We start from the raw sequence: 54,908 nt of genomic DNA on the forward strand, positions 1-54,908 counted from the left end.
GCCGTCATCGCCGCCGAGAACAGCTCGTTCCGTGACGACGCCGGCATCTCGTTCTCCGGCATGATGCGCTCGCTCTGGAGCACCGCCTCCGGCCAGCAGGTGCAGGGCGCCTCGACCATCACCCAGCAGATGGCCCGCAACTACTACGACGGCCTCTCCCAGGAGCGGTCCGTGCAGCGAAAGCTCAAGGAGATCTTCGTCGCGGTCAAGCTGAACAAGCAGCTCAGCAAGGAGAAGATCCTCGAGCAGTACCTCAACACGATCTACTTCGGCCGGGGCGCCTACGGCATCGGCGCGGCGGCCGACGCCTTCTTCGGCAAGAAGGTCGAGAAGCTGACGCCCGAGCAGGGCGCCTACCTGGCCGGCCGCATCCAGAACCCCGACGCCTTCGACCGCGCCGAGCTGGCCGGCAAGATGGGCGACACCGAGTTCCGCTACAACTACGTGATCAAGCAGATGGCCCTGCTCGACCCCACCGCCTACGGCGCGCTGCCGGCCAAGTCGCCGAAGTCGCCCAAGCGGATCACGTACAAGACGAAGGACTACTTCAAGGGCCTGGCCGGCTACGAGGTCGAGGCGGTGCTCAACGAGCTGAAGGCCCGCGGGATCAGCAGGGAGGACGTCGAGAAGGGTGGATACAAGATCTACTCGACGTTCAACAAGGAGCTCATGCAGGCCGCCAAGAACGCGGTGAACAAGCACACCGCGGGTCTGCCCGGCGAGATCAACGCGACGCTCGCGGCCGTCGACCCGACCAACGGCCGGGTCCGCGCCTTCTACGGCGGCGACGACTACGAGAAGGACCAGTGGAACGACGCCTTCCTCTCGCAGAAGCAGGCGGCCTCCGCGTTCAAGCCGTACGTGCTCGCCGCCTGGCTCGACGCCGGCTACAGCCTGAACAGCTACGTGCCGACCAAGGGCCCGGTCAAGCTGCCCGGCACCACCGACATCAACAACGACCACGCGATGAAGGCGTCGGCCGTCGACGTCGTCTCCGCCACGGCCCAGTCGGTCAACACCGCCTACGCGAAGATGGGGGAGAAGGTCGGGCTGGACAAGGTCATCGACATCGCCTCCAAGGCCGGGCTCAACGAGGGCCGGCTGAAGGACGCCGAGTCCCGTCACCACTACCTGATCACCATCGGCAGTAGCCAGGTGACGGCCGTCGAGCAGGCGGGCGGCTACTCGATCTTCGCCAACGGCGGCAAGCACTACCCCAGTCACGTCGTCATCCAGGTGCGCGACAAGAAGAACCAGGTCGTGTTCAACGAGAAGAAGACGCCGGTCAGGGTCATCTCGGAGGACGCCGCGGCCGACGCCGTCACCGCGCTGGAGGCCGTGGTCAAGCAGGGCACCGGCCGTAACGCCGCGCTGTACGACCGTCCGGTGGCCGGCAAGACCGGGACGAACAACGAGAACAAGGAAGCCTGGTTCGTCGGCTTCACCCCGCAGCTGTCGACCGCCGTCGGCATGTTCCGCCAGGAGTGCCGGACCAAGGCCGGCCGGGTCGTCCAGCCGGTCCACGACAACTGCCCGGTGACGAGGGGCAAGAGCAAGAAGTACAACGCCCAGAACCCGTACAGCAAGCCGTACGAGGTGCCGCTGGGCAGCGGTTTCCAGGGTGCCACCTACCCGGCGGCGATCTGGAAGTCCTTCATGACCGAGGCCATGAAGGGGCAGAAGGTCGAGCAGTTCCCGCCGCGGGCCGACACCGGCATCGCCGAGAACCTCGCGCCCAAGCCCGTCCCCACGCCCACGGCCACCAAGGACCCGTTCCCCGAACAGGATCCCGACGAGGTCTGCGGCGAGATAGGTCTCTGCGACGACGACCAGATCGTCTCGATCGACCCCAACCAGAACGACGGCGTGCCGCAGGACGAGCCCACCATCATCGGGCAGGGGCAGGGCTCGATGCCCGCGCGGCCGGGACCGATGCCCGTCAGACGCGAGAACCAGTGAAGACGGAGGAGCGTCCGCCGCTGAGCGAGCGGCTCGCCTCGCGCCTGCCTCCAGGGCTGACCACCGCCCTGGAGCGGGCGCGCCCCCTCGTCACGCGCGCCCTTGATCGGGTGCGCGCCTTCGTCACGCCGGCACTCCCGTACCTCCCCCTGGCGCTGTTCGGGATCCTGGGGGCGACGCTCGCCTACATCGTCCGGCTACCGTGCCGGACCGGCGGCTGGAACGACCAGGTCTCGACCTACACGAACTTCTGCTACACCGACATCTATCCGCTCTACTTCGACCGGCAGCTGGCGACGGAGAACCCTTACTTCGCCGACGTGCCGTTCGACAAGCACGTCGAGTATCCGGTGGTGCTCGGCGAGGTCATGCAGGCGTTCAGCTGGCTGGTACGCCGGCTGGAGCCCGACCATGTCGCCCAGGCGGTCCGGTTCTACGACATCACCGTCATCTTCCTCGGGATCTCCCTGGTGGCCGGCGTCGTGCTGATGGCCGTGGTGGCCGGACGCGCCCGGCGCTGGGACGCCCTGTGGTACGCGCTCGCGCCCTCGGTGATCCTGGCCGCCTACATCAACTGGGACCTGGTCGCGGGCGCGCTGTCGATGGGCATGCTGCTGGCCTGGGCGCGCAAGCGGCAGGTGCTGGCCGGCGTGCTGCTCGGCCTGGCGATCGCGACGAAGTTCTACCCGCTGATGTTCGTCGGGGCGCTCTTCCTGCTGACGCTGCGGACCGCGCGCTGGCGACCGTTCCTCGTCACGATGGCCGCGACCGTGGGCACCTGGCTCGTGGTCAACGTGCCGTTCATGGTGCTGGCCTGGGACGGCTGGCGCAGGTTCTACGTGTTCTCGCAGGAGCGCGGCGTCGACTGGGGCTCGCCCTGGCTGTACTTCCAGCACAAGGGCTGGCCCGTTCTCGGCGAGGCCGACGTCAGCGTGCTGGGCACGGTCTCGCTGGCCATTCTCTGCCTGGGCATCGCGATCCTCACGCTGGCCGCGCCGCGCAGGCCCCGGCTGGCGCAGATCTGCTTCCTGGCGCTGGCCGCGTTCATGATGACGAACAAGGTCTGGTCGCCGCAGTTCGTGCTCTGGCTGGTGCCGTTCGCGGTGCTCGCCCGGCCCAACTGGAAACCGATCGCGCTCTGGCAGCTCGCCGAGGTGTGGTACTTCTTCGCGATCTGGCTCTACCTGCTCTCCCAGCCGCCGGTCAGCCGCGACGACCTGGGCATCGGCGACGACACCTACTTCACTGCCGTCTGGGGGCGCGTCATCACGATCGCGATCATGATGGCGTTCGTCGTGCGTGACATCCTCCGTCCGGACAGGGACGTGGTACGGCAGGCCGACGTGGACGACCAGGTGGGTGGCGTGTTCGACGATGCCCCCGACCGGTTCACGCTGGCCGCCTCGCCTCGATGATCACGCGTTCCGCCGATCGCGACGCGCTGCTGCTCTGGCTGAGCTCGCGGGCCGGGCTGCTCACGGCGACGCTGCTCGGCGTCACGTTCGCCGATTACCTGGGCAAGTGGCGGCAGTGGGACGCCGGGCTCTTCATCACGATCGCCCAGCACGGCTACGACGGCGACCCCGACCGGCCGCCCGACCCGGGACTGCCCGCGTTCTTCCCCGGGTTACCCATGGTGCTGCGCCTGGTCCACCTCGTCGTGCCCGACTGGACGGCCGCCGGCATGATCGTCTCGCTGGTGGCCGGAGCGGTGGCCGTGATGGCGCTGGCCCGGCTGGCCGAGCACGAGGGCGCCTCGGGCTGGATCGCGGTGCTGGCGCTGCTGGTGTTCCCGACCGCGGTGTTCCTGGCCGTGGGCTACAGCGAGTCGCTGTTCCTGGCGTTCGCGATCCCCGCCTGGCTGGCCGCTCGCCAGGGCCGCTGGCCGCTCGCCGCCGCCCTCGCCGCGGGCGCCTCCTGCGTCCGCATCACCGGCCTGTTCCTGGCGGTCGCCCTGGTCGTGGAGTTCGTCACCGGCAAGGGCGGCGTGCGCCGGGCGCCCTGGCTGCTGGTGCCGTTCCTGCCGCTGGTGGCCTACTCCGCCTTCCACTACTCCCGTTCGGGAGACTGGCTGGCCTGGAAGCACGCCCAGGAGGACGGCTGGGGCCGGCAGATGGTCTGGCCGTGGGAGTCGTGGACCACCACCTGGAACGCGGCCATGGGCACGGACGACTTCGCGGTGGCCTTCCGGATGGAGATCGCCGGGGCCGTGCTGTCCGTCGCGGTGCTCGTCTGGCTGGCGGTCGCGCGCCGGTGGAGCGAACTGGTCTACACCGGGCTCCAGGCGGGCGCGCTGATGACCTCGGCGTTCTACCTGTCGATCCCGCGCTCGCTGTTGCTGTGGTTTCCGCTCTGGCTGGCGATGGCGCGGCTGGCCGCCAGGAGGCCGTGGGTGATCGTGGTGTACGCCATGGTGTCGGGACCGCTCATGGTGCTGAACACGGTCCGGTTCATGACCGGCGCCTGGGCAGGATGATCTTCGTACCCACTTTGTGGGCACGGTAATCCAGGGAAGTTATCCACAGGCTGTGTGTATTCCCTGGAGAATCTTTCCTAGAGGTTCTTCCGCAGGAAGGCGATGTCCTCGGCCTGGCCCTCGGCCGGCGTCTCGACGACGATCGGCGCTCCGGCCGCCCGGCACACCGCGAGGATCAGCTCCGGGTCGATGGAGCCGGCGCCCAGGTTGGCGTGACGGTCGGCGCCCGAGTCGAAGGCGTCGCGCGAGTCGTTGCAGTGCACCAGATCGATCCGCCCGGTGATGGCCTTGACCCGGTCGACCAGGCCGACCAGCTCCTCGCCGCCCGCGTGGGCGTGGCAGGTGTCGAGGCAGAAGCCCACGTCGAACCCGTCGAGCGCGTCCCAGAGCCGGGCGATGCGCTCCAGCTTGCGGGCCATCGCGTTGCCGCCGCCCGCGGTGTTCTCGATCAGCACGGGGATCGGGCACTCCAGCCGCTCGAACACCTTGCGCCAGTTGTCGAAGCCGACCTGCGGGTCGTCGCTCTTGTTGACGTGGCCCCCGTGCACGATCAGGCCCTTGGCGCCGAGGCCGGCGGCCGCCTCCAGGTGCTGGGCGAGCAGCTTGCGGCTGGGAATGCGGATCCGGTTGTTGGTCGTGGCCACGTTGATCAGATAGGGGGCGTGGATGTAGACGTCGACGCCCTCCACCGGCTTGGCCGGGAGCACGGGCTTGTCGTAGCCCTGCGGGTCGCCGAGGAAGAACTGCACCACCTCCGCCCCTACTTCGGCGGCGTGGGCCGCGGGATCGTCCTGAGAGACGTGAGCTCCGATGCGCACCATGCCACCGAGCCTATCCGGAACGGCTCTCCCGTTTGATCGACCTGCGGCGGGGCAGTTGCGGTGCACCCCCTACGCGAGGAGAACGATATGGCCCGCTGGCGCTGGCGTTCGTTAATCATCTTGATCTGGGTCGTGATCGGCATCTACGTGGCCTGGGTGTACGACTACATCACGCCCGGCATCCTCAGGGACGTCGCGGAGGCTCTGCTGGCGATCTTCCTCTGGTTCCTGGTCCTGCTCGGCGTGGACCTGCACATCGGCGGATGACCCAGATATGCGGATGACCTATATATAAGGACAGTTCGTCATGGACGCCGTACGACGACGGCCCCGGAAAGCCGGGGCCGTCTCCTCATGGCAGATAACCGCCGCGGGCGATGCCGAGCGCGAGGCCGACGAACGACGCGACCAGGCCGATGATGTTGAGGGACCGCTGCGCCGTGGTCGCCGAGACGTACTGCGAGTAGAAGCCCGTCCCGAACCCGAACGTGCCGACCCACGAAGCGATCACGTGGCTGGACATGACCAGCGCCGCGACCAAGGCCACGACCCCGCACACGAGCGTGGTCACCGCGAGAGTGTTCTCGACCGGATGGGCCCGGCCGTCGCTGTTGAGTGTGAGCTTGAACCGGTCGCTCTCCGATGATGGTTGCAGGATGTGCGGCACGGCTATCACCCCCCATGGGTTTGCCCTATGCCTTCCCACCCAGGAGTGGCTGGTAACCTGGGCAGGCTGCGTTGTGATGGGTGACCCGTCACGGCCGGGCGTCGAAAGGGGCGCCCGGGTCAACACGTCAGCGTCCTCCTGTCACGGCAGAGTGTCGTGACCGCAAGAGTCCAGAGGAGGTTGGAGTCCCGCATGCGTCGTTACGAAGTAATGGTCATCCTGGACCCTTCGCTCGATGAGCGCACTGTCGCGCCGTCCCTCGACCAGTTCCTCACCGTGGTCCGCAACGACGGTGGCACTGTGGAGAAGGTCGACGTCTGGGGCCGTCGGCGTCTCGCCTACGACATTGACAAGAAGTCTGAGGGCATCTACGCCGTCATCGACATGTCCGCGGAGCCCGCGACGGTCAAGGAGCTCGACCGCCAGATGAACCTCAACGAGGGCATTCTGCGCACCAAGGTGCTCCGCCCCGACGTGCACTAAGCAGCTCGTTGCCCGGCTTTTTGTCGGGCGGCAGCCGTACTCTGAGCCGTAACCCGAAAGCGAAGGCGTGCAGGAAGGCGAGCGCTAGCCATGGCAGCAGGCGACACCGTAATCACTATCGTCGGCAACCTTGTCGACGACCCGGAGCTGCGCTTCACCCCGACGGGTCAAGCGGTGGCTCGATTCCGCATCGCGTCCACTCCGCGGTTCATGGATCGCCAGACCAACGAGTGGAAGGACGGCGAGAGCCTCTTCCTGACCTGCAACGTGTGGCGGCAGGCGGCCGAGAACGCCGCCGAGAGCCTCCAGCGTGGCATGAGGGTCATCGTGCAGGGGCGGCTCAAGCAGAGGTCTTACGAGACCAAGGAAGGCGAGAAGCGCACGGTCTACGAGGTCGAGGTCGACGAGGTCGGCCCGTCCCTGCGCAACGCGACCGCCAAGGTCAACCGCACCACCCGTCAGGGGGGCGGCGGTGGCGGCTTCGGCGGCGGCCCCGCCGACGACCCGTGGGCCTCCGCCAGTCCCGCTCCGCCGCAGGGTGGCGGCGGTTTCGGTGGCGGTGGCGGCGGCGGCTACCAGGGCGGTGGCCAGGGTGGCGGCCAGCAGTCGGGCGGCTTCGGCGGCGGCAACGACTTCAGCGACGAACCGCCTTTCTAGATCCATTCACCAGTCCGAGACCATTCCCGCCCTGACGGCGGGGCTCTGAAAGGAGCACCACGATGGCCAAGCCGGCACTGCGCAAGCCCAAGAAGAAGGTTTGCCTGTTCTGCCACGACAAGATCTCCTACGTCGACTACAAGGACACGGCGCTGCTGCGGAAGTTCATCTCCGACCGCGGCAAGATCCGTGCGCGCCGGGTGACGGGCAACTGCACCCAGCACCAGCGCGACGTGGCGACCGCGATCAAGAACGCCCGTGAGGTGGCTCTGCTGCCCTACACGAGCACCGCGCGCTAAGGAGGCCTGTCGATATGAAGCTCATCCTCACCAACGAGGTCTCCGGCCTCGGCACCCCTGGTGACGTCGTCGAGGTCAAGGACGGCTACGGCCGCAACTACCTCATCCCGCGGGGCTACGCCATGCGCTGGACCCGTGGCGCGGAGAAGCAGATCGAGTCCATCAAGAAGGCTCGTGACGCTCGCGAGATCCGTGACCTCGGCACCGCCAAGGAGGTCGCGGGCCAGCTCGGCGCCCTGCGCGTCCGGCTGACGACCCGCGCGGGCGACTCCGGCCGCCTGTTCGGCTCGATCACCACGGGCGACATCGCCGACGCCGTCAAGGCCGCCGGTGGCCCGATCCTCGACCGCCGTCGCATCGAGATCGTCAACCCGATCAAGAGCGTCGGCTCCCACAAGGTCAGCGTCAAGCTGCACCCCGAGGTCTCGGCGTCCGTCGACGTCGAGGTCGTCGCCGGCTGACACTCCGGCGCCAGCCCGGTCCTCTCCCTCATCTCAGGGAGGGGGCCGTTGCTTTTGTGGGGGCTTGGGGTGACATGGGTGCGGTGTCCGGCATGACCGCAGGTAGGGCGGTATGTCGATATCGCCGCAGCGTACAATCATCCTCGTTCTCCCCGCGTTCTTCCCCTGGAGGCCAGCCATGGTCCGTCCCTCGATGCTGCTCGCGATCGGCGCGCTGGCGGCAGCGGTCGTCGCGTGCGCGCCCGCCGACGAGCCGGCGAGCACGGCGAGCACGGCCGCTCCGGCCGACTCCACCGGCGCCGCCACCGCCTGCACCAAGGACCAGCTCAAGCTCGTCAACGCGGGCAAGCTCACCATCGCCACCGACAAGCCCGCCTACGAGCCGTGGTTCAAGGACGACGACCCGAGCAACGGCCAGGGCTTCGAGAGCGCGGTGGCGTTCGCCCTGGCGGGAGAGCTCGGCTTCGACCGCGACGAGGTGCAGTGGAGCACGGTCAAGTTCGACTCGGCCTTCGCTCCGGGCGCCAAGCAGTTCGACTTCGACATCAACCAGGTCTCGATCACCCCTGACCGCGCCAAGGTGGTCGACTTCAGCAACGGCTACTACACGGTCAAGCAGGCGATCGTGGCGATCGACGGCAGCAAGTTCGCCGGCGCGAAGAGCCTGGCCGAGCTCAAGGACGCCAAGATCGGGGTCCAGGTCGGCACCACCTCGCTCGACGCCGTCCGCAACGTGATCAAGCCCGCTGACGACCCCAACGTCTACAACGATCAGATCGACGCCATCACCGCGCTCAAGAACGACCAGGTCGAGGCGCTGGTCGTCGACCTGCCGACCGCGTTCTACGTCACGGCCGCCCAGGTGGAGAAGTCCAAGATCGTGGGCCAGTTCAGCTCCACGGGCGACGCTCCCGAGGAGTTCGGCGTGGTCATGGAGAAGGGCAGCCCGCTCAAGTCCTGCGTGGACAAGGCGGTCGACGCCCTCAAGTCCAAGGGCGAGCTGGCCAAGATCGAGCAGGAGTGGCTCGGCTCGGCGGCGGGCGCGCCGGAGCTGACGTGACCCGTCCCTCCGCCGCCTGGTGAGTGACATGACCACCGACCCGGTCTGGGTCAAAAGCGAACGCCAGCAGGAGCGCGAGCGGGTCCGCAGGTCGCGGGCCCGCCGCTCGGCGTCCATCGCCACGGCCTCCACGATCGTGTTCCTCGCGCTGGTCGTGTGGATCGTCACCAACTCACCCGGCTGGCCCCGCGTTCAGGCGTCGTTCTTCAGCGCCGACGCGTTCGTCGAGGCACTGCCCGACGTGCTCGACGGCTTCCTGCTGAACATCAAGATCTTCCTGATCGCCGAGCCGCTCATCCTCGTCGTCGGCCTGCTCGTGGCGCTGGCCAGAGGGATCAGGACTCCGGCGTTCTTCCCGATCCGGGCACTGGCGACGCTCTACACCGACGTCTTCCGCGGGGTGCCGACGCTGCTGGTGATCTTTCTCGTCGGGTTCGGGCTGCCCGCCCTGAAGCTACAGGGCATCCCGAACGACCTGGTCACGCTCGGCGTCATCGCGCTGACGCTCTCCTACGGCGCGTACGTGGCCGAGGTCCTCCGGGCGGGCATCGACTCCGTCCATCCCAGCCAGCTCGCGGCGGCCCGCTCCCTCGGGCTGAGCCACGGCAAGGCCATGCGGTTCGTGGTGCTGCCCCAGGCCGTCCGCCGGGTCGGGCCACCCCTGCTCAACGACTTCGTCTCGCTGCAGAAGGACACCGCGCTCGTCGCCACCCTCGGGCTGCCGGAGGCGCTGCGGCAGGCGCAGATCTACGCCTCCGGCAAGTTCAACTACACCTCCTACCTGGTGGCGGCGCTGCTGTTCGTGCTGCTGACGATCCCCATGGCCAGGTTCACCGACCACCTCGCCGAGCGCACCCGAAGGAGGCGCGGCGCATGAGTCTGCTGACCGTCGAGGGCGTGTGGAAGAGCTTCCACGGCCGCCCCGTGCTGCGCGGCGTCGACCTGGAGGTGAGTCCGCACGAGGTGGTCAGCCTGATCGGCTCCTCCGGCTCGGGCAAGTCCACGCTGCTGCGTTGTGTCAACCTGCTGGAGACCGTAGACGACGGCGCCATCCTGCTCGACGGCGACGAGATCACCGACCCACGGGCCGACGTCGACGACGTGCGCAAGCGGATCGGCATCGTGTTCCAGGCGTTCAACCTCTTCCCGCACATGACCGTGCTCGACAACGTCACGCTGGCCCCCCGCCAGGTGCACCGGGTCGCCAGGGACCGGGCCGAGGAGGAGGCACATGACCTGCTGGCCAAGTTCGGGCTGGCCGAGAAGGCTCGCGCCTACCCCGACCAGCTCTCCGGCGGCCAGCAGCAGCGGGTGGCCATCATCCGGGCACTGGCCACCCGGCCCAGGTTGATGCTGCTCGACGAGGTCACCTCCGCGCTCGACCCCGAGCTCGTCGTCGAGGTGCTGGGCGTCATCAGGGAGCTCAAGCAGTCGGGCATGACGATGATCCTGACGACCCATGAGATGGGCCTGTGCCGCGACGTCTCCGACACCGTGTGCTTCCTCGACGGCGGCGTCCTGCTGGAGAAGGGGCCCCCGGAGAAGATCTTCGGCGATCCCGACCATGCCCGCACCAGAAAGTTCCTGCGCAGCGTGCTCGAAGCCGGCCGGTCCTAACGCCGGTGCCGGCCCCGCCCCGAGGCCACCGGCTCGCGCTGCGGTGCCAGCAGGCTGTGCGTACGCCCGTACACGAGGTAGGCGATCAGGCCGAAGGCCATCCACAGGCCGAACCACAGCCAGGTGAGCACCTCCAGGTTGACCATCAGCCAGAGGGTCGCGAACAGCGACAGAGCGGGCAGCAGCGGTGACAGCGGCACCCGGAAGCCGCGCTCCAGATGCGGCATCCGGCGCCGCATCACGATCACGCCCGCCGCCACGAACAGGAACGCGAACAGCGTCCCCATGACCACGAGCTGCTGCAGCGTGAACACGGGCACGAACTCTGCCAGCAGGATCGCCACCAGCCCGATCAGCAGGGTCACCCGCGAGGGCGTGTGGTACTTGCGGCTGATCGTGGCCAGCCCACGCGGGATCAGGCCGTCGCGGGCCATCGAGAACAGCACCCGGGTCTGCCCCACGATCATGACCAGGATCACCGTGGTCAGGCCCAGCACCGCGCCGATGTCGATGATGTGCACCATCCAGTCGACCCCGGCCACCCGGAACGCCCCCGACAGCGGCGCGTCCAGCGAGATGCTCGTGTACGGCACCATGCCCACCATGACCACGGCCACGGCGATGTAGATGATCGTGGCGATGACCAGGCTGCGGATCATGCCCTTCGGCACCGCCTGCGGCGCGTTGACGGTCTCCTCGGCGGCGGTGGCGACGATGTCGAAGCCCACGTACGCGAACGCGATGGCGGGGGCGGCCGCGAAGATGCCGAACCAGCCGAACGCCTGGCCCTGGCCCACGAACAGGCTGAGCACGGTCGTGGACGGCGTCGTCAGCGGCTGGGGATCGACGTACAGGTCACCGAAGTTGGCCGCCTCGACGTGTAACGCGCCCACGACGATGACGGCGCCGATGGCGAGCAGCTTGGCCGTCACCATCACCCACAGCGCTCGCAGCCCGATCCGCGCGCTCAGCGCCACGACGGCGGTGAGCAGCCCCAGGATCAGCAGCACCAGCAGGCTGGCCACCAGATCGTGCTGGGGCAGGCGGATGCCGAAGTTGGTGATGGCGCCGATCGCGAGCTCGGCCCAGGCCTTGGCCACCACGGCCGCGGCCAGCTGCAGCTCCAGGATCAGCGCGCAGCCGATGACCCACGCCCACACCTCGCCGAAGATGACGTAGGTGAACGTGTAGGCGCTGCCGGACGTCGGCATCGTGGACGACAGCTCGGCGTAGCACAGGCAGGCGAGCAGGCACGCGATGCCCGCGATCATGAAGGACAGGACCACTCCGGGGCCGGCGGTGGTCGCGGCCTGCCGGCCCGCGATGCTGAAGATGCCGGCGCCGATCATCACGCCGAGCCCGAGCACGACGAGGTCGGCCGGGCGGTAAAGTTCGGCCAGGCTGTGGCGGGCGCCGGTGCGCAGCCCGGTCGCCTCGCTGGGCGGAAGACGTCGGAAGATAGTGGACAAAAGCACACCCCGCTCGTGTAGCTCGCCCACAGTGCCTCACCCCATGTGCAACAGCAAGCACAGGACGGTTACGCCCCGGTTACCAGCCAGGCAGTGCCCGTGGCCCGGCGGCCCAGCGTGATCAGACGTGCGATCATCCACACCCCGAGCGCGCACCAAAGAGCAACGATGCCGAAATCCGCCGCGAAGAGGGCGGCCGGCAGATACGCCGCCGTCGTCCACACGCCGGCCCACGCGAGGTAGCGCTGGTCTCCGGCGCCGATCAGCACCCCGTCGAGCACGAACACCACGCCGCAGATCGGCTGGAACAGTGCCACCGGCCAGAGGACGGCCAGCAACTGCTCGGCGACCTGCGGGTCGGCGTCGAACAGGCCGGGCAGCACCGGCCTGGCCACCAGGACCAGCACGCCGAGCACCACTCCCGACCAGACGCCCCACCACACCATGCGCCGGGTCGCCTCCCGGGTCGCCGCCGGGTCGCCCGCTCCGAGCGTGCGGCCGGTGATGGCCTGGCCGGCGATGGCGATCGCGTCCAGTGCGAAGGCGAGCAGGGTCCACACCTGGGTGGCGATGGCGTACGCGGCCAGCTCGGCCTGGCCCATCCTGGTGGCCAGCACGGTCGCCACGACCAGCACGACGCGCAGGCACACGGTGCGGATGAGCAGGGCGAACCCGGCCGTGCCCGCCTGCCTGACGCCGATCAGGCTGGGCCGGAGCGAGGTGCCCAGCCTTCGGGCGCCCCTGACCACCACGACCAGGTAGACGGCCGCTCCCAGTGTCTGGGCGAGCACGGTCCCCCAGGCCGACCCGGCGATGCCCCAGTGCAGCCCGAGCACGAACCACGCGTTCAGCGCCGCGTTGAGCGCGAACGACCCCCCCGCGACGGCCAGTGGCGTCACCGTGTCCTGCAGTCCGCGCAGCACGCCGGTGCCCGCCAGCACGACCAGCAGGGACGGCGCGCCGATCAGGCTGATGCGCAGGTACGTCACGGCCTGCTCGGCCTGTTCGGCGCCGGCCCCGAACAGGTCGACGATGGCCGGGGCGAGCGGCCAGCCGACGGCGACGAGCGCGACGCCGATGGCCAGCGCCAGCCAGATGCCGTCCAGGCCGCTGCGCATGGCCCGCTCGTGGTTGCCCGCCCCGGTCTGCCGCGCCACGGACGCCGTCGTACCGTAGGCGAGGAAGACGCAGAGGTTGACCATCGTCGCCAGGATCGTGCCGGCCACGCCCAGCGCCCCCACCGCCGAGGTGCCGAGGCCGTGGCCCACGATGGCGTAGTCGGCGAGCAGGAACAACGGCTCGGCGACCAGCGCGCCGAAGGCGGGCACGGCCAGTCGCAGGATCTCCCGATCCCGGCGTGTAATGGGCATTTCGCTATTATGCCCATTACCGGACATGACGGGCCAACTTTCTTTCCTCCACAGCCGGTGGATAACGTTTCCGCAGGTCAAAGATGGTCTAGTGGATAAGCTTCAGAGTTATCCCCAGGTTCATCCACAGTGCTTTCACAAGCTAGGCGCAGTAGTGCACAGCTTGACCACAGGGTTGTCCACAGGCTGCGTTGCCCTCGGCCCCCGAACCGGCGAAACTGTCACCCCGGTCGACTACAAGTGGGGGTGGTGCGACCGCCGCACGGTGTTGAGGGGGCGCGGTGAGCATTGACGAAGAAGTGGGCGCAGGCCCTGGTTTCGAGCGCACACCGCCCAGCAACATCGAGGCGGAGCAGTCGGTCCTCGGCGGCATGCTGCTGTCCAAGGACGCGATCGCCGACGTCGTCGAGATCGTGCGGGCCGACGACTTCTACCGCCCCGCCCACCAGATGGTCTACGACGTCATCACCGACCTCTACGGCAGGGGCGAGCCGGCCGACGCGGTCACCGTCTTCGACGAGCTGCAGAAACGCGGCGAGATGGCCAGGGTCGGCGGCGCCGCCTACCTGCACACCCTGACGGCGGTCGTCCCCACCGCCGCCAACGCCGGCTACTACGCCAAGATCGTCCGTGAGCAGGCCATCCTCCGCCGTCTCATCGAGGCCGGCACCCGCATCGTCTCCTTCGGCTACGGCGGCCAGAACGAAGAGGTCGACGACCTCGTCGACCGGGCCCAGGCCGAGATCTACAAGGTCACCGAGCGCCGCACCTCCGAGGACTACGCCCCGCTGGCCGACATCATGCCGGGCGCCCTCGACGAGCTCGAGGCCATCGGCAGCCGCGGCGGCCAGATGGTCGGCGTCCCCACCGGCTTCCAGGACCTCGACCAGCTCACCAACGGCCTCCACCCGGGCCAGATGATCGTCGTCGCCGCCCGCCCCGCCATCGGGAAGGCTCTCGCCCTCGACACCCCCCTGCCCACGCCGACGGGCTGGACCACCATGGGCGAGGTGCAGCCGGGCCACTACCTGATCGGCGCCGACGGCAAGCCCACCCGCGTCGTCGCGGCCACCGACGTCATGCACGGCCGGCCCTGCTATGAGGTGGAGTTCAGCGACGGCACGGTGATCGTCGCTGATGCTCAGCATCAGTGGCTCACCGACACGCGCGCGTCCCGCAAGTCGGCTCAGTCGGCGGCGACCGGCTACAACCGGCACAAGAATCAGCGGACGTTCGCGCAGGTGCGCACGACGGAAGAGATCGCCGCCACGCTGCGGTGCGACACCGCCGAAAAGCGGCTCAATCACACGGTCGTCAACGCCCGGCCGCTGCAACTACCCGACCAGGACCTGCTGATCCCGCCGTACGCGCTGGGCATCTGGCTGGGTGACGGCAACTCCGCCAGTGGGCGGTTCACCACCGCAGATCCGGAGATCGCCGATCATGTGGCCGCCGAAGGGCTCCGAGTGGAGCACCGTGGCGGACTGCTATACGCGATGCTGCTGCCCGAGCCCGAGCCGATCGCGGAGCGACAGTGCATCGTGTGCGACAAGCCGTTCATGCCCCAAACCTCGCAGGTGCGCACCTGCGGCAGGGTGTGCGGCTGCAAGTCGAGAGGGTCCGTCCACGGGCCGTCTCAGCCGCCCCGGTGTCCTGACTGCGGCGGCCCGTCCAGCGGGACGCGTCTTTGCCAGGGCTGCCACAACGACCACGGCACCATGGGGGCGCGGCTCAGGAAGCTGGGCGTGCTGAACAACAAGCACATCCCGGGCGAGTACCTGCGCGCGTCCGAAGAACAGCGCAGGGCGCTCCTGGCCGGTCTCCTGGACACCGACGGCCACGTCAACACCTCCGGGACGGTGCAGTTCGCCGTCACCAACCGGCGCCTGGCAGAGGACGCCTGGGAGCTGATCCTGAGCCTCGGCTACAAAGCGAACCGCACGTCCAAGCGGGTGGCGGGGCGCAGCGAGGCCAGCTCGACCAGCTATACGATCACGTTCACCCCGTCCGACAAGGTCTTCCGGCTGGAGCGGAAGAACGCCCGCGTCAAGACCAACGCCCACCCGAAGGCGACCTACCGGAACATCGTGGACGTCCGGCCGGCGCCTTCAGTGCCGGTGCGGTGCGTCGAGGTGGACAACGCCGATCATATGTACCTGGCGGGCCGGACGTGGATCCCCACCCACAACTCCACCCTTGGTCTGGATTTCGCCCGGTCTGCGGCCATCAAGCATGGGATGACCACCGTCATCTTCTCGCTGGAAATGTCACGCAACGAGATCACCATGCGTCTGCTGTCGGCCGAGGCGCGGGTCGCGCTGCACGCCATGCGCTCCGGGATGATGGGCGACGACGACTGGACGAGGCTGGCGCGCCGGATGAGCGAGGTCGCCGAGGCGCCGCTGTTCATCGACGACTCGCCCAACATGTCGATGATGGAGATCCGGGCCAAGTGCCGGCGCCTCAAGCAGCGCAACGACCTGCGGTTCGTGATCATCGACTACCTCCAGCTGATGAGCTCGCCGAAGAAGACCGAGAGCCGCCAGAACGAAGTGTCCGAGATCTCCCGAGCCATCAAGCTGCTGGCCAAGGAGCTCGAGGTGCCGGTCATCGCGATCTCCCAGCTCAACCGAGGCCCCGAACAACGCACCGATAAACGCCCACAGGTGTCCGACCTGAGGGAGTCGGGCTGTTTGACTGCAGACACTCGGGTTCTTCGGGCCGACACCGGCGCGGAGGTGTCGCTGGGTGACCTGCTGGAGTCCGGGGCGCGTGACGTTCCGGTGTGGTCGCTCGACGACGGGCTCCGGCTGGTCCAGCGGACCATGACACACGTCTTCCCCAGCGGGGTGAAGGAAGTTTTCCGGCTCAAGCTCAAGTCCGGCAGGGAGATCAAAGCGACCGCGAATCACCCCTTCCTGACCTACGAAGGCTGGCTCCCGCTGGGGAAGCTTTCCCCCGGCGAGCGCTTGGCCGTCCCCCGGCGCATACCCGCTCCGCAAAACACGAAGGCGTGGCCCGACAAAGAGATCATTCTCCTCGGGCACATGATCGGAGATGGCTCATTCGTCAAGAGGCAGCCGATCCGCTACGCGAGCAAGGACGAGGCGTGCCTGAAGACGGTGGCCGAAGCGGCACAGCACTTCGGCATCACCGCGATCCGGGATGACTACTCCGCCGCTCGCGTCACTACTCTGCGACTGCCCGCTCCCTATCGGCTCACCCATGGCAAGCGGAACCCGATCGCCGCATGGCTCGACGGGCTCGGGCTGTTCGGGCTTCGCAGCCACGAGAAGTTCCTTCCCGGCGGCTTGTTCTCCCTGCCCGAAGACCAGACCGCGCTGTTCCTGCGGCATCTGTGGGCAACTGATGGATGCGTCTGGTGGGACGAGAAGGTCGGCCAGGCTCGTATCTACTACGCCTCGACAAGCCGCCGCCTCGTGGACGATGTTTCGCAACTTCTCCTGCGGCACGGCATCGCCACACGGGTGAAGGAGACCCGCAAGGGCGACCACAGCCCCTGCTTCCAACTGCACATCTACGGCGCGGAAAACCAGCTCCGTTTCCTGTGGGATGTCGGGGTCCACGGAGGGCGATCCAAGCAGGCCGAGCGGTGCGCCGCCGAACTGGAACACCGCGTGATCAACACCAACAATGACACCATTCCCCTAGAGGTATGGGGTCGTGTTCGAGACCTCCTGACAGAACAGCGCATGACTCACCGGCAGTTCGCCGCAGAGCTGGATACCCAGTTCTGCGGCAGCACCCTGTGGAAGCACGCGCCGAGCCGGGAACGGCTGGCCAGGGTGGCCGCGATTCTCAACGATTCCGGCCTGGAGATGTTGGCGGTGAACGACGTGTTCTGGGACGAGATCGCCTCCATCGAAAGCCTGGGCGAGGAGCCGGTCTACGACGCCACCGTCCTCGGCACCCACAACTTCGTGGCGAACGGGATCTCGGTCCACAACAGCATCGAGCAGGATGCCGACATGGTCATCCTGCTGCACCGCGAAGACGCCTACGAGCGAGAGTCGCCCAGGGCCGGTGAGGCCGACCTGATCGTGGCCAAGCACCGCAACGGCCCCACGGCGACCGTCACGGTGGCTTTCCAAGGCCACTACAGCCGCTTCGTGGACATGGCCCAGCACTGACCTCGCCCGGCTTCCGCGACTCCGCGAGTTGCGCAGCTCAGGTTGGCGGATTTCACGCCGTCGGTGCCGTGGCGGGGCTCTGCGGGAGGTCGACGGTAATGTCGAGGCCGCCGCCGGTGCGGGCGGCGATCGCGATCCGTCCCCGGTGGGCGAGGGTGACCGCGCGCACGATCGACAGTCCCAGCCCGAGTCCGTCGGTACGGACGCGGGTGCCCTGCCCGTGCACGAACGGTTCCAGCAGCGTCTGCGCCTCGTCAGGAGGGATCTGTCGGCCGGTGTTGGAGATCCGCAGGACGGCGCGTCCGTCCGTCGTACCCGTCTCGACGACCAGCCGCCCGCCCGCCTGGTTGTAGCGGAGCGCGTTGTCGACCAGGTTGCCGATCATCCGTTCCAGCAGGACCGGTTCGCCGTTGACCGGTGCCGGCCGGAGCTCGGATCGCACGGCGATGTCGGTGGCCGCCGCCCGCGCTCCGGCGGCGTCGAGGGCGGCGATCGCGATGGCGGCCAGGTCGACCGGCTCCCGCGCTCCGAACCCGGCCTGGCTGCGCGCCAACAGCAGCAGCCCGTCCAGGACGCGCTGCAGGTGCTCGACGGCGCCGCGTACGTCACCGGCCATCGCGAGCAGCTCGGCACGGCTGGGGTCTCCGTCCAGGGTGACGTCGATCGCCGTACGCGCGGTGGTCAGCGGCGTACGCAGCTCGTGGGCGGCGTTGGCGGTGAACAGCCGCTGACCGTCCAGGACCCGGTCCCGCTCGGCGACGCCGCGCTGGATGCGGTCCAGCATGTCGTTGACCGTGCCCGCCAGTGCCGACAGCTCGTCGGCGGGGGTGGTGACCGGGACCCGGTCGGTGAGGTTCTCGGCCGACAGCCGCCGGGCGGTGGAGGAGATCACCCGGATCGGCCGCAGCACCCGACCTGCCACCAGCCAGCTCAGTACGGCGGCCAGCCCGGTCACCACGATGAGCGCCAGACCGGCCTGGGGCAGCAGCGCGGACAGGGTGTCGGCCTCCACCCGTTCGGCGAGAGCGCGCAGTTCCTCGGTCCCCAGTGGCATCGGCTGGGGCGTGCCCGGCGGGTCGGAGCCGATCGAGTCCAGGTGGGTGAAGAGCGCGGGGCGGCGCCGCGTCAGCAGGTAGGTCAACCCGGTCAGCGCGGCGCCGGTGGCCAGCACCAGGGCGGTCTGTAGCGATGCGAGCCGGGCCCGGGCGGTCAGCCGGATCATCCTCAGCCGCCGATCCGGTAGCCGGCGCCGGTGACGGTCTCGATCAGCGGTGGATCGCCGAGCTTACGGCGCAGCGTGCCGACGGTGATCCGGATCGCGTTGGTGAACGGGTCCGCGTGCTCGTCCCACACCTTGTCCAGCAGGGTCTCCGCGCTGACCACGTCACCGCCGGCGGCCATCAGCTGTTCGAGCACGCCGAACTCCTTGGGCGTCAGGCGCAGCAGCCGCCCGTCCCGCTCGGCGCTGCGCCGGGCCGGATCCAGGGCTACGGCGCCGACGCGCAGCACCGGCGGGCGGGCCGGTGCGCTGCGCCGTACCAGGGTGTGGACCCGCGCGACCAGCTCGGAGAACGCGAACGGCTTGCCCAGGTAGTCGTCCGCGCCCAGCATCAGCCCGCCGACCCGGTCCTCGACGGCGTCGGACGCGGTCAGCATCAGCACCCGTGACCTCCCCCGCTGGGCGAGCCTGCGGCACACCTCGTCGCCGTGCACGACCGGCAGGTCCCGGTCCAGGACCACCACGTCGTACGGCGTGAGCTCGCACTTGTCGAGAGCGGTCCGCCCGTCGAGGGCGACGTCGACGGTGAAGCCGTGTTTGCGCAGCCCGGCCTCGATGTATCCGGCGAGGGGCTGCTCGTCTTCGACCAAGAGCACGCGCATCCCGGCAGTATCGCAACTCCCGCATATGGCACGGATATGGGTCGCCGATCGGCCACCGATCGGTGCCGGCCGGTAGATGTGGTCACCCTCGAAGTCCCGTCAGGAAAGGTGATCGACAATGACGAGTACGCACCAGAAGGTCTCAGCGATGAGGCGTGGGAGGACCGTTGGCACGGCCGTCGGGGTGGCATGCGCGGTGCTGGCGTTGAGCGTCCCCGGACCCGCGACCGCCGCCGCCGCCGACGAGGTCGAGCTGGGAGACGTCCAGCAGGCCATTACGGACCTGGCGAAGACCGACGGGGTGGTGGGCGCCATCGCGGAGGCGTACGTCGACGGCAGGCGGGTGGGCCAGGGCACGGCGGGTTCCCGCCTGCTCAACGGCAAGGGCGGCCGCATCCCTACGGGCTCCCGCTACCGCGTCGGGTCCCAGACCAAGCTGATGACGGCCACCGTGCTGCTGCAACTGGTCAAGGAGGGCAAGCTCGGTCTGGACGACAAGCTGGCCGACGTTCTGCCAGAGGTGGCGCAGCAGGATCTGGTGGATCGGGCCGATGAGATCACCGTGCGGCAGCTGATCCGGCACACCTCCGGCATCCCCGACTTCTTCGCCTCCGGGCAGTTCGACGACCCCTTCGATTTCACGACCTACTACCCTCCGGTCGATCTGGTGAGGGCGTCACGCAAGCTGCCCCCCACGGGGGAGCCGGGCGAGAGGTTCTCCTACTCCAATACCAACTACTTCCTCCTCGGCATGATCATCGAGAAGGTGACCGGCCATAGCCTGTCCGCCGAGCTGACCCGGCGCCTTTTCCTGCCTCTCGGGATGAGCCGCACCTATCTGCCCACCAGGCCTCCTCAGGGCATCAAGGGCCCGCACGGGCACGGCTACCGCCCTGACGCCACGGGCAAGCTTCGCGACGTGGACCGGCAGAACGCGAGCTTTGGTGGCGCGGCCGGAGGGGTCATCTCCACCGCGCACGACGTCAGCGCCTTCTACCGTGCGTTGAACCTGGGCCGGCTGCTGCCGCCGGACCTGCGACGAGAGATGGGACAGCCGCTGCCCCGTCTGTGCGGCGGAACGGTCGCGCCGGTCGCCGGCAATGCCCCCGGCTTTCTGGCCGTGACCTTCACCTCCGCCGACGGCCGCCGTCAGTTCGCCGTGTCCACCACCCTGAAGATCAGGAACGAGCAGGCCATGGCCGTCGGTGAGGTCATCAACAAGGCCGCCGAAGCCGTGCTCTGCCCCGAAGGGTGATCGACCATGACGAGCACGCACCAAGGAGAGAAGGTCTCAGCGATGAGGCGTGGGAGGAGCGTTGGCATGACCGTCGGGGTGGCCTGCGCGGTGCTGGCGTTGAGCGTCGCCGGGCCCGCAACCGCCGCTGGCGACGAGGTCAGGCTGGGAGACGTCCAGCAGACCATGGCGAACCTGGCGAAGATCGACGGGGTGGTGGGGGCCATCGGAGAGGCGTACGTCGATGGCAAGCGGGTGGGTAAGGGGACGGCGGGTTCGCGCCTGCTCGGCGGCAAGGGCGGGCGCATCCCCGCGAATTCCCGTTACCGCATCGCATCGCAGACCAAGCTCATGGAGGCCGCGGTCGTCCTGCAACTGGTCAAGGAAGGCAAACTCGGCCTGGATGACAAGCTCAGCAACCTCCTGCCCGAGGTGGCCAAGCAGGACTGGGTGGATCGGGCCGACGAAATCACCGTGCGGCAGCTGATCCGCCACACCTCAGGCATCCCTGACTTCATCGCCAGCGAGAAGTTCGACGTCTTCGACTTCACCACCGCCTACCGCCCGATCGACCTGGTGAAGGCCGCGCGTACCGTGCCTCGCCAGGGAGCACCGGGACAGTACGTGTACTCCACCACCAACTACGTTCTCCTTGGCATGATCATCGAGAAGGTGACCGGCCACGATCGGGCCACCGAGTTCGCGCAGCGCCTGTTCGCGCCGCTCGGCATGAACCACACCTATCTGGCCACCAAGGTCTCCGACCGGATCAAGGGGCCGCACGGACACGGCTACTACCCCGACGCCAAGGGCAGGCCACGGGACGTCGACCGACTTAACGCCACCAGTTGGGGTGCCGAAGGAGCGATCTCCACCGCGCACGACGTCAGCGCCTTCTACCGCGCGTTGAACGAGGGCCGGCTGCTGCCGTCAGAGCTGCGCCGAGAGCTGCCACGGCCGTTCCCCGTTCTGTGCGGCGGAACGGTCGCGTCGGCTACGGGCGGCGCGCCCGGGATCACCACCGTCACCTTCACTTCGGCCGACGGCCGGCTGCAGTTCGCGGTCGCCATCACGCTGAAGATCCCGAACGAGCGGACCATGGCCGTCGGTGCGGCCATGGACAAGGCCGCAGAAGCCGTGCTCTGCCCCAGCCGGTAACCAGAGCCATCCGCCGCCCGCGGCATCCGCCCACATGAGTGAAGGAGACCCATCAGCGTGAAGCGTTCCCTCCTGACCGCGCTGGCCTGCACCGGCATCCTGACGCTAGCGACGTCCTGTACCGAGGCGACCGTGCGGACCGAGGCGACCGCGCGGGCCGAGGCGACCGCGCGGGCCGAGGCGGACGTGTGCGGCTCCAAGCCGCCCCAGCCCGGCGCCACCGGCCTCAGCACCATCAAGCAGGCGGCCACCGGCCTGAGCACCATCAGGCAGGCATACGACTGCATCTTCACCGGCTTCTATGGTCGCGAGCGACTCGACCATCGGGCGGTGCTCGCGGCCGGTTTCGCCGGGCTCACCGAGGAACTGAACCGCCGCGGCGCCGACCGGCCCGACGCCGCCATGCCGCCGCTGACCGGGAACAGCGCGGCCGACCTGGACGCGTTCGCGGCCGTGTACGAGCGGGTGGTGGCCGAGCTGCCGGACGACGCCGCGCTGCGGCAAGCCGTGGCCGGAGCGACGATCAAGGGCATGGTGGGCAGCCTGCACGACAACCACTCGCAGTGGCGCCGCCAAGGGCAACCGCCCGGTAAGCCGGGCGACGTCTACGGCCTCGGCTTCACCACCTCACCCGGCTATTCGATCACGTACCGGGCTCCACAGAAGGCGGTGGCTCCGTTGTTCGTCAACGCCATGCAGGGCGGCCCGGCCGCCGCCGCTCGGATACGTCCAGGCGAGATCGTGCAGTCCGTCAACGACGCGCCCGTCTTCGTGGACGGTGTCCTGTCCAGCGGCGCCATGAACCTGCTCAACCCCGAATACGCCGGTGGCCGGCCGGATCCGGTGCGACTGGCGCTGCTCGACCCCTCCACCGGCCGCGTCAGGAAGACGACGCTGCGGCCGGAGGCGTTCACGCCCACGACGCGGCCCGTGACGGCCCGCGTCGTCGACGGTGACGTGGCCGCGATCAAGCTCGCCAACTTCCAGCCCGGGACCGCGGACCAGGTCCTGGCCGCCATCGCCGGACTGCGTGAGGACAAGAAACTGCGTGGCCTCGTCCTCGACCTGCGCGGCACCAACGGCGGTTCTCCCGGCGAGGTCGTCAAGCTGCTCAGCAGCTTCGTCCACGGCAAGGTGTACAGCTATGACTGCGCCCCGGACAACACGTGCACGCCCAATCGCACCGACGACGCGGTCCCGCTGCTCGACCTGCCCCTGGCCGTGCTCACCGACGGCATCTGCGCCTCGGCCTGCGATGCGTTCTCCAGCGCGGTCAAGGACCTCAAGGTCGGGCCGTTGATCGGATCTCGCACGTCGGGCATGGTGTCGGGACCCGCCCATATGTCCATCCTGGACGACGGAAGCATCCTGTCACTGCCCGCCGCCTACCAGGTGGGGGCCGACCACCAACTGATCAACGGCATCGGTGTGCCGCCCGACCACTACCTGCCGCTGACCGCCAAGGACCTGCGCGAGGGCCGCGACCCGGCGATGGCCAAGGCCCTGTCCCTGCTTCCCGCCGCCCGCTAGGAGCACGCCCGGCCGCGCGGGCCGGAGCCGTTCTGCGAGGTCGAGCCAGGCGCGACCTCGCGCGGGATGTGACCCACGAGACACTCAGGCGGGGAATCACGGATGATCAATCGAACGCTCTAGAGAGGAGAAGACCGAAGGGAACTGACACTTCATGACCATCCTCATCGCCTACGACGGCTCGGCGAACTCACGCACCGCGATCGAGGTCGCGGCCAAGCACCTGACGCCCCAGCCGGTGGTCGTACTGACCGTGTGGGAGCCACTACTGGTGCAGCTCAGGAAATATCCGATCGCGGCCCCGGCATTGGTGACCGACGACTCCGGCGAATGGGGAGCGCTGGCCGAGCAGCAGGCCAAGGAGGGGGCCGAACTGGCCGTCGCCGCGGGGTTCACCGCGGTCTCCCACCGGGCCGTGGCCGACGACGAGTCGATCTGGAAGACGATCGTGGAGGTCGCCGACGAGCTCGACGCCTCGGTGATCGTCTTCGGTTCCCGTGGTCTTTCGACGGTCCGGTCCGTCCTGCTGGGCAGCGTCTCCAACCACGTGCTGCACCACACGCGCCGCCCGACGCTCGTGGTGCCGCCCCCCGCGTCCTAGCCGCAGCAGGCGTTGGCGGGGGTGAGCCGGGTGTCGATGCGCCGGGCACCCGGCCCCTCCTCGCCGAGCCGGTCGTGCGGGTTGGCCAGCGCGCACCGGTCGAGTGACAGGCAGCCGCAGCCGATGCAGTCGGTCAGGTCGTCGCGCAGCCGCTGGAGCTGCTCGATGCGGTCGTCGAGGTCGGAGCGCCAGGCGGCCGACAGCTGCGCCCAGTCGTCGCGCGTGGGGGTGCGGTTCTCGGGCAGCGTGGCCAGCGCCTCTTTGATCGTCTTCAGGGGGATGCCGAGGCGCTGGGCGAGCCGTACGAACGCGACTCTGCGAAGGGTGTCACGGGTGTAGCGGCGCTGGTTGCCCGCGGTGCGGCGGCTGCTGATGAGGCCCTTGGCCTCGTAGAAGTGCAGTGCAGACACGGCCACGCCGCTGCGCTCGGCGAGCTGCCCGACCGTGAGCTCACGGGTGTTCCACACGACCTTGGTCATGACCTGAAGCTTACTTGAGGAAGCTACTCCCACTTGAACAGGCGTACGGCCAGGCCGCCGAATAGCGCCAGCCCGACGAGCATCACGGCCAGGTGCGGAAGCTGCGGCCAGTCGCCCGCCCAGGTGTCGCGCATGGCGTTGATGAACGGCCCCACCACCGAGTAGTCACTGACCATGCGCAGCGCGTCCGGCATGATCTCGCGCGGGATCCACATGCCGGCGACGAACATCAGCGGGAACATCACGACCGACCCGATGCCGGGCGCGGACTTGGCGTTGGGCGCGACCGAGGCGATCACCAGCCCGATGGCCAGCATCGCGGCGGTGCCGAGCAGGCACACCAGAGCGAACCCGAAGATCTGCTCGGGCGGCGTCGAGCCGTGCACCAGCCATCCCGCCAGGATCACGAGCACGACGGCCACCACCGCGACGCCGAGATTGATCAGCAGGTGCGCGCCCAGCAGCCGGGAGGGGTGCACGGGCGTTGTGGACATCCTTCTGAGCACGCCCTGCTCCCGGTAGGCGGCCAGCACGCCGGGGAGCACGGTGAAGGAGGTCGTGAGCAACGCCAGCAGGATCATCTGGGCCGGAAGCTGGCTGTCCACGAACCGCTGCCCGCCGAACTCGGGATCAGGCTTCGACAGATCGGGGATCTGCCCCAGGACCACCAGCAGGCCGACGGGCAGGGCGAGGCTGAACACGACGGCGGGCCAGTCGCGCAGGAGCAACTTGGTCTCGACGGCCAGGATCTTCTTCATGCGAGCTTCCTTCCGGTGAGCGCGAGGAACGCGTCGTCCAGCGTGGCCTGCTCGATGCGCAGGTCGCCGGGGATGATCTGCTGCTGGGCCAGGGCCAGCGTGACGGCGGGGGCCAGGTTTCCGGTGCCGGTCACCACGACCTGCTCGCCGCTGCGGCTGACGCTCGTCACCTCGGGCAACGCCGTCAGGAGGGAGTCCTCGACGGGGGCGGAGGGCCGGAACCGTACCCGCTGCTCGTTGCCCACCCGGGCGATCAGCCCGGCCGGCGAGTCGGTGGCGACGACCCGGCCGGAGTCGATGAGCGCGATGCGGTCGCAGAGCCGGTCGGCCTCCTCCATGAAGTGGGTGACGAGCACGATCGTCACGCCGGAGTCGCGCACCTGCTCGACCAGTTCCCAGGTGTCCCTGCGGGCCTGCGGGTCGAGCCCGGTGGTGAGCTCGTCGAGTACGGCGACGCGCGGCTTGCCGACGAGGGCGAGCGCGACCGACAGCCGCTGGCGCTGGCCGCCGGAGAGCTTGCCGAACAGGGCGTCCCGCTTGTCGGCCAGCCCGACCTGCTCCAGCAGTGCCTGCCAGTCGGCGGGGTCGGGGTAGAAGGAGGCGTACAGGTCCAGCGCCTCCCACACCTTGATCTTCTCGGGCAGCGCGGAACTCTGCAGTTGGACACCCAGCACCCGGCGCAGCGCGTCGCGCTCCGCGACCGGGTCGATGCCGGCGACCCGGACGGTGCCACCGTCGGGGGTGCGCAGGCCGGAGACGCACTCCACGGTGGTGGTCTTGCCGGCGCCGTTCGGACCGAGGATGCCGAAGATCTCACCTTCGGCCACCTCGAACGACACGTCGTGCACCGCCACGTGGTTGGGGTAGCGCTTGTGGAGGTTTCTGACCTCGATGACCTTCATGGTGACGACGGTAGGGAGCGCGGTAAGCGCGGGGAATCGGGCTGGATGCCAGGTAAGGGTGTACCTAGGTGCATCGACGGCGCCTGTCCGGTTCGAGCACACTAGAGGCATGCTCAGAAGGTTCGGTCAGGCGACGGCGCTGCTCGCGTTGATCCTCGTGCAAGTGCCGGTGATCGTGATCTCCTTCCTCGCTCTCCTCGGCACGTTCGCGCTCGGCATGGTCTTTCTCTATCCGCCGCACGTCCGGCTGGTGCGTCGGCTGGCGGAGGACACCCGGTGCCGGGTGCGCGCGTGGACGGACATCGAGATCGCCTCGCCGTACCTGCCCAAGCCGCCGCCCCCGGAGCAGCAGGCCGACGGGATGTACCGCCACGACCGGACGCTCTACAGGACGCCACGGATACCCGCCTGGAACGACCGGTGGAAATGGATGCTGTCCGATCCGGCGACCTGGCGCGACGGGCTCTGGCTGCTGCTCGACCCCCTGATCAAGGTGCTGTTGCTGCCGGTGTTCTTCACGATGCCGGAGCGCGGTCTGCGGTTGTACGGGCTCTGGTGCGAGTTACTGCTGTCCGCGACCCGCGCCAGCAGGCTGGCCGGGCAGGTCTCCCACCTCAACCGGGTACGCAACCTGGCCGCCGACTCCCAGGCGGCCGAGATGCGCAGGATCGAGCGCGACCTGCACGACGGCACGCAGGCCAGGCTCGTCGCCATCGGCATGACGCTCGGTGCCGTCGAGGAGCTCGTCGAGAAGGATCCCGCGGCGGCCAGAGCACTGCTGACCAAGGCCAGGGAGGCGTCCGCCGACACCCTGACGGAGCTGCGCAGGGTCATCCGGGGCATCCACCCTCCGGTGCTGGCCGAGCGCGGGCTCGCCGACGCCGTGCGAGCCCTCGCGCTGGACAGCGCGTTGCGGGTGACCGTGGAGGTCGACCTGCCGCACCGGCCGGAGCCGCCGGTGGAGGCGGCGATCTACTTCGCGGTCAGCGAGCTGCTCTCCAACGCCGCCAGGCATGGCGACGCCCGCTCGGCCACGGTCGACATCAGAGGTGACGGGCCGTACCTGCGGGTCACCGTGACCGACGACGGCATGGGCGGTGCCGAGCCCGGCAAGGGCAGCGGCCTGCTCGGCATCGAGCGGCGGCTGGCCGCCTTCGACGGCGTGCTCGCCGTCAACAGCCCGCCGGGCGGCCCGACGACCGTGCACATGGAGTTGCCCCACGCGCTGCCCGAGCACTGGGCGGGCAGCCTGCCCAAGATGCCGCGCTGGAAGGCCGCCACGGTGGCGGTGTGCTGGGGCCTGGCCTGGTGTCCGTTGTTCCCGCAGGGCCTCGTGGCCGGCGTCTTCAAAATCGTCGGAGCCGAGGAGAAGAGCTGGTTTCTGGCGCTGTACCTGCCCGGCCCCTGGCAGTGGCCCTTCATCGTGGGCATGATCACGCTCGGTATCGCCATGTACGTGCTGGCCTCCCTCATCCCCACCCAGTACGCCCGGCAGAACCGGCCGGCCTGGGCCACCCCGCTGTCCACGGGATGCGACCGGTGAAGCGCGTACTCATCGCCGAGGATCTCTATCTGCTCAGAGACGGCCTGGTCCACCTTCTGCAGGCCCATGGCTTCACCGTCGTGGCCGCCGTGGAGAGCGGGCCCGAGCTGCTCAAGGGCCTGATCGAGCTCCGCCCCGACGTCTCGATCGTGGACGTACGCCTGCCGCCCACATTCACCGACGAGGGCCTGCAGGCAGCGCTGGCGGCCCGCGCGCAACTGCCGGGGTTGCCGATCCTGGTGCTGTCCCAGCACGTCGAGCAGCTCTACGCCCGCGAGTTGCTGGCCGACGGCTCGGGCGCGATCGGCTACCTGCTGAAGGACAGGGTGTTCAACGCGGAGCAGTTCATCGACGCCGTCCACCGAGTGGCCGAGGGCGGGACCGCGATGGACCCCGAGGTCATCGCCAAGCTGCTGGCCAGCAATGCCCGGCACGAGCCCCTGGCCGCGCTCACCCCACGCGAGCGGGAGGTGCTGGAGGCGATGGCCGAGGGGCGTTCCAACGCGGCGATCTCCCAGCGGCTCTATCTCAGCGAGAGCGCGGTGGCCAAGCACACCGCCGGGATCTTCGCCAAGCTCGGTCTCGCGCCCTCCGACGACGACAACCGGCGCGTGCTGGCCGTCCTCGCCTATCTGAACAGCCGTTAGGGCGGCTTTGTCGGTCGGACCCGCTACCTTCGTAGGAGTCAGGCGCGACGAAAGGGGCGATCAGGTGAAGATCCGGGTTAACCGTGATGTCCTGGCGGATGCGGTGGCGTGGGCCGCCAGGGTTCTGCCCAGCCGCCCTGTGATGCCGGTGCTGTCCGGGCTGCTGTTGGAGGCCGGCGAGGAGCTGAGCCTGTCCGCGTTCGACTACGACGTCTCGGCACAGGCCCGGATCGAGGCCGAGGTGTCCGAGCCCGGCAGCGTGCTGATCCCCGGCCGGCTGCTGGCCGAGATCAGCCGCAGCCTTCCCGGCGACGATGTCGAGATCTTCACCGAAGGCGCCGAGGCGGTGCTGACCTGCGGCAGTGCCGAGTTCGGGCTGGTGACGATGCCGGTCGAGGACTTCCCGACCATGCCCACGATGCCGCCGAGCATCGGGGCCATCGGTGGCGGGGTGTTCGCCTCGGCTGTGGGCCAGGTCGCGCCCGCGTCCAGCCGCGACGACACGCTGCCCATGCTCACCGGCATCAGGGTCGACATCGACGGCGAGACGGTGACGATGGCCGCCACCGACCGCTACCGCATCGCGGCCCGCGAGTTCGCCTGGCGCCCGGCCAGGCCCGATCTCGCTGTCTCCGCCATGGTGCCCGCCCGCGTGCTGGTCGAGGTGGCCAAGTCACTGCGCGGTGGCGAGGTGGAGATCGCGATGGGCGACGGGGTGGCCGGGTTCGAGAGCGTCGGGCGCAGCACCACCGTCCGCCTGCTCGACGAGCAGTTCATCGACTACCGCACCCGGCTGACCTCCGACTGGTCGATCAGGGCCGACGTGCGCGTGGGGCCGTTCGTCGAGGCCATCAAGCGGGTCGCGCTGGTGGCCGAGCGCAACACCGCGATCCGGCTCTCGTTCACCCAGGGGCAGGTGACGATCCAGGCCGGTGGCGGCGACATCGGCCGCGGCACCGAGGTGCTCGACTGCGAGCTGCGCGGCGACGACATCCAGATCGCCTTCCAGTCGCAGTTCCTGATCGACGGCCTCACCGGCATTGAGAGTGAGCTGGCCCGCATCAACATGGAGTCGCCGTCCAGGCCCGCCCTCATCCAGGACGTGCCGGGCGACGGTGAGCCCGCCTTCCGCTATCTTGTGATGTCACTGCGGCTCGGTGGCTGACCCGCGCCGGGCGACCAGCGTGGCTGACTGGCGTTCGGCGACCAGCCGGAAGACCCGCTTGAACTCCGCGTAGGCGCTCGCGCCCACGGCCTCGGCGTGCCGGGCCTCGATGGCGGCCATGGCGGCGTCCGACACGGCCATCTCGTCCAGCCCCTTCGCGGTGGGCACGATCAGCTTGGCCCGCCGGTCGGCGGGGTCGGGCCGGCGCTCCACGTATCCCAGCTCGACCAGCTCGTCGACGAGGGTGCCGATGACCTGCTTGTGCTGCCCTGACCGCGCGGCCAGGTCGGTGGCCCGGCTGCCCTCCTCGTCGAGGTAGGCCAGCACCGCCCCGTGGCGCGGTCTGAGCTCCGGATGTCCCTGCTCGGCGATGGCGGCGAAGAGCTCGCGCTGCAGGCTGAACAGCGTGCGGCTGGTCAGGACGCCCAGATCGGGATCGTCCTGTTGCTGCCGGCTCCTGCGCACCGTCGCCCCCGATCAGTCACTGGAACGTACGTCAGCGTCGCGGTCACTCGGTGAGGGCGATGAGAATGTGCTCCATGCAGGCGTGACCGGCGCGTTCGGCGGCACTGGCGTCACCCGCCGCGATGGCACGGGCGATGGCGTCGTGCGGGATGTAGGTCTTGTTCAGCGACGTGCCCGCGGCCGTGATGCTGGCCCGCAGCGCGGCCGAGAAGTCCTCGTAGAGGTCGATGAGCACCAGGTTGTGCGTGGCATGCGCGACGGACATGTGGAAGGCCAGGTCGGCCTCCACGAAGTAGTCGGCGTCGTCGAGCTCCCAGGCCCGGTCGCGCTCGGCCAGGGCCGCCTCGATGCGCAGGATGTCCTCGTCGGTGCGCCGGGTGGCGGCGAGCCGCGCCGACTCGATCTCGAGCGCGCGCCGCACCTCCAGGATCTCCAACTGCTCGGCCTGCCGCAGCCGCCGGAGCATGGCGCCGGAAAGCTCGCTGGTCGCACGGACGTAGGTGCCGTCGCCTTGGCGGCATTCGAGCAGCCCGGCATGGGTGAGCGCGCGCACGGCCTCGCGAACGGTGTTGCGTCCCACTCCTAGCTGCTCGGCGAGCACGGTCTCGGTTGGGATCTTGCCGTTCATCTGCCATGACCCTGAGACGATCTGCTCCTTGAGCTGATCGATCACCTGGTCGACGAGCGAAGCCCGCTGCGCCGTACGCAGACTCACAGTCCGCCTCCTCCGGGGGAAAACCAATCATCCGATGAGTCAATGACTGGTAAGCCCCAGTGTATTCCAGACTGGGGCACCACAAATCTGGAGCCCCCGGAGGACTGCGCGGTCAGCGAGATACAGAGGCGTCGACCGTAAGGCCTGCCAGTGCGGAACGCACTCCGGCGGCTTCGAGGGCTTTACGATACGCGCCGGTCTGCTGTGCCGGGTCACCGACCCTGCCATACAGGTCGCCCAGCTCGCGCCAGCAGCGAGCGACCTGCCGGTCGGAGCCGAACACCGGCCGGTTGAGCCCGTCGAGCAGCACGCGAGCGCTGCTCAGGTGCTTGGTGGCCTCACTGTCGAGATCGAGGGCGACGGTGGCGAGCACCAGGTGCGCCTCGGCCGGAGCCGTCCCGCGAGCGTCACCGAGCAGATCGAGCGCCGCCGTCGCGACCTCGCCGGCCCGACCGGCGTCACCGGCCCGCAACCTGACCCTGGCGTGCGCGATGAGGGTCTCACCGTGCTCGTGCGCGGTGGCCGGGATGGACGCGAAGGCACGGGCCGCCGCGCCGACCAGGCGCTCGGCCTCCTCGACGGGCGTCGTGGCCAGCCTGGCCCAGTGCATGGCGATCCTGGCCAGCTGGAGCGCCAGCCGGTCCTGGCGGCCTGCGGTGATGGCGTCGTCGGCCAGGCGTACGGCCAGCGCGGAGTCGTCACCCGCGGCCGCGGCGGCACTCGCCTGCCACAGCGCCTGGATCTCTCCGGAACGGTCCACAACGTCAGGCACGCCGGCGATGTCGAGCACGCGCTTGACGAAGGTGAGCTCGGGGGAGGCGGTGTCGAGCTCGCCTCGCGCCTCGACGATCGTGGCGGCCAGGTCGACGGCGAGCTCGCCCTGCGCGATCTCAAGGCGCATGGCCTGCTCAAGCGCGTGGGCCGCGAGGTCGCGGGCGCGTAGCCGGTCGCCGGCCCGCTGGTAGCAGCGGCTCAGCGCTACGGCGAGTGGCAGGTCGGCGAGCCGCTCGGGGTGGGCCGCCGCCTCTCGGCGCAGTCGCTCGAAGGCCTCCACCGCCTGGCCGAGCCGGCCCTGTGCCTCCAGCGCCCGCGCCCTGCCGAAGCGGGCGTGCGCGGTCAGCATCGCGTTTTCCTCGTCGGCGACCTTCACGATCTCGGTGAAGCGTTCGGCGGCCACGGCCGGATCGCCATGCTGGAGCTCCAGCTCGGCGTGGCGAAGGCCGAGCTCGGTGTCGATGCGCTGCCGAGGCTCGATCCCGTGCAGGAGGAACTCGGTGGTGCACCCCAGGCGCTCGGCCAGGAGTCGGGCTACAACCGGAGTCGGAGTGCGCTTACCCGACTCGATGAGCGAGACATAACTGTCAGACAGGTCGGGTCCGGCCAACTGGGCTTGGGACATCCGCCTGTTCAGCCGCAGTCCGCGGACGCGGTCACCGATGGTTCCCTGACTCGGCATCTCATCTCTCAAGGCGGGGAAGGGTCAACACTCCGCAATGATTGCATGAAGTGGCCGAATCGGGTATCCCCAGGTGAAGAATTCCCCAGCTAAGGGTTAATCGTCACCACTGTCCTTGCTGGGGAAGAGCATCTGACAGACCTCAAGGTAAAGCGTCTCAGGATACGGGATGTACTCGACGTTGGACAGGGCCTGATCCTGACCGGCGGATTCGAGGATGAACTCGCCGTAGCCGAGCATGCGCCCCATCAAGGAGCGCTTGAAGCTCATGTCGGTGACCTTCTGCAGGGGCATCATCGCGACCTTGCGCGTGATCAGGCCCGTCGTCAGCAGCATGCGCTTGGAGGTCACTACGAAGTAGTCGACCGACCACTCCGCGACCTTCCACACGAAGCGGATCAGCAGGAGCAGCCAGAGCCACCAGACGACGACGAGGGCCGTGCCGCCCCCCGAGTCGCCGAAGACCTTGCTGAGGAGGCCGGCGATGATCAGGCCGCCGAAGACCTCGGCGACCGGACGGAGTAGCACGGCCGGGTGGCGCCGCACCATGATGACCTGTTGTTCGTCGGGGAGTAGGTAGCGGTTGACCGATGACGGGGCGGAGTCCCCGTGGGTCACAAGTCTCATGCGAGATTGTTCACAAATTGGGCCAGCGAGTCGGCCGCGTTGACCACGGTGTCGAACGCCCCCCGAACCGCGTCAGCGGCGTCGTTGGGGCGTGCGAAGAGGTAGTACGCCAGAAACCCGACACCACCGTATGTCAGGACCTTTTTGACCTGCACTGTCGCCTCCGTACCACTTACCCACTACACCCGCTCTATACATTACCCACCGAGGTGCCGGGGTAAAGGTAACTTTGCGGGTTAGTTGTGATCTTGCTAGCCGCGCTCGCTAGCGACGAGCGCGAGGACATGAAGGTGCTTGCGCGCGATCCGCTCGACCAGGCTGGGATGGGCATAGCCCGTCACTTCCAGCGCGCCGTAGTGCGCCGCCTCGACGCAACGCGTTACGGTGGTCGCGGAGTGGACGCCGGCGAACTCACCACGAAGAGCCGTCTCGACGTCCGTATACGGTGTCGGGTCCGGATGGGTGTGATCGCTCACGACGACACCCTCGCAACCGGAAAATCACTCATTGCGCCCCCTCGCGCCCCGTGCGGAAGCTGCCTTCCTGGCTCTTCGTACCCCCGCAACAGCATTATGTAACGAAGCGACCACTGCGCGTGACCAAAGGGAGTGCTTTCTCAGACGACGCCGTAGAGCCGGTCGCCGGCGTCGCCGAGGCCCGGCACGATGTAGCCGCTGTCGTTCAGCTGATCGTCGACCGCCGCGGTGACCAGGCGGATCGGCCGTCCGGAGTTGGCGAAGACCTTGTCCATGTAGGCGAGCCCCTCAGGGGCGGCGAGCAGGCAGATGGCGGTGACGTCGACGGCGCCCCGGTCGAAGAGGAACTGCACGGCCGCCGCCAGGGTGCCGCCCGTGGCCAGCATCGGGTCGAGCACGTAGCACTGCCGCCCCGACAGGTCGTCGGGCAGCCGGGTCGCGTACGTCTCGGCCAGCAGCGTCTCCTCGTCGCGGATCATGCCGAGGAAGCCCACCTCCGCGGTGGGCAGCAGCCGGGTCATGCCGTCGAGCATGCCGAGCCCGGCGCGCAGGATGGGCACCACCAGGGGGTACGGCTTGGCCATCCGCACACCGTGAGCGGGGGCGACCGGCGTCTGGACCGTGACATCCGCCACCCGGACATCACGGGTGGCTTCGTACGCCAGCAGCGTCACCAGCTCGTCGGCGAGCCGGCGGAATGTCGGCGAGTCGGTGCGGACATCACGCAGCGTGGTGAGCTTGTGGGCCACGAGCGGATGGTCGACGACGAGGGTTTCCATATCGGGCAACGCTATCTTGTGTGGAACGAACCGGCACGTCGCGTCTTCGGATTTGATCACAATTTGGTCGGAGAGGCACACGGCGGCTGTTCGGGTCTGGAACGATTGGAGGCCGTAGAGGCCACGTCGGGTGGGGTGGACGATGACAGAAGAAGATGCGCTCGACTTCGCCATCGTGGTCTATCGCGAAGACGAGCGATGGGAAGCCGAGCTGCTGCCCATCGCGCTCACGTCCGACCTCAGAGGGCTGATCAAGGCCCTGCGCCAGCAGCCGAGTGAGAGTGGCACGATTGGCCTGGTCGCGGTGGGGGATGAGTTCTTCGTGGCGCTGCGTGTTCTGCCCGATCGCGTCGATGTCTTCCTGTCGGACATCTCCGCGTCCTGGGACTATCCGCTGGCCGAACAGGTCCTCGAATACCTCGACATCCCCATCCCGGACGAGGACGAGCTCGACGAGATCCTGCAGGACGAGGAGACGGCTCTGCCCGCGGGCGACCTGTCCATCTTCGCCGACCTCGGGCTCGACGAGATGGAGCTGGGCATCCTGTCCGGGGACATCGACCTGCTCCCCGAGGACATGTTGTCCAGCATCGCCGCGCGGCTCGGCTTCTCCGAGCCTTTCGAACGTGCGATCGAATCGGTCTTCGGCTGACCCTCTGGAGCTTGGACAATGGCGGCGAACACCTTCTCTGCGGCTTTCGTCAGGACCTCGGACGGCTGGAGCGGGGCCGAGATCGATCTGAGCGAGTCCGAGATCGTCGACGACTTCGGCGACGCCGTGACCGAGGCGCTGGGCCTGGCCGGTGACGAGCTGGCGCTGCTCTGCGTCGAGGTCGAGGACGAGTGGTTCGCCATCGTCCGCTACCTCGGTGAGGAGGAGCCGCGGGTGTTCCTCTCCGACGTGCACGCGATCCAGCCCGAGAGCCTGGGCGAGCTGTTCGCCGAGTTCGCCGGCGTCGTGCCCGACAAGGAGGGCAACGGGCTCGGCGTACGACCGGCGGGCGACTTCGAGCTGCTCAGCGACCTCGGCGTGAGCTCCGAGGAGCTGCTGGAGCTGAGCATGGAGGAAGGCGTGCTCCCGGCCGACATCCTCTCGGTGATCGCCGAGCGGCTGTCGTTCGCCGACGAGCTCGACCGGCTGCGGTGACCCACGCCGAGGCGATGCGCCTGGCCCTGGCCGAGGCCGTCGCCGCCGGCGCTCGTGGCGAGGTGCCCGTCGGGGCCGTGGTGCTCGGCCCGCTCGGCGAGGTGCTGGCGGCCGCGGGCAACGACCGCGAGTCCGCCGCCGATCCCACCGCGCACGCCGAGATGCTCGCGCTCAGGCAGGCCGCCCGGCTGCGCGGGCAGTGGCGTCTCGACGGCTGCACGCTCGTGGTGACGCTGGAGCCCTGCACGATGTGCGCCGGCGCCGCCGTACTGGCCAGGATCGATCGGATCGTCTACGGAGCGATCGACGAGAAGGGCGGCGCCGTGGGCTCGCTCTGGGACGTCGTCCGCGACCGCCGGCTCAACCATCGGCCCGAGGTCGTGATGGGCGTTCTGGGCGAGGAGTGCTCCGCAGTGCTTAAGGAGTTCTTCGGCACTCGGCGGATCCGGTAAGCTCGTCGGCGGTGGTGTCGCCTAGTGGCCGAGGGCGCACGCCTCGAAAGCGTGTGATGGGGCAACTCATCCGTGGGTTCAAATCCCACCACCACCGCCACCGAAAAGGAGCCGCGCTCGCGGCTCCTTTTCTCGTTCGGCGGCTGCTAGGCGGGCAGCTCCAGCACCCTGGCGTGCAGGATCGATCGTTGGTGCAGAGCGGCCCGCAGTGCCCGGTGCAGACCGTCCTCGAGATAGAGCTCGCCCCGCCACTGCACCACGTGCGGGAAGAGATCGCCGTAGAACGTGGAGTCGGCGGCGAGCAGCGAGTGCAGGTCCAGCATCGCCTTCGTGGTGATCAGGGAGTCGAGCCGGACCTGCCGCGGTGGTATCTGAGCCCACTCGCGGTGGGTCAGACCATGTTCGGGATAAGGGCGTCCGTCGCCGACCAGCTTGAAGATCACCCATTGATTTTAGGAGAGTTTCCACATCCGCGTGTTGCCCTGTGCCGTCATCGCAGGTCAGCGGTGCCGCATCGGGCTGGCTGGCCCGTCTTGTAGCCCTGCTGGAACGCCTTCACGCGCTGTTCCGAAGAGCCGTGGGTGAACGAGTCGGGATCGACCCGGCCCTGGGTCCGCTGCTGGATGCGGTCGTCGCCGACCGCCGCCGCCGCGTCCAGCGCCTCCGCGATCTCCGCCTCGGTGAACGGCTTGTCGTAGAAGCCCGTGTCGATGGCCTTGTTCGCCCACACGCCCGCGTAACAGTCGGCCTGCAGCTCCGTGGCCACCGAGCCGCCGCCTTCGAGCGCGCCGAGCAGGTTCTGGACGTGATGGCCGTACTCGTGCGCGATCACGTACGCCTGCGCGAACGGGCCGCCCTTGGCGCCGAAGCGGCTCTGGAGATCGTCGAAGAAGCTCAGGTCGAGGTAGACGCGCTGGTCACCGGGGCAGTAGAACGGCCCGACCGAGGAGTCGGCCGCGCCGCAGGCGGTGCGCACCCCGCCGGAATAGAGGATCGTCTTGGCCGCGCGATAGCCGGAGACCTCGGTCTTCCAGTAGTCCTGGATGCTGTTGACCACGCCCACGACCCGGCACTTCTCCGACTGGTCGGCGTCCTTGCCCGTCTTGCACTCCTGGGAGAGGTTGGAGGAGGGCTGCTGCTGCGCCGGTTGGCTTTCGCCGCCACCGCCGAGGCTGTTGATGACGAACACCGCGACCATCACGATCAGGGTGAGGACGCCACCGCCGCCGACCACCATCCCGCCCGGGAAGCCGCCCCCACCACCACCCCCGCGTCCACCGACGTCCTCCACCTGTGAGGAGTCGAGGTCGACGTCGTCTCTGAAGTCCATGACCAACGTCCCTTCTCGGGTCTGCCCGGGGGACAGCTTCCCGAAAGGGACCCATAGATTCCATCCCCTGTTCCAGATCATTCACCACGTGTCAGTTGATGTGGCGAAATGATGGAAAGTCTGATCGGCATCGCACCGGAACGGCGAGAAGGGGCGCACCGGCCGGTGCGCCCCTTCCTGGCAGAGCTCCTGAAGGCTCGCCCCCTATCCGCCTCCCAGCCGCGAGGGCGTTGGGGGCTGCGCGGGTGTCATCCCGTGCTGGTGGTGTCCGGGCAGGGGGGTGTGCTGAACGTCACGCCGTCCAGGAAGTTGCCGGCCGTCGGGCTGCCGCCCGCGGCCGACACCGATTCGAAGGCGAATCGGGTGGTGGTCTGTCCCGGAGGCACGACGTACACGCCGGTGTAGTAGCCCCAGGCGGTGTTGTCGTCGGAGAGGTCCGGCGAGGACGCCCCGGTGGGTACCTGCGCCACGGTCGAGCCCGGCGCCCCGATGAGCACCCGCATCACGTCGGTGCCCAGGCGGCCCCGGTGATACAGCGACCAGGTCATCGGGGTTCCGGGAACGGTGGGCACGTCCTGGTAGAGCGTGGAGACCTCGTTGGCGTTGAGCTCGGCGTACTGCTGGCCGTCGGCCGCCGGTGCCCCGCTGCGCCAGATCTCCAGCTTGTTGTCGGTGGCGGTGGTGTGCCAGCCGACGCTCGGGTCGGTGGAGGCGTCGGGGATGTTCCAGTCGACCGTGGCCACGGGCGGCGTCTCGAAGCTGCCGTTGATCAGATTGACCGGTTTCCAGGGGCAGATGACGGTGACGGTGACCGTGGCGGTGCTGGCGCCGCAGGCGGTAGTGATGGTGTAGGCGAAGGTGTCGGTGCCGGCGAAGCCCGGAGCGGGCGTGTAGGTCACGTTGCCGCCGGAGAGCGTCGCGGTGCCGTTGCCGGGCTTGGTGACGTTGCTGATCGTCGGCGAGCTCGCGGTGTCGTTGCCCAGGACGGGCACGTTGACGGCCGCGCCCATGGGGGTGGTGGCGGTGTCGGCGACGGCGACGGTGGGCGAGATGGACTGTCCGTTGACGATCTGGATCGGCGGGGCGGGTGTGTTGTTGCCGAGCTGGCCGGGAGCCGCGATGACGCTGCTGATCCCGGTCGGCCGGATGGTCATGCCGTTGCCGATGGTGCCCTGTCTGACCTGGAAGGTGATGACCTTGGAGGATGGGTCGGTCTTGGTGCCCGAGGAGGTGATCGACAGGGTGTTGCCGCTGATGGTACCGGTCCCCGACTCGCTGATGACAGTGGCGTTGGCCAGCAGTGACGACAGATCCCACGTGGTGGTGTAGCGGGTGACCAGCAACGGCCACTGGGTCGTCCGGTGCGTCAGGGTGAGGGTGAAGACGGTGCCAGGTGCGATCTGTCCGCCCCACAGGGAGGGGGAGGTGTCGACCGAGACCGACCCGCTGCCCAGCCGTGCGCCGATGACGTTCTTCCAGTAGTAGCTGACGGGGTAGGTCGCCTGCCCCTGCCGGACACAGGGCGGGGCGGCGGCTCGCGCGACGGCCCGCCGCGCGCCGTCGTGCGCACCGCCTTCGGCGGCGGCCACCGGTGTCCCGGGCACGGCCAGCAGCGTCAACAGCGCACCGGCCAGGGCGGTGAGCGCGGATCGGGATCGTTGTGACATCAACACTGAACTCCCACTGTCGTGAGGGATGTCGTCGTAGATCGACTTCACGACGGACGTTACTCTAGGTAGTCGCTCAAGTGCGTTCAGGCGCGTACGCGATCTCCGTGTCGTGGCGCGGCCGAGCGCGGGAGCCGGGAAGGCAGGCCAGAAAGAGGGGCGTCGGCACAGAGAACCGGCTCCGAGGCCCTCGGCGGGGGCCGCCGGGACCTGTGGCTCATTAGTGATCAAAAATCAGAAGCCAGGCGCCACATTCTGGCACCATGGTGCAGAAGGAGCCTCAGAGGCAGTCTGGTCAAAGAGAGCTTCGGGTTCACGGAAGTGATTTGGTCGCAGCCGGCCAAGGCTTGCGGGAAAGCGGCCGACCTGTTGAGACATCACACTGACACCCTGATCGTCTCTTTCGCCCCGGGCGGGCGGTCGCCTTGGGGGCTGGGTGTGATCGGCCTGGCCATGGACCAGGTCAACGAGATGCTCGGTCAGGCGTGCCGCCGCATGCACACGAACATCGACCGGGCGGGTGTCGGCCTCCAGGAGATGGCCGAGATTCACGGCGTCGTGGACCACACGCTTGCGCACGCTTTCCGCGCCAATGCCATCCCCTCCCGCCACGGCGGGCCGTCGGCGACGTGAGTGGACCTTCTGCCCCATGATGCTGCCACCTGAGCTGGAGACGGCGTTCCTGCTGCTGGGCGTGCCCTGGCCCACCGAGGACGAAGACGGGCTCCGCGACTGCGCCGCCGCTTACCGCACGTGCGCTTGCCATCTGCGCGGAGAGGTCAGCTCGGTCGCGCACAGTGCCGTCCGGTACGCCATGACCCGCAACGACGGCCTCGACATGGACGCCGCCATCGTCTTCCTGGCCGACTATCTGGACGACGACGACGGCGACGAAAGTCATCTGCCGAGCCTGGTCACCGTGCTGAACGCACTCGCCGACGCGCACGATGTCATCGCCGACCTCGTCGCCGCGCTCAAGGCCCTGCTCGCAGTGCTGGCCGCGTACGTGCTGGCCGTTCTGGGCCTGGGCGGTCGCCGCCTCCGTGGTCACGGGCGGCGCGTCGATGATCCAGGCCCGCCTCACCCTCGCCGGTCTGCGCGTCAGCGCCGGACGCGCCGTGTTCGTCTTCCGTCACGAGCTCCAACGTCTCTTCGGCAAGGGCCTGGTCAACGCCGTCGAGAAGCGGCTGCGCAACATCATCAGCGCTGCCGCCCCCTTGACGCATCGGGCCAGGCGGCCCGCCATCGCCGATCCCCTGGGCTATCGGAGCACCGCGCGAGAGCGCGCATTCGCCGAGGCGACCCGGAGGCAGTTACGGGACCTGCGCAGACACCGCACGCCCTTGGGCATGGGGCCCAAGTCGTGGCGAACCGCCGTGGCCGAACTACGTGAGGCGCTCGCGGCGGAGAAGATCTTCGACGGTGATGTGCGGTTGAAGGGCACGTCGGCCCGCTTCTTCTCGGGCGACCCCGCCAAGACCTTCCCGCAGAGCGAAAACGAGCTACGCGCGATGGTCGCCCGGGCCAACGCCGACCTGCCACAGGCCCAGCTCGCGCAGCGCGTCGAGGACACTGTCGCGGCCTACCGCCGGGCCGGATACGCCGCGGACGGTCCCAAGCCCGCCGTGGCGTTCTTCGACAGCAACTACAAACTCGGCCTGTCGTCGTGGCCCAGCGACTACGACTTCCAGCTTGCCAGCGACATCCTGGCCGAACGCTTCAGGCGTTTCGCCGAGGCGAATCCGGGCGTCAGTGTGTACACGAAGGGCGACTGGTTCAACCCCTACCTGCTCGACCGAGTGGCCCCCGAGCTGGACAACTGGGTGAAGCGCTGGGAGAGGGAGGCGGGGCGGTGGGTCAGCATCGCCACGTACGACCTCGCGTACCTGGAGCGCACCGCACGCCCCGACGACTGGGTCGTGCTGCGGCGACAGCGCTGACGGAAGACCGGAACGTCAGAAGGGGTGTGCCATTGAATCGGCACACCCCTTCTGAACTGGCGGAGGATAGGAGATTTGAACTCCTGAAGGGTTGCCCCTTACACGCTTTCCAAGCGTGCGCCCTCGGCCACTAGGCGAATCCTCCGTCGACGAGTTTACCGGAATCCTCAGGTTGTGGTGACCACGATTTCACTGGAGCGAGCACTGCGACATCCCGCTAGACTGTCCACGGACCCCTCGCGCGGCGTCATCCTGTGAACCTCCCCAGGGCCGGAAGGCAGCAAGGATAAGCGGGCTCTGGCGGGTGTGCGAGGGGTTCTCTTCGTTAGAAGCCCCCTCGCAGGCGGGATGGTCGCATGAGTCTTGCGCTTTACCGCAAGTACCGACCCGGGACGTTCGCCGAGGTCAAGGGTCAGGAGCACGTCACAGATCCGCTGCGGCAGGCATTGCGGACCGGCCGGGTCAACCACGCCTACCTGTTCAGCGGCCCGCGCGGCTGCGGCAAGACGTCCAGCGCCCGCATCCTGGCTCGCTCGCTCAACTGCGAGAAGGGCCCCACTCCCGACCCCTGCGGCGTCTGTGAGTCGTGCGTCGCGCTCGCCCCCACGGGGCCCGGCCACCTCGACGTCATCGAGATCGACGCGGCATCCCACGGCGGTGTCGACGACGCGCGTGACCTGCGCGAGCGGGCCTTCTTCGCGCCCGTCTCCGCGCGCTACAAGATCTACATCATCGACGAGGCGCACATGGTGACCCGAGAGGGTTTCAACGCGCTGCTCAAGCTCGTCGAGGAGCCTCCGCCCCACCTGAAGTTCATCTTCGCGACGACCGAGCCCGAAAAGGTCATCGGCACCATCAAGTCGCGCACCCACCACTACCCGTTCCGGCTGATGCCGCCCGCGACGCTCCGGGCGCTGCTGGAGGAGATCCTCTCCTCAGAGAGCGTCCCCTACGAGCCCACGGCCCTGCCTCTGGTCGTCCGCGCGGGCGCCGGGTCCGCGCGTGACTCGCTGTCCATCCTCGACCAGTTGCTGGCCGGCGCCGACGAGGCCGGCATCACCTACGCCAAGGCCGTCTCGCTGCTCGGCTACACCGACGGCGACCTGCTCGACGAGGTCGTCGACGCGTTCGCCGCGCATGACGGCGCGCGGGTCTTCCACACCGTCAACCGGGTGATCGAGGGGGGCCACGATCCCCGCCGGTTCGCCTCCGACCTGCTCGAACGGTTCCGCGATCTGGTCATCCTGGCCAACGTTCCCGAGGCGGCCTCCAGCGGGCTGCTCGACCGGCCCGCCGACGAGCTGGAGCGTCTCGTGGCGCAGGCCGCCTCGATGGGGCCGGCCGAGCTGACCCGGGCCGCCGAGATCTTCAACACGGGTCTCACGGAGATGCGTGGCGCCACCTCGCCCCGGCTGCTGCTTGAGCTCATGTGCGCGCGCGTCCTGCTTCCGGCCGCCGCGCAGGGCGAGGCGGCGCTGCTCGCCCGGCTCGAACGTCTCGAACGCGGCGGCGCCGTCGCCGCCATGGCCGCCCGCACCGGCCCCGCCACGGCCGTCGTCCCCCAGCCGGGAGTCGCCGGCGCCCAGATGGCCGAGCTCCGGCAGGCGGCCGCCACAGCCGGGTCGGTGGTGTCGGGCGGGCCAGGCCACGGCCCCGCGGCCGCTTCCGCGAGTGGTCACGCGGGGAGTGGCCAGGCCGCGGGTGGTCAGGAGGTCGGCGGTCAGCCGGGTGACGTCTCGGTCGATCAGGCCCGCGACGTTGCGGGCGGCGCGCCGACTTCGCCAGGTGATCAGGCCACCGACGACGGCTGGCCGGAGCCGGCTCGCCCAGGAGCCCCGGCCGGCGCCGCGAACACCTCGGGATCCGCTACGAGGCCCGCCACACAGGCCGGCGGTCCCAGGCCGGCTGAGGCTGCGGCGCCCGCCGCCACGCAGGGCGGCACCGGAGCCGGGGCGCTCCAGCAGCAGTGGCCGGCGGTGCTGGCCGCGCTCAAGCAGCGCAGCATCGTGGTCTGGGCCAACGTGAGCACCAACGCCCAGGTGGTCGGCGTCGAGGGCAACCTGGTCACGCTCGGTTTCTCCCAGGTCGGCGCGATGAAGAACTTCACCGGTGGCGGCAAGGACGCCGTGGTGGCCGCCGCGCTCGGCGACGTGCTGGGCGGCACCTGGCGGGTCGAGGCGGTCGTGGGCGGTTCGCCCGCGCCTCAGGCCAACCGAGGGCCGCAGTCGGGTCCGCCCTCCGGCCCGACACGTCAGCAGGCCGCGCCGCAGCCGCAGCCGCAGCCGCACACTCCTCCGGCCGCGCAGCACCAGTCCGGTGCCCGTACGAGCTCGCATGGGTCGTCATCCGGGCAGTCCGGCGCCCAGGAGGCGAGCCAGCCGCCTGGCCCGGCGGGGCACGCCGCGCCGGCAGGCGGCGGACCAGCGGCCGGCACGGCCGTCATCTCCGCGTCCCCGGGCCGGCAGACGGACGAGTCCTGGCCGGACGCCCCGGACGAGCCCGGGCCCGGCTCGCCGCCTGGGCCCGACCCCACGCACGCGAGCGTGGTCGCGACCGGTGCGGGCCTGGCCGCGGCCAGGTCGGCGGCCAAGGCAGCCGCTCAGGCGGGGCCCCGCGCCCCTCGGCAGACGGGCACGACGGCGTGGCCGGACGCCATCCCCAACCGCGTCAAGGGGCCAGAGTCGGACGACGTCGACCCGCTCAACGACGCCGACGCCGACGTGGACGAGCTCTCGGGCATGGCGCTCCTGCAACGCGAGCTGGGCGCCCAGCTGATCGGCGAAATCGACCACACCTGACCGGTAAGGCGCCCCTGTGCGCGTGCCGGGTCAGTCGGCGGTGAGGCGGGCGTGGGCGGCGGCGGCGCGGTGGTCGGTGGAGGGTAAGGAGTCGGCGAGGCGTTCGAGGATCTCGATGTCCTCGCGCCCGTGGGCCGTCTGGGCGTAGGCCCACAGGTCGCCCGGCGAGCCGCTGAGCAGCAGGCGGCTGCGCACCTGTACTTCGAGCTCGTCGCGTTCGCGGCGGATCTCGGGCGACTCCGAGCGGGGCAGCAGGGGGCCGGTGTAGGTGCGGGCCAGGGCGGTCGGGGCGTCGGCCGCGAGGAGCTGCCTGACCTGCAGGAAGTCGGCCTCGACCGGCGACGTGAGCTGGTAGGGCTTGGCGGTGACGCGGCCACGCAACTGGCCGCGGAGCCGGTGGATCTCGGCCCTGATGGTGACCGGGTTGCCCTCGTCGCCGTACAGGTGGAAGGAGAGCTGCTCGGCGGTGAGGCCGCAGGGGTGGAGAGCCAGGAGGGCGAGGATCTCGGCGTGCCGGAGGGAGAGCGGCAGGCGGCGCTCGCCGATGGCGGCGGTCGGCTGGCCGTCGCCGAGGAAGCTCAGGGTGAGCGTGGGGGCGCCCGGCGGCGCGCCCTGGACGAGGTAGCCGTCGGCGAACGGCTCCAGCGTGGCCACGCGGCCGTCACGGAGCAGGAGGCGCTCGCCGGAGGCGGGGAGCTGGACGCGTTCGCCGAGGACGCCGGCCGGGTCGCCGGCGATGACGCGGCCGGTGGCCGACAGCAGGATGCCGGGACGCCCGCGCAGGGCGTCGAAGCGGTGGCGCAGGCGGGCGTCGCGTTCGTGCATGCGCAGGGCGAGCTGGGACTCGGCGAGCTTGGCCGCGGCGCCGACCAGGGCCACGGTGGCGGGGTGCAGGCTGGGCGCGGTGCCGCTCACGTCGACGCAGCCGAGCAGCGCGCCCGTGTCGGGGTCGACGATCGGGGCGGCGCCGCACGACCAGACGTGCAGTATGCGCAGGAGGTGTTCCTCGGAGTAGACGTGCACCGACCGGCGGGTGGCCAGGGCGGTGCCGATGCCGTTGGTGCCCATGCGGCCCTCGGCCCACTGGTGGCCGTCGGCCAGCCCCACCCGGTCGGCGAGGCGCATGGCGTCGCGGTCGCCGTCGCGCCACAGGACCCGGCCCTCGCTGTCGGTGACCACCACGACGTGCTCGGACACCTCGGCCGTGACGGTGAGCGTCTGGGCGAGCAGCGGGAGCAGGGGACGCAGTGGGTGGGCGGCGCGTACGTCGGCGAGGTCGGCGGAGTCGTAGACGAGGGGAGCCGGGCCGCCGTCGGGGTCGATCCCCGCGTCGATGGAGCGTCGCCAGGACGCGCTGATCAACTGGCGGAGGCCGGCCGGTGGGAGCCGGCCCGACACCGCCCTTTCGTACGCATGGCGCAGGCGGTCGGAATACGCGTCGAGATCGGCGTAACTCATCGGCCACTCCAAGTAGTCAACCCCCCGCATGGCGAGCATCGACGCTGGAGGTGTGTCGGCGCAACCGTTTCGAGGGATCGCGAAGGGTGATCAGGTCATCGCAACGTGTGTGCAACGTCACGGTGGCTAAGGTCTTCGCTCAAGCGTCGGCATGAGCGCGGCCGCTCCGGTCGGCGTGATGGCCGGGTCCTGGACACTGGAGGGGGGCCGGGACCCGGCCGAACAATGATCAGAGGTCGAAACACCTGCATGCCGCCAGTACATGACGACGCCCAAACACCGTAGGCTCGTGACAGTCAAGAACGCGGAGCCACGAGGAGCGCACGACGGTGAACCCAGGGGATGTCAACCTGCAGCAGCTGCTGGAGCAGGCCCAGCTCATGCAGCAGCAGCTTGTGAGCGCCCAGCAGGAGCTCAACGACGCGCAGATCGAGGGCTCGGCCGGCGGCGGCCTGGTCACGGCCGTCGTCAACGGTTCGGGCGAGCTGCTCGAGCTCAAGATCGACCCGAGTGTGGTCGACGCCGCCGACCCGCAGGACACGGCCGACACGATCGCCGACCTGGTGATCGCGGCCGTGCGCGACGCGGTGCGTGCGGCGGCCGATCTGCAGCAGGAGAAGCTCGGTCCGCTGGCCCAAGGGCTGGGCGGCGGCGGTCTCGGTCAGTTGCCAGGGTTCTAGGCATGTACGAGGGCGTCGTCCAGAACCTGATCGACGAGCTGGGGCTGCTACCCGGCGTCGGTCCCAAAAGCGCGCAGCGGATCGCGTTCCATCTGCTGGCGGCCGATCCGGTCGACGTCAAGCGGCTGGCGCACGCTCTGCTGGAGGTCAAGGAGAAGGTCCGGTTCTGCCGGGTGTGCGGCAACGTGGCCTCCGAGGAGGAGTGCCGCATCTGCCGAGATCAGCGCCGCGACACGCATGTGATCTGCGTGGTGGAGGAGCCGAAGGACGTCGTCGCGATCGAGAAGACGCGCGAGTTCCGCGGCACCTACCACGTGCTCGGCGGCGCGATCAGCCCCATCGACGGCATCGGGCCCGACGACCTGCGCGTCCGTGAGCTCATGACGCGGCTGGCCGACGGCCGCATCACCGAGCTCATCCTCGCCACCGATCCCAATCTGGAGGGCGAGGCGACGGCGACCTACCTTGCCCGTCTGGTCAAGCCGATGGGTGTGAAAGTGACACGACTGGCCAGCGGTCTGCCTGTGGGCGGTGACCTCGAGTACGCCGACGAGGTGACCTTGGGCCGCGCGTTCGAAGGACGGAGGCTGCTGGATGTCTGACCAGTGGAGTGCGCTAGCCGAAGAGATCGCCGGGCACGCGCAGAATTACGTGGACGGCCTGACCAGGGTCGCCGGCGGTGAGGGCGGCGACGCCATCTGGTCGTTGCTGCTGGTCGAGGTGGCTCAGGTGAGCCTCGCGGGCGCCAAGCTCGGCGCCAACGAGGACGTCATCCTCTCCGGCAACTACGAGCCGCCGCTGAGCGAGGACCCTGACATCGACGGCGTCCGCACGGCGCTGGCCGAGTTGCTGGAGGCGGTCGACGACTACGCCGAGGTGTTCGACCCGTACAAGGACACGGGCGTCACCCCCTACCGGCTGTCCGATGACCTGACCGCGGTCGCGGCCGACCTCATCCACGGCCTGCGCCACTACCAGGCCGGCCGGCCGCACGAGGCGCTGTGGTGGTGGCAATACTCCTACTTCAACACCTGGGGCAACCACGCGGGCGCGGCCATGCGCGCGCTGCAGGCTCTCGCCGCGCACTCGCGCCTCGACGTGGCGGAGGAGACCACCTCGGTTTGATCATCCACATAGTGATATAGCCCAGCGGCGCCATGAAACGCCCCCGGTAGACTGGCACCTCACAGTCCTAACCGGGAGACTCTCGTGGCGCTCGTTGTGCAAAAGTACGGTGGTTCGTCCGTCGCCGACGCGTCCTGCATCAAGCGGGTCGCGCAGCGGATCGTCGCGACGAAAAAAGCCGGCAACGATGTCACGGTGATCGTGTCGGCCATGGGCGACACCACCGACGAGCTGCTCGACCTGGCCGAGCAGGTGTCGCCGCTGCCTCCGGGCCGCGAGCTCGACATGCTGCTCACCTCCGGCGAGCGGATCTCGATGGCCCTGCTGGCCATGGCGATCGCCAACCTGGGCTACGAGGCGCGGTCGTTCACCGGCTCGCAGGCCGGCGTGATCACCAATTCCACGCACGGCAAGGCGCGCATCATCGACGTGACGCCGAGCCGCATCCGTGAGGCGCTCGACCGTGGTCACATCGCGATCGTGGCCGGGTTCCAGGGCGTCTCGCAGGACACCAAGGACATAACGACGCTCGGCCGGGGCGGCTCCGACACCACGGCGGTGGCGTTGGCGGCGGCCCTCGACGCCGACGTCTGCGAGATCTACACCGACGTCGACGGCATCTTCACCGCGGATCCCCGCATCGTGCCCACAGCCCGCAAGATCCCCAAGGTCTCCTACGACGAGATGATGGAGATGGCGGCCTGCGGGGCGAAGATCCTGCACCTGCGGTGCGTCGAGTACGCTCGCCGGTTCGCCCTGCCGATCCACGTACGCAGTTCGTTCAGCACCAGGGAAGGCACCTGGGTCGTCTCCGACCCTTACACCGAAGGAACCGAGATGGAGCAGCCGATCATCTCCGGCGTCGCGCACGACCGGAGCGAGGCCAAGATCACCGTGGTCGGGGTCCCCGACAAGGTCGGAGAGGCTGCCGCGATCTTCAAAACCCTGGCCGGCGCCGAGATCAACATCGATATGATCGTCCAGAACGTCTCGGCCGCGGCGACGGGCCGCACCGACATCTCGTTCACGCTGCCCACGGCCGACAGTTCGACCGCGCTGACGGCGCTGAAGCGGATGCAGGGCGAGATCGCGTTCGAGTCGCTGCTCTTCGACGACCAGATCGGCAAGGTGTCGCTGATCGGCGCGGGCATGCGCTCGCACCCGGGCGTCACGGCGACGTTCTTCGCGGCCCTGGCCGACGCCGGGGTCAACATCGAGATGATCTCCACCTCGGAGATCCGCATCTCGGTGATCGTCGATCAGGACGACGTCGACGTGGCCGTGGCGGCCGCCCACCGAGCGTTCGAGCTCGACGCAGACCAGGTCGAAGCAGTGGTGTATGGAGGCAGTGGACGATGAGCAGGCCCAATCTCGCCCTGATCGGGGCCACCGGTGCCGTGGGCACCGTCATGCGTGACCTGGTGTCCACCCGCGACGACATCTGGGGAGAGGTCCGTCTCGTCGCGTCGGCGCGTTCCGCGGGCAAGGTGCTGCGGGTGCGCGGTGAGGACGTCGTCGTCCAGGCGCTCACGCCCGAGGTCTTCGACGGCATCGACATCGCCATCTTCGACGTGCCCGACGAGGTGTCGGCCGTGTGGGTGCCGATCGCGGCCGAGCGCGGCGCCATCGCGATCGACAAGTCCGGCACGTTCCGTATGGAGCCTGACGTGCCGCTGGTGGTGCCCGAGGTCAACCCGCTCGACGCGCGTGACCGGCCGCGCAACATCATCTCCACGCCCAACTGCACGACGCTGTCGATGATGGCGGCCATGGGGGCGCTGCACGCCGAGTACGTGCTCAAGGAGCTCGTCGTCGCCTCCTACCAGGCGGTGTCGGGCGCCGGTGTGGCGGGTTCGGCCAGACTCTACGACGAGGTCGAGGCGCTGGCCGGTGATCGGGCGATCGGTCAGACGGCCGGTGACGTGCGCAAGGCGCTGGCCAACAGGCTGCCCGAGGAGTCGCCGTTCCCCGCGCCCATCGCGTTCAACGTGGTGCCGTGGGCGGGTTCCTACAAGGACGGCGGCTGGGCGTCGGAGGAGCTGAAGCTCCGCAACGAGTCGCGCAAGATCCTCGGCATTCCCGACCTCAAGGTCTCCGCGACCTGCGTCCGGGTGCCGGTGATCACCACGCACTCGCTGGCCGTGCATGCCCGGTTCGAGCGTGAGATCACGGTCGCTGACGCGCACCGGATCCTGGAGGCGGCGCCGACCGTGGTGCTCATGGACGACCCGGCCAACGGTGTCTGGCCGACGCCGAGCGACGTGGTGGGCACCGACCCGACTTATGTGGGCCGGGTCCGGCAGGCGGTCGACTTCCCCAACACGCTCGACCTGTTCGTGTGCGGTGACAACCTCCGCAAGGGGGCCGCGCTCAACGCGGCGGAGATCGCCGAGCTGGTCGCCGGCGAGCTGTAGGGACACTTTTCGCGCGACGGTGCCGTGCCCGGTCATCGGGCACGGCGCCGTCACGCTCTCACCGGAACATGATGTCCCAGTGGTCCGCCTCGTTGGCGAAGATCGTGCCCGAGGCGGAGCGATACAGAGCCGACCCGTCGCCGCGGTGACCCACCCTCTGGTGGGTGCCGCTGATGTGACGGTTGATGCAGGCGTTCTTTGAGATGTCCAGCTTGTAGCCCTGGCCGTGGCTGTAGCGGCCGGGCGCGTGGCCGACCTCGGTGCCGCCGGTGACCATGATGGGGCAGCCGCTCTCGCGCTTGAGCTGGATGACCCGGGCGATCGTGTTCGTCCGGACGGAGTCCAGGGAGGTGCACGTGCGCACCTGCCGGTTGGTGCAGCGGCCCGTCGACTGGTAGCGCAACCCGGCGTTCTTCAGGTAGTCCGCGGCGAGGCTGTGCGAGAGGTGCGTCATCGCGTGCCGGGGCCTCGCGCGGCTCAGGTTCAGCTTCGGCAGTCCTTTCTGGTCGCCGTCGGTCATGGACCGCAGCGTGGCCAGGCCGATCTTCTCGCTCGCCTCGCCGAGCACGCCGGCCGTCTCGCTGGTCTCACCGGTCACGATCTCCCCGGACTGGCCGGACAGACCGGCCAGCATGACGGTCTGGCCGGAGGTCGGCGCGTACCAGCGGGCGACCTCGATCGGTCCCTCCAGCCGGTACGTCCGAGTGATGATCGATGGCGCTTGCCGTGGCTCCCCGTCCGGGGGCCTGGGGGCGGCGGAGGCTGCTGAGGCCAGCGCGATTATGGAGATCTCAATGCCGAGGAGTACGCCTACCAGGAGGCGCACACTTCCACGTATCCACATGTCGATGCCTTTTCGCGGAAATAGCCCTTCCGCCTGAAACATCAATCCCATGCTTCACACCAGCTGACCCCTGTCGCACACGGATCTTTGCCGTGTGTCGGCGATCACCGTGCGGCTCCATGACCTAACTGGCATCACGCCGTAAAGTGACGAGCGTGTCCGAAGCCCGAAGCAGAGGAGCGGAGAGCACCCGAGAGGTCATCGTCGAGACGGCCTTGCGACTGTTCCGGGAGCGCGGCTTCGACGCCACGACGATGCGTGCGATCGCGGCCGAGGCCGGTGTGTCCGTGGGTAACGCCTACTACTACTTCGAGAGCAAGGAGGCGTTGATCCAGGCGTACTACGACCGGGCCCAGGCCGAGCACGAGGCGGCCTGCCGTGAGCTGCTCGCCACGACGCCGTCCTTCGCGGCCAGGCTGAGCGGCGTGCTGCGCGAGTGGGTGCGCGTGTCCGAGCCCTACCACGAGTTCGCAGTCAAGTTCTTCAAGCACGCGGCCGAGCCCACCAACCCGCTGAGCCCGTTCAGTGCCCAGTCGTCGCCGGCGCGCGAGGCGTCGATCGCCATCTACCGGCAGGTCGTCGAGGGCTCGCGCGACTCCATGAACACCGAGCTGCGCGAGGAGCTGCCCGAGCTGCTCTGGCTGCTCTCGATGGGCATGGTGCTGTTCTGGGTGCACGACACCTCGCCCGGCTGCGAGCGCACCCATCGGCTGATCGACGCCACGGTGCCGCTCGTGGACCGGCTCGTCGGCCTATCGCATCTGCCGGGTCTGCGGGGGATCACGAAGGACTTCATCGCGGTGGTGCACGAACTGCGCGCCTAGCCTGACCGGATCTTCGCGGGCGGAGACGACATACCATCCGGTTGGTATGGTCGCGGTACTGTCGCTTGGCTGGAGGTCTCGATGACACAGAACTGGGGCATGACGATCCCCTTCTTCGACCGTTCGCTGGCGAACTCACGGGAGCTGATCGCGGAGCTGCCCGCGCTCGGCTACACCGACGCCTGGTCGGCCGAGGTCAACGGGGTCGACGGCTTCGTGCCGCTGGCCATGGCCGCCGAGTGGGCCCAGGGGATCAGGCTGGGCAGCGCGATCGTCCCCGTCTCCACCCGCGGGCCCGGCCTGCTGGCCATGTCCGCCGCCACACTCGCCGACCTGGCCCCCGGACGCTTCGTGCTGGGCATCGGCTCGTCCTCTCCCGCGATCGTCGAGCGCTGGAACGCCGGCACCTTCGCCAAGCCCTACGCGCGCACCCGCGACACCCTGCGCTTCCTCAGGAAGGCGCTGGCCGGCGAGAAGGTGTCGGAGGCGTACGAGACGTTCGAGATCAAGGGTTTCAAGCTGGAGCGGGCCCCGAAGGTGGCGCCCAAGATCGTGCTGGCCGCGCTCCGGCCGCGCATGCTGCGCCTGGCCGCGGAGGAGGCCGACGGCGCGATCACCAACTGGCTCTCGCCCCAGGACGTGCGCCAGGTGCGGGCCGAGATCGGGCCGGACACCGAGCTGATCGCCCGGCTGTTCGTGTGCGTCAGCGAGGACACCGCCAAGGTACGCGAACAGGCCCGCTGGATGCTCGCCAGCTACCTCACCGTGCCCGTCTACGCGGCCTTCCACGACTGGCTGGGCAGGGGCGAGGTGCTGCGGCCGATGCACGAGGCCTGGGCGGCGGGCGATCGCCAGGCCGCGCTGAAGGCCATCCCCGACGAGGTGGTCGACGCGCTCGTGGTGCACGGCGACGCCGCGACGTGCCGGGCCCGGATCCAGGAGTACGTGGACCACGGCCTCGACACCCCCGTCCTCGCCCCTATCCCCGGCGGCGAGGTCTCCATCACCCAGGCCGTACGCGACCTGGCCCCCAAGGCCTGAACGGAGGACACGTGGACGACGTGCTGAGGCTGGACGCGATCGGACAGGCGCGGGCCGTCCGCGACGGCCAGGTGTCGCCCCGGGAGCTGGTCGAGGCGGCGATCACCAGGATCGAGGCCCGCGACGGCGAGCTCAACGCCGTCGTCCACCCACGGTTCGAGCGGGCGCTGGCCGAGGTCGACGGCCTGCCCGCCGACGCGCCGTTCCGGGGGGTGCCGATCCTGCTCAAGGATCTCGGCTGGGCGCAGGCCGGGGAGCCGTACAGCGCGGGCTCGCGGGTGCTCGACGGCGTGCCGGTCGAGGCGGACGGCCACGGCACGGCCAGGCTGCGGGCCGCCGGGTTCGTGGTGCTGGGCCGTACGAACACGCCTGAGTTCGGCAGCACGATCACCACCGAGCCGGCCGCCTTCGGGCCCACGCGCAATCCGTACGATCCCGCGTACTCAGCGGGCGGATCGAGCGGCGGGTCGGCGGCGGCGGTCGCGGCCGGGATGACGGCGATCGCCACGGCCAGCGACGGCGGCGGCTCGATCCGCATCCCCGCCTCGCTCTGCGGCCTGGTGGGGCTCAAACCCACCCGTGGCCGCGTCAGCTTCGGCCCGCTGGGCGGAGAGGGGTGGAGCGGCTTCTCCTGCCCGGGGTTCGTGACCAGGACCGTCCGCGACACGGCGGCGGCGCTCGACCTGGTCTCCGGCTACGTGAACGGCGACCCGTACGACGCCCCTCGGCTGCCGGGGCCGCTCGCCGAGGAGGTCGGCGCGGACCCGGGACGGCTGCGCGTCGGGTTCGTGAGCAGCCACCCGAGGGGCGACGTGCCGGACGTGCCCGAGGTCACCGAGGCGGTCACCCGTGCCGCCGGGCTGCTGGAGACGCTCGGCCACGACGTGTCGCCCGGCTGTCCCGAGGCGCTCGGCGAGGCCGACTTCCCCCGTCACTTCGGCGCGATCGTGGCGAACAACCTGGCGGCGGAGATGGCGAACATCGGCGTCCGGCGCGGCAGGCCCGTACGGATGGAGGAACTGGAGCCGCGTAACGCCGCGATGGTCGGCGCGGCGGGCAACCACAGCGCGGCCGAGCACATCCTGGCCACGCAGTGGATCGACGGGTTCCGCAGGCGGATGGCGGCGTGGTGGGATTCGGGCTACGACCTGTTGCTGGCGCCGTCGCTGGGCGTGGCGCCGTTCGAGCTCGGCTGGATCCCGCCCGACGACCTGAGCGTCGCCCTGGGCCGCACCGCGCACGCCGTGGGCTACACCTCGCCGATCAACGCGACCGGCCAGCCGTCGATCTCGCTGCCGCTGCACAGCACCCGGGCGGGGCTGCCGGTGGGCGTCCAACTGGTGGCGGCGGCGGGCAGGGAGGACCTGCTGGTGCGCGTGGCGGCGCAGATCGAGCAGGCCGCGCCGTTCACGCACGGCGCTCTGCGCTGAGCCGGGAACCGGCGCGGGGCGGGGGCCTCGCGCCAGGAAGCGGCGTGCGACCCTCGCCGCTGACCGCGGGAACCATGCGGACCTCTCGACGCGTTATGTCGTGAGAAGTCAGGGTAGGGAGGCGTCATGATGGCGAAGGCGGCACGGGCGGCGGCGGCTTGGCGGGCCTACCGAGACGTGACCAAGCCTGGCACACCGGGCCTGATGGCACGGGTGCGGGCGATCCCCCGGATGGTCGGCGCGGTGATGCGCGGGAAGTACACCGGGCTGGGCAAGAGCAAACTGGCCCTGATGGGCCTCGGCGTGGTCTACATCCTCTCGCCGATCGACGTCATCCCCGACTTCCTGGTGCTGGTCGGGGTCGCTGACGACTTCGGGGTCTTCCTCTGGCTCTTCGGCTCGCTGCTCGGTGAGAGCGGTCGCTACCTCGACCACGAGCGCGACGTCATCCAAGGCAGGATCGAAGGCTAGATCTCCTCCATCCGCAGCCAGGCGCGCGACGGCAGCGGGTGGCCGAACAGGCGCGCCGCGTTGCCGTAGGCGACCCTGGCGACGTCGGCGGGCGGCAGGGCGCCGAGGTTGTGGGTCACCGCGTGCTGCGTGTCGGGCCAGGTGGAGTCGGAGTGCGGATAGCCGCTCTCCTGCAGCACGTGGTCGAGCCCGACCGCCAGCCGCACCCCGGACAGGGCGTGGTCGTCGAGAGTGCCGAAGTAGAAGTTGCGGCGCAGCACCTCGCTGGGCTTGAGCCCGCCGTCCCACGTCACCTCGCCCACGGGATGGTCGAGCGCGTAGTCAGCCCGCTCGGCCAGCATCGGCAGCCACGCCACGCCGCCCTCGACGATGAGGATGCGCAGCGCCGGGAAGCGCAGCGGCAGCCCTGACCAGAGCCAGTCGGCGCAGGCGAACATGGCGGCGGTCGGCATCAGCGTGGTGATCGCCTCGATGGGCGTGTCGGGGGAGGGCACCGGCGACCAGCTCGACTCGCCGGTGTGCAGGGCCACCACCGTGCCCGTCTCCTCGCAGGCGGCGAAGAACGGGTCCCAGTGGCCGCTGTGGATCGACGGCAGCCGCAGCCGGGTCGGGAACTCGGGGAACACCACGGCCTTGAACCCGCGGGCCGCGTTGGCGCGGATCTCCTTGGCGGCGATGTCGGGGTCGGGCAGCCAGGGCAGCTGCAGGCCGATGATCCGCTCGGGATAGGTGCCGGCCCAGACGTCGATGTGCCAGTCGTTCCACGCCTTGACCAGGGCCAGGCCCAGCTCCTGGTCACGGGTGCGGGCGAACGGCATGCCGGCCTGACCGGCCAGCATGCCCGGGAAGCAGAGCGCGGCCCAGATGCCCGCGAGGTCCATGTCGGCGATGCGCGCCTCGATGTCGTGGCAACCGGGGCGCATGCTGTCGAAGCGGACCGGGTCGAGGGTCCACTGCTCGCGCGGCAGACCGGCGCCCACGTCGAGACCGGCGCACGGATAGGTGGCGCCTCCGTATCGCCAGACCTGGTGACCGGCCTCCGTCTCCACGACCTTGGGCGCGACATCGGCGTATTTCTCCGCGAGCCGGCCCTCGAAGAGGTCAGGGGGCTCGATCAGGTGATCGTCGGCGGAGATGATCACGTAGTCGCGCCGCCTCGGATCCGGATCGGGGAGCAGCGGCGTAGTCACGCAGGTAACCGTACGACGGCGGGATAACGTCGAACAAGCTGCGACGTCTCCGTTGGGTCTCCCTGGTCGCGCGGAGCCCGGAATCGCCTGGAGGGGGATGGTAGGCGACCCCGGGCCCGAGGGGTCCGCCTTGCGAGGATGCTGCTCATGCGAACCCGTCCGCCCCCTACCCCACGAAGTTCTGGTCAGTC

Annotated in this window: 56 protein-coding genes, 2 tRNA genes and 1 other RNA gene (1 of these 59 cut by a window edge); 36 read left to right on the forward strand and 23 right to left on the reverse strand. The window is 69.3% G+C overall.

All coding sequences use genetic code 11. From position 1 onward, the window contains the following. The 3 genes in view from AC5L3X_RS24410 to AC5L3X_RS24420 are tightly spaced (each overlapping or abutting the next) and all read left to right on the forward strand, a layout consistent with a single transcriptional unit that may run on beyond the window. On the forward strand, window positions 1–1,959 hold the 3' portion of the coding sequence (locus AC5L3X_RS24410; protein WP_494859848.1) for a transglycosylase domain-containing protein. Its footprint begins 573 nt before the window's first position; the window shows 1,959 of its 2,532 coding nt (coding positions 574–2,532); its start codon lies beyond the left edge, outside the window; it ends in the stop codon at window positions 1,957–1,959. Continuing rightward, window positions 1,956–3,374, forward strand: coding sequence for a glycosyltransferase family 87 protein (locus AC5L3X_RS24415; RefSeq protein WP_494859849.1), 1,419 nt, complete (start codon window positions 1,956–1,958; stop codon window positions 3,372–3,374). The genes AC5L3X_RS24410 and AC5L3X_RS24415 overlap by 4 nt, the downstream gene beginning before the upstream one ends. Further along, on the forward strand, window positions 3,371–4,435 hold the full coding sequence (locus AC5L3X_RS24420; protein WP_494859851.1) for a mannosyltransferase family protein: 1,065 nt from the start codon (window positions 3,371–3,373) through the stop codon (window positions 4,433–4,435). Before AC5L3X_RS24415 ends, AC5L3X_RS24420 begins: the two co-directional genes overlap by 4 nt. Window positions 4,436–4,512: 77 nt before the next feature. Here the strand turns inward: AC5L3X_RS24420 and AC5L3X_RS24425 are convergent, their stop codons facing one another. Continuing rightward, the gene (locus AC5L3X_RS24425; RefSeq protein ID WP_494859853.1) at window positions 4,513–5,256 is read right to left on the reverse strand and encodes a deoxyribonuclease IV; all 744 of its coding nucleotides are present in this window, start codon (window positions 5,254–5,256) and stop codon (window positions 4,513–4,515) included. 120 nt (window positions 5,257–5,376) lie between these two features. On the opposite strand from AC5L3X_RS24425, the gene AC5L3X_RS24430 reads away from it, so the two are divergent. After that, window positions 5,377–5,523: a hypothetical protein gene (locus AC5L3X_RS24430; RefSeq protein ID WP_225262086.1), complete on the forward strand. Its 147-nt coding sequence runs from the start codon at window positions 5,377–5,379 to the stop codon at window positions 5,521–5,523. Between the two features lie 85 nt (window positions 5,524–5,608). On the opposite strand, the gene AC5L3X_RS24435 is transcribed toward AC5L3X_RS24430, so the two are convergent. Continuing rightward, window positions 5,609–5,923, reverse strand: a complete 315-nt coding sequence (locus tag AC5L3X_RS24435; protein ID WP_225262084.1) for a hypothetical protein — start codon at window positions 5,921–5,923, stop codon at window positions 5,609–5,611. A gap of 192 nt (window positions 5,924–6,115) precedes the next feature. Between AC5L3X_RS24435 and rpsF the strand changes: the two genes are divergently transcribed. The 7 genes from rpsF (at window position 6,116) to AC5L3X_RS24470 (ending at window position 10,500) form a co-directional block, all read left to right on the forward strand. Continuing rightward, window positions 6,116–6,406, forward strand: coding sequence for a 30S ribosomal protein S6 (gene rpsF / locus AC5L3X_RS24440; protein WP_189122386.1), 291 nt, complete (start codon window positions 6,116–6,118; stop codon window positions 6,404–6,406). 90 nt (window positions 6,407–6,496) lie between these two features. Then, a complete protein-coding gene (locus tag AC5L3X_RS24445) occupies window positions 6,497–7,063 on the forward strand; it encodes a single-stranded DNA-binding protein (RefSeq protein WP_189122385.1) in 567 nt (188 codons plus the stop codon). A gap of 62 nt (window positions 7,064–7,125) precedes the next feature. After that, on the forward strand, window positions 7,126–7,362 hold the full coding sequence (rpsR, locus tag AC5L3X_RS24450) for a 30S ribosomal protein S18 (RefSeq protein WP_020543048.1): 237 nt from the start codon (window positions 7,126–7,128) through the stop codon (window positions 7,360–7,362). A gap of 14 nt (window positions 7,363–7,376) precedes the next feature. Next, window positions 7,377–7,823, forward strand: coding sequence for a 50S ribosomal protein L9 (gene rplI / locus AC5L3X_RS24455; protein ID WP_189122384.1), 447 nt, complete (start codon window positions 7,377–7,379; stop codon window positions 7,821–7,823). 178 nt (window positions 7,824–8,001) lie between these two features. Further along, complete coding sequence (locus AC5L3X_RS24460; RefSeq protein WP_494859856.1) at window positions 8,002–8,883, forward strand: ABC transporter substrate-binding protein; 882 nt, start codon at window positions 8,002–8,004, stop codon at window positions 8,881–8,883. Between the two features lie 28 nt (window positions 8,884–8,911). Then, window positions 8,912–9,760 (forward strand): amino acid ABC transporter permease, encoded by an 849-nt coding sequence (locus tag AC5L3X_RS24465; RefSeq protein WP_494859857.1) that lies wholly within the window; start codon window positions 8,912–8,914, stop codon window positions 9,758–9,760. After that, window positions 9,757–10,500 carry an amino acid ABC transporter ATP-binding protein gene (locus tag AC5L3X_RS24470; protein ID WP_494859858.1) on the forward strand — a complete coding sequence of 248 codons (744 nt, stop codon included), beginning with the start codon at window positions 9,757–9,759 and terminating at the stop codon, window positions 10,498–10,500. The genes AC5L3X_RS24465 and AC5L3X_RS24470 overlap by 4 nt, the downstream gene beginning before the upstream one ends. On the opposite strand, the gene AC5L3X_RS24475 is transcribed toward AC5L3X_RS24470, so the two are convergent. Both AC5L3X_RS24475 and AC5L3X_RS24480 read right to left on the reverse strand, forming a co-directional pair. Beyond that, the gene (locus tag AC5L3X_RS24475) at window positions 10,497–11,969 is read right to left on the reverse strand and encodes an APC family permease (protein ID WP_189122380.1); all 1,473 of its coding nucleotides are present in this window, start codon (window positions 11,967–11,969) and stop codon (window positions 10,497–10,499) included. The two genes, AC5L3X_RS24470 and AC5L3X_RS24475, sit on opposite strands and share 4 nt — an antisense overlap. A 68-nt stretch (window positions 11,970–12,037) precedes the next feature. After that, window positions 12,038–13,339 (reverse strand): MATE family efflux transporter, encoded by a 1,302-nt coding sequence (locus tag AC5L3X_RS24480; protein WP_494859859.1) that lies wholly within the window; start codon window positions 13,337–13,339, stop codon window positions 12,038–12,040. Window positions 13,340–13,620: 281 nt separating this feature from the next. Between AC5L3X_RS24480 and AC5L3X_RS24485 the strand changes: the two genes are divergently transcribed. After that, window positions 13,621–17,490 (forward strand): replicative DNA helicase, encoded by a 3,870-nt coding sequence (locus tag AC5L3X_RS24485; RefSeq protein ID WP_494859861.1) that lies wholly within the window; start codon window positions 13,621–13,623, stop codon window positions 17,488–17,490. Between the two features lie 52 nt (window positions 17,491–17,542). Here AC5L3X_RS24485 and AC5L3X_RS24490 read toward each other — a convergent pair whose 3' ends face one another. Both AC5L3X_RS24490 and AC5L3X_RS24495 read right to left on the reverse strand, forming a co-directional pair. Continuing rightward, window positions 17,543–18,712 (reverse strand): sensor histidine kinase, encoded by a 1,170-nt coding sequence (locus AC5L3X_RS24490; RefSeq protein ID WP_494859862.1) that lies wholly within the window; start codon window positions 18,710–18,712, stop codon window positions 17,543–17,545. Window positions 18,713–18,714: 2 nt separating this feature from the next. Further along, a complete protein-coding gene (locus AC5L3X_RS24495; RefSeq protein WP_494859864.1) occupies window positions 18,715–19,371 on the reverse strand; it encodes a response regulator transcription factor in 657 nt (218 codons plus the stop codon). A gap of 148 nt (window positions 19,372–19,519) precedes the next feature. Here AC5L3X_RS24495 and AC5L3X_RS24500 point away from each other — a divergent pair, with 148 nt between their 5' ends. The 4 genes from AC5L3X_RS24500 to AC5L3X_RS24515 all read left to right on the forward strand — a co-directional run bounded on the left by AC5L3X_RS24500 (window position 19,520) and on the right by AC5L3X_RS24515 (window position 23,894). Then, window positions 19,520–20,626: a serine hydrolase domain-containing protein gene (locus AC5L3X_RS24500; protein WP_494859865.1), complete on the forward strand. Its 1,107-nt coding sequence runs from the start codon at window positions 19,520–19,522 to the stop codon at window positions 20,624–20,626. Between the two features lie 66 nt (window positions 20,627–20,692). Continuing rightward, a complete protein-coding gene (locus AC5L3X_RS24505) occupies window positions 20,693–21,763 on the forward strand; it encodes a serine hydrolase domain-containing protein (protein WP_494859867.1) in 1,071 nt (356 codons plus the stop codon). Window positions 21,764–21,820: 57 nt separating this feature from the next. Continuing rightward, window positions 21,821–23,293, forward strand: coding sequence for a S41 family peptidase (locus tag AC5L3X_RS24510; protein ID WP_494859869.1), 1,473 nt, complete (start codon window positions 21,821–21,823; stop codon window positions 23,291–23,293). 154 nt (window positions 23,294–23,447) lie between these two features. Continuing rightward, window positions 23,448–23,894 (forward strand): universal stress protein, encoded by a 447-nt coding sequence (locus tag AC5L3X_RS24515; protein WP_494859871.1) that lies wholly within the window; start codon window positions 23,448–23,450, stop codon window positions 23,892–23,894. Here the strand turns inward: AC5L3X_RS24515 and soxR are convergent. Genes soxR through AC5L3X_RS24530 form a run of 3 tightly spaced genes read right to left on the reverse strand, consistent with a single transcriptional unit; the run spans window position 23,891 to window position 26,033 of the window. Then, window positions 23,891–24,373 (reverse strand): redox-sensitive transcriptional activator SoxR, encoded by a 483-nt coding sequence (soxR, locus tag AC5L3X_RS24520; protein ID WP_189122371.1) that lies wholly within the window; start codon window positions 24,371–24,373, stop codon window positions 23,891–23,893. The genes AC5L3X_RS24515 and soxR overlap by 4 nt on opposite strands. A gap of 23 nt (window positions 24,374–24,396) precedes the next feature. After that, entirely contained in the window at window positions 24,397–25,131 is a 735-nt protein-coding gene (locus AC5L3X_RS24525) for an ABC transporter permease (RefSeq protein WP_494859874.1), read from the reverse strand. Next, window positions 25,128–26,033, reverse strand: coding sequence for an ABC transporter ATP-binding protein (locus AC5L3X_RS24530; RefSeq protein ID WP_494859875.1), 906 nt, complete (start codon window positions 26,031–26,033; stop codon window positions 25,128–25,130). The genes AC5L3X_RS24525 and AC5L3X_RS24530 overlap by 4 nt, the downstream gene beginning before the upstream one ends. A gap of 109 nt (window positions 26,034–26,142) precedes the next feature. Between AC5L3X_RS24530 and AC5L3X_RS24535 the strand changes: the two genes are divergently transcribed. From AC5L3X_RS24535 to dnaN, 3 genes are all read left to right on the forward strand, one after another. Then, window positions 26,143–27,576 (forward strand): sensor histidine kinase, encoded by a 1,434-nt coding sequence (locus tag AC5L3X_RS24535; RefSeq protein WP_494859876.1) that lies wholly within the window; start codon window positions 26,143–26,145, stop codon window positions 27,574–27,576. After that, window positions 27,573–28,223 (forward strand): response regulator transcription factor, encoded by a 651-nt coding sequence (locus AC5L3X_RS24540; protein ID WP_225262077.1) that lies wholly within the window; start codon window positions 27,573–27,575, stop codon window positions 28,221–28,223. The genes AC5L3X_RS24535 and AC5L3X_RS24540 overlap by 4 nt, the downstream gene beginning before the upstream one ends. 64 nt (window positions 28,224–28,287) lie before the next feature. Further along, complete coding sequence (dnaN, locus tag AC5L3X_RS24545) at window positions 28,288–29,388, forward strand: DNA polymerase III subunit beta (RefSeq protein ID WP_494859878.1); 1,101 nt, start codon at window positions 28,288–28,290, stop codon at window positions 29,386–29,388. On the opposite strand, the gene AC5L3X_RS24550 is transcribed toward dnaN, so the two are convergent. The 7 genes from AC5L3X_RS24550 to upp form a co-directional block, all read right to left on the reverse strand. Next, window positions 29,368–29,853 carry a MarR family winged helix-turn-helix transcriptional regulator gene (locus AC5L3X_RS24550; RefSeq protein ID WP_494859879.1) on the reverse strand — a complete coding sequence of 162 codons (486 nt, stop codon included), beginning with the start codon at window positions 29,851–29,853 and terminating at the stop codon, window positions 29,368–29,370. The two genes, dnaN and AC5L3X_RS24550, sit on opposite strands and share 21 nt — an antisense overlap. A gap of 43 nt (window positions 29,854–29,896) precedes the next feature. Further along, window positions 29,897–30,568, reverse strand: coding sequence for a FadR/GntR family transcriptional regulator (locus tag AC5L3X_RS24555; RefSeq protein WP_189122364.1), 672 nt, complete (start codon window positions 30,566–30,568; stop codon window positions 29,897–29,899). Between the two features lie 112 nt (window positions 30,569–30,680). Next, on the reverse strand, window positions 30,681–32,024 hold the full coding sequence (locus AC5L3X_RS24560) for a helix-turn-helix domain-containing protein (protein WP_494859880.1): 1,344 nt from the start codon (window positions 32,022–32,024) through the stop codon (window positions 30,681–30,683). 96 nt (window positions 32,025–32,120) lie between these two features. Next, window positions 32,121–32,651, reverse strand: a complete 531-nt coding sequence (locus AC5L3X_RS24565; protein WP_189122362.1) for a PH domain-containing protein — start codon at window positions 32,649–32,651, stop codon at window positions 32,121–32,123. After that, on the reverse strand, window positions 32,648–32,806 hold the full coding sequence (locus AC5L3X_RS24570; protein ID WP_189122361.1) for a hypothetical protein: 159 nt from the start codon (window positions 32,804–32,806) through the stop codon (window positions 32,648–32,650). Before AC5L3X_RS24570 ends, AC5L3X_RS24565 begins: the two co-directional genes overlap by 4 nt. 96 nt (window positions 32,807–32,902) lie before the next feature. Further along, on the reverse strand, window positions 32,903–33,127 hold the full coding sequence (locus AC5L3X_RS24575; RefSeq protein WP_189122360.1) for a hypothetical protein: 225 nt from the start codon (window positions 33,125–33,127) through the stop codon (window positions 32,903–32,905). Between the two features lie 140 nt (window positions 33,128–33,267). Then, window positions 33,268–33,906: a uracil phosphoribosyltransferase gene (upp, locus tag AC5L3X_RS24580; protein ID WP_189122359.1), complete on the reverse strand. Its 639-nt coding sequence runs from the start codon at window positions 33,904–33,906 to the stop codon at window positions 33,268–33,270. A 142-nt stretch (window positions 33,907–34,048) separates the two neighbouring features. On the opposite strand from upp, the gene AC5L3X_RS24585 reads away from it, so the two are divergent. From AC5L3X_RS24585 to AC5L3X_RS24600, 4 genes are all read left to right on the forward strand, one after another. Continuing rightward, the gene (locus AC5L3X_RS24585; protein ID WP_189122358.1) at window positions 34,049–34,558 is read left to right on the forward strand and encodes a tRNA adenosine deaminase-associated protein; all 510 of its coding nucleotides are present in this window, start codon (window positions 34,049–34,051) and stop codon (window positions 34,556–34,558) included. Between the two features lie 18 nt (window positions 34,559–34,576). Next, complete coding sequence (locus AC5L3X_RS24590) at window positions 34,577–35,053, forward strand: tRNA adenosine deaminase-associated protein (protein WP_189122357.1); 477 nt, start codon at window positions 34,577–34,579, stop codon at window positions 35,051–35,053. A gap of 14 nt (window positions 35,054–35,067) precedes the next feature. Continuing rightward, window positions 35,068–35,505 carry a nucleoside deaminase gene (locus AC5L3X_RS24595; RefSeq protein WP_494859962.1) on the forward strand — a complete coding sequence of 146 codons (438 nt, stop codon included), beginning with the start codon at window positions 35,068–35,070 and terminating at the stop codon, window positions 35,503–35,505. Between the two features lie 10 nt (window positions 35,506–35,515). Then, window positions 35,516–35,605: transfer RNA gene (locus tag AC5L3X_RS24600), tRNA-Ser, on the forward strand. Window positions 35,606–35,651: 46 nt separating this feature from the next. Here AC5L3X_RS24600 and AC5L3X_RS24605 read toward each other — a convergent pair. The 3 genes from AC5L3X_RS24605 to AC5L3X_RS24615 form a co-directional block, all read right to left on the reverse strand. Beyond that, window positions 35,652–35,948 carry a type II toxin-antitoxin system VapB family antitoxin gene (locus AC5L3X_RS24605; RefSeq protein ID WP_189122356.1) on the reverse strand — a complete coding sequence of 99 codons (297 nt, stop codon included), beginning with the start codon at window positions 35,946–35,948 and terminating at the stop codon, window positions 35,652–35,654. 47 nt (window positions 35,949–35,995) lie between these two features. Continuing rightward, window positions 35,996–36,835 (reverse strand): KPN_02809 family neutral zinc metallopeptidase, encoded by an 840-nt coding sequence (ypfJ, locus tag AC5L3X_RS24610; protein WP_494859884.1) that lies wholly within the window; start codon window positions 36,833–36,835, stop codon window positions 35,996–35,998. A gap of 248 nt (window positions 36,836–37,083) precedes the next feature. Further along, window positions 37,084–38,502, reverse strand: coding sequence for an Ig-like domain-containing protein (locus tag AC5L3X_RS24615; protein WP_494859886.1), 1,419 nt, complete (start codon window positions 38,500–38,502; stop codon window positions 37,084–37,086). Window positions 38,503–38,940: 438 nt separating this feature from the next. Here AC5L3X_RS24615 and AC5L3X_RS24620 point away from each other — a divergent pair, with 438 nt between their 5' ends. Then, window positions 38,941–39,135 (forward strand): hypothetical protein, encoded by a 195-nt coding sequence (locus AC5L3X_RS24620; protein ID WP_494859888.1) that lies wholly within the window; start codon window positions 38,941–38,943, stop codon window positions 39,133–39,135. A gap of 431 nt (window positions 39,136–39,566) precedes the next feature. Beyond that, window positions 39,567–40,442, forward strand: a complete 876-nt coding sequence (locus AC5L3X_RS24625; protein ID WP_494859890.1) for a hypothetical protein — start codon at window positions 39,567–39,569, stop codon at window positions 40,440–40,442. Window positions 40,443–40,499: 57 nt separating this feature from the next. Here AC5L3X_RS24625 and AC5L3X_RS24630 read toward each other — a convergent pair. Continuing rightward, window positions 40,500–40,587 (reverse strand) — tRNA-Ser (locus tag AC5L3X_RS24630). An 83-nt stretch (window positions 40,588–40,670) separates the two neighbouring features. Between AC5L3X_RS24630 and ffs the strand changes: the two genes are divergently transcribed. After that, window positions 40,671–40,766, forward strand: an RNA gene (ffs, locus tag AC5L3X_RS24635) — signal recognition particle sRNA small type. A gap of 32 nt (window positions 40,767–40,798) precedes the next feature. Beyond that, the gene (locus AC5L3X_RS24640; protein WP_494859892.1) at window positions 40,799–43,240 is read left to right on the forward strand and encodes a DNA polymerase III subunit gamma and tau; all 2,442 of its coding nucleotides are present in this window, start codon (window positions 40,799–40,801) and stop codon (window positions 43,238–43,240) included. 30 nt (window positions 43,241–43,270) lie between these two features. Here the strand turns inward: AC5L3X_RS24640 and AC5L3X_RS24645 are convergent, their stop codons facing one another. Then, on the reverse strand, window positions 43,271–44,698 hold the full coding sequence (locus tag AC5L3X_RS24645; RefSeq protein ID WP_494859894.1) for a helix-turn-helix domain-containing protein: 1,428 nt from the start codon (window positions 44,696–44,698) through the stop codon (window positions 43,271–43,273). A gap of 329 nt (window positions 44,699–45,027) precedes the next feature. Between AC5L3X_RS24645 and AC5L3X_RS24650 the strand changes: the two genes are divergently transcribed. The 5 genes from AC5L3X_RS24650 (at window position 45,028) to AC5L3X_RS24670 (ending at window position 48,917) form a co-directional block, all read left to right on the forward strand. Beyond that, window positions 45,028–45,378, forward strand: a complete 351-nt coding sequence (locus tag AC5L3X_RS24650; protein ID WP_189122348.1) for a YbaB/EbfC family nucleoid-associated protein — start codon at window positions 45,028–45,030, stop codon at window positions 45,376–45,378. A 2-nt stretch (window positions 45,379–45,380) separates the two neighbouring features. Continuing rightward, window positions 45,381–45,980, forward strand: a complete 600-nt coding sequence (gene recR, locus AC5L3X_RS24655) for a recombination mediator RecR (protein WP_189122347.1) — start codon at window positions 45,381–45,383, stop codon at window positions 45,978–45,980. Continuing rightward, a complete protein-coding gene (locus AC5L3X_RS24660) occupies window positions 45,973–46,503 on the forward strand; it encodes a DUF5063 domain-containing protein (protein WP_189122346.1) in 531 nt (176 codons plus the stop codon). Before recR ends, AC5L3X_RS24660 begins: the two co-directional genes overlap by 8 nt. Before the next feature lie 84 nt (window positions 46,504–46,587). After that, window positions 46,588–47,862: an aspartate kinase gene (locus AC5L3X_RS24665; RefSeq protein ID WP_189122345.1), complete on the forward strand. Its 1,275-nt coding sequence runs from the start codon at window positions 46,588–46,590 to the stop codon at window positions 47,860–47,862. Continuing rightward, on the forward strand, window positions 47,859–48,917 hold the full coding sequence (locus AC5L3X_RS24670) for an aspartate-semialdehyde dehydrogenase (protein ID WP_494859897.1): 1,059 nt from the start codon (window positions 47,859–47,861) through the stop codon (window positions 48,915–48,917). Before AC5L3X_RS24665 ends, AC5L3X_RS24670 begins: the two co-directional genes overlap by 4 nt. A 58-nt stretch (window positions 48,918–48,975) precedes the next feature. On the opposite strand, the gene AC5L3X_RS24675 is transcribed toward AC5L3X_RS24670, so the two are convergent. After that, a complete protein-coding gene (locus tag AC5L3X_RS24675) occupies window positions 48,976–49,743 on the reverse strand; it encodes a hypothetical protein (protein WP_494859899.1) in 768 nt (255 codons plus the stop codon). A gap of 173 nt (window positions 49,744–49,916) precedes the next feature. Here AC5L3X_RS24675 and AC5L3X_RS24680 point away from each other — a divergent pair, with 173 nt between their 5' ends. From AC5L3X_RS24680 to AC5L3X_RS24695, 4 genes are all read left to right on the forward strand, one after another. Then, a complete protein-coding gene (locus AC5L3X_RS24680; RefSeq protein ID WP_189122343.1) occupies window positions 49,917–50,585 on the forward strand; it encodes a TetR/AcrR family transcriptional regulator in 669 nt (222 codons plus the stop codon). Window positions 50,586–50,666: 81 nt separating this feature from the next. Then, the gene (locus tag AC5L3X_RS24685; RefSeq protein WP_494859900.1) at window positions 50,667–51,626 is read left to right on the forward strand and encodes an LLM class F420-dependent oxidoreductase; all 960 of its coding nucleotides are present in this window, start codon (window positions 50,667–50,669) and stop codon (window positions 51,624–51,626) included. 11 nt (window positions 51,627–51,637) lie between these two features. Beyond that, complete coding sequence (locus AC5L3X_RS24690; protein WP_494859901.1) at window positions 51,638–53,056, forward strand: amidase; 1,419 nt, start codon at window positions 51,638–51,640, stop codon at window positions 53,054–53,056. Window positions 53,057–53,182: 126 nt separating this feature from the next. Continuing rightward, the gene (locus AC5L3X_RS24695) at window positions 53,183–53,527 is read left to right on the forward strand and encodes a YkvA family protein (RefSeq protein ID WP_494859902.1); all 345 of its coding nucleotides are present in this window, start codon (window positions 53,183–53,185) and stop codon (window positions 53,525–53,527) included. Here the strand turns inward: AC5L3X_RS24695 and AC5L3X_RS24700 are convergent. Then, window positions 53,524–54,717 carry an amidohydrolase family protein gene (locus AC5L3X_RS24700; RefSeq protein ID WP_494859904.1) on the reverse strand — a complete coding sequence of 398 codons (1,194 nt, stop codon included), beginning with the start codon at window positions 54,715–54,717 and terminating at the stop codon, window positions 53,524–53,526. The genes AC5L3X_RS24695 and AC5L3X_RS24700 overlap by 4 nt on opposite strands. Window positions 54,718–54,908 lie beyond the last annotated feature (191 nt).

It is taken from the genome of Nonomuraea sp. CX421 (assembly GCF_059358955.1).

Excerpts from the sequence above, each read along its gene's own strand:
- AC5L3X_RS24420 (WP_494859851.1), top strand. The coding sequence starts at position 3,371 with ATGATCACGCGTTCCGCCGATCGCGACGCGCTGCTGCTCTGGCTGAGC.
- AC5L3X_RS24425 (WP_494859853.1), bottom strand. The coding sequence starts at position 5,256 with ATGGTGCGCATCGGAGCTCACGTCTCTCAGGACGATCCCGCGGCCCAC.
- rpsF (WP_189122386.1), top strand. The coding sequence starts at position 6,116 with ATGCGTCGTTACGAAGTAATGGTCATCCTGGACCCTTCGCTCGATGAG.
- AC5L3X_RS24445 (WP_189122385.1), top strand. The coding sequence starts at position 6,497 with ATGGCAGCAGGCGACACCGTAATCACTATCGTCGGCAACCTTGTCGAC.
- rpsR (WP_020543048.1), top strand. The coding sequence starts at position 7,126 with ATGGCCAAGCCGGCACTGCGCAAGCCCAAGAAGAAGGTTTGCCTGTTC.
- rplI (WP_189122384.1), top strand. The coding sequence starts at position 7,377 with ATGAAGCTCATCCTCACCAACGAGGTCTCCGGCCTCGGCACCCCTGGT.
- AC5L3X_RS24460 (WP_494859856.1), top strand. The coding sequence starts at position 8,002 with ATGGTCCGTCCCTCGATGCTGCTCGCGATCGGCGCGCTGGCGGCAGCG.
- AC5L3X_RS24465 (WP_494859857.1), top strand. The coding sequence starts at position 8,912 with ATGACCACCGACCCGGTCTGGGTCAAAAGCGAACGCCAGCAGGAGCGC.
- AC5L3X_RS24470 (WP_494859858.1), top strand. The coding sequence starts at position 9,757 with ATGAGTCTGCTGACCGTCGAGGGCGTGTGGAAGAGCTTCCACGGCCGC.
- AC5L3X_RS24480 (WP_494859859.1), bottom strand. The coding sequence starts at position 13,339 with ATGCCCATTACACGCCGGGATCGGGAGATCCTGCGACTGGCCGTGCCC.
- AC5L3X_RS24490 (WP_494859862.1), bottom strand. The coding sequence starts at position 18,712 with ATGATCCGGCTGACCGCCCGGGCCCGGCTCGCATCGCTACAGACCGCC.
- AC5L3X_RS24495 (WP_494859864.1), bottom strand. The coding sequence starts at position 19,371 with ATGCGCGTGCTCTTGGTCGAAGACGAGCAGCCCCTCGCCGGATACATC.
- AC5L3X_RS24500 (WP_494859865.1), top strand. The coding sequence starts at position 19,520 with ATGAGGCGTGGGAGGACCGTTGGCACGGCCGTCGGGGTGGCATGCGCG.
- AC5L3X_RS24505 (WP_494859867.1), top strand. The coding sequence starts at position 20,693 with ATGACCGTCGGGGTGGCCTGCGCGGTGCTGGCGTTGAGCGTCGCCGGG.
- AC5L3X_RS24515 (WP_494859871.1), top strand. The coding sequence starts at position 23,448 with ATGACCATCCTCATCGCCTACGACGGCTCGGCGAACTCACGCACCGCG.
- soxR (WP_189122371.1), bottom strand. The coding sequence starts at position 24,373 with ATGACCAAGGTCGTGTGGAACACCCGTGAGCTCACGGTCGGGCAGCTC.
- AC5L3X_RS24525 (WP_494859874.1), bottom strand. The coding sequence starts at position 25,131 with ATGAAGAAGATCCTGGCCGTCGAGACCAAGTTGCTCCTGCGCGACTGG.
- AC5L3X_RS24530 (WP_494859875.1), bottom strand. The coding sequence starts at position 26,033 with ATGAAGGTCATCGAGGTCAGAAACCTCCACAAGCGCTACCCCAACCAC.
- AC5L3X_RS24535 (WP_494859876.1), top strand. The coding sequence starts at position 26,143 with ATGCTCAGAAGGTTCGGTCAGGCGACGGCGCTGCTCGCGTTGATCCTC.
- AC5L3X_RS24560 (WP_494859880.1), bottom strand. The coding sequence starts at position 32,024 with ATGCCGAGTCAGGGAACCATCGGTGACCGCGTCCGCGGACTGCGGCTG.
- AC5L3X_RS24565 (WP_189122362.1), bottom strand. The coding sequence starts at position 32,651 with ATGAGACTTGTGACCCACGGGGACTCCGCCCCGTCATCGGTCAACCGC.
- upp (WP_189122359.1), bottom strand. The coding sequence starts at position 33,906 with ATGGAAACCCTCGTCGTCGACCATCCGCTCGTGGCCCACAAGCTCACC.
- AC5L3X_RS24585 (WP_189122358.1), top strand. The coding sequence starts at position 34,049 with ATGACAGAAGAAGATGCGCTCGACTTCGCCATCGTGGTCTATCGCGAA.
- AC5L3X_RS24590 (WP_189122357.1), top strand. The coding sequence starts at position 34,577 with ATGGCGGCGAACACCTTCTCTGCGGCTTTCGTCAGGACCTCGGACGGC.
- AC5L3X_RS24595 (WP_494859962.1), top strand. The coding sequence starts at position 35,068 with ATGCGCCTGGCCCTGGCCGAGGCCGTCGCCGCCGGCGCTCGTGGCGAG.
- ypfJ (WP_494859884.1), bottom strand. The coding sequence starts at position 36,835 with ATGGACTTCAGAGACGACGTCGACCTCGACTCCTCACAGGTGGAGGAC.
- AC5L3X_RS24615 (WP_494859886.1), bottom strand. The coding sequence starts at position 38,502 with ATGTCACAACGATCCCGATCCGCGCTCACCGCCCTGGCCGGTGCGCTG.
- AC5L3X_RS24625 (WP_494859890.1), top strand. The coding sequence starts at position 39,567 with ATGATCCAGGCCCGCCTCACCCTCGCCGGTCTGCGCGTCAGCGCCGGA.
- AC5L3X_RS24640 (WP_494859892.1), top strand. The coding sequence starts at position 40,799 with ATGAGTCTTGCGCTTTACCGCAAGTACCGACCCGGGACGTTCGCCGAG.
- AC5L3X_RS24645 (WP_494859894.1), bottom strand. The coding sequence starts at position 44,698 with ATGAGTTACGCCGATCTCGACGCGTATTCCGACCGCCTGCGCCATGCG.
- recR (WP_189122347.1), top strand. The coding sequence starts at position 45,381 with ATGTACGAGGGCGTCGTCCAGAACCTGATCGACGAGCTGGGGCTGCTA.
- AC5L3X_RS24660 (WP_189122346.1), top strand. The coding sequence starts at position 45,973 with ATGTCTGACCAGTGGAGTGCGCTAGCCGAAGAGATCGCCGGGCACGCG.
- AC5L3X_RS24670 (WP_494859897.1), top strand. The coding sequence starts at position 47,859 with ATGAGCAGGCCCAATCTCGCCCTGATCGGGGCCACCGGTGCCGTGGGC.
- AC5L3X_RS24685 (WP_494859900.1), top strand. The coding sequence starts at position 50,667 with ATGACACAGAACTGGGGCATGACGATCCCCTTCTTCGACCGTTCGCTG.
- AC5L3X_RS24695 (WP_494859902.1), top strand. The coding sequence starts at position 53,183 with ATGATGGCGAAGGCGGCACGGGCGGCGGCGGCTTGGCGGGCCTACCGA.